This is a genomic window from Capnocytophaga leadbetteri (genome assembly GCF_003054025.1).
GTDB lineage: Bacteria > Bacteroidota > Bacteroidia > Flavobacteriales > Flavobacteriaceae > Capnocytophaga > Capnocytophaga leadbetteri.
In genome coordinates this window covers 1-57,671 of the sequence record NZ_QBKG01000012.1, presented here as the reverse complement: position 1 = coordinate 57,671, position 57,671 = coordinate 1, and the positions used below count along the sequence as shown (strand labels likewise).

57 protein-coding genes and 2 tRNA genes (1 of these 59 running past the window's edge) are annotated in these 57,671 nt (G+C 41.9%); 44 read left to right on the top strand and 15 right to left on the bottom strand.

Features of this window, described 5'->3' with window-relative positions; all coding sequences use genetic code 11:
• From rseP to C8P65_RS09155, 32 genes are all read left to right on the top strand, one after another.
• Window positions 1-961 carry the 3' portion of an RIP metalloprotease RseP gene (gene rseP, locus C8P65_RS09310; protein ID WP_107782564.1) on the top strand. 368 nt of this gene lie to the left of the window's left edge, so the window shows 961 of its 1,329 coding nt (coding positions 369-1,329); its start codon lies off the left edge, out of view; it ends in the stop codon at window positions 959-961.
• Between the two features lie 37 nt (window positions 962-998).
• Window positions 999-2,687, top strand: coding sequence for a glutamine--tRNA ligase/YqeY domain fusion protein (locus C8P65_RS09305; protein ID WP_107782563.1), 1,689 nt, complete (start codon window positions 999-1,001; stop codon window positions 2,685-2,687).
• A 19-nt stretch (window positions 2,688-2,706) separates the two neighbouring features.
• On the top strand, window positions 2,707-2,955 hold the full coding sequence (locus tag C8P65_RS09300) for an acyl carrier protein (protein ID WP_107782562.1): 249 nt from the start codon (window positions 2,707-2,709) through the stop codon (window positions 2,953-2,955).
• A complete protein-coding gene (locus tag C8P65_RS09295) occupies window positions 2,945-3,835 on the top strand; it encodes a lysophospholipid acyltransferase family protein (protein ID WP_107782561.1) in 891 nt (296 codons plus the stop codon). The genes C8P65_RS09300 and C8P65_RS09295 overlap by 11 nt, the downstream gene beginning before the upstream one ends.
• Window positions 3,836-3,849: 14 nt before the next feature.
• On the top strand, window positions 3,850-4,290 hold the full coding sequence (locus C8P65_RS09290; RefSeq protein WP_107782560.1) for a hotdog family protein: 441 nt from the start codon (window positions 3,850-3,852) through the stop codon (window positions 4,288-4,290).
• Between the two features lie 91 nt (window positions 4,291-4,381).
• Window positions 4,382-4,615, top strand: a complete 234-nt coding sequence (locus C8P65_RS09285; RefSeq protein WP_107782559.1) for a hypothetical protein — start codon at window positions 4,382-4,384, stop codon at window positions 4,613-4,615.
• On the top strand, window positions 4,605-4,958 hold the full coding sequence (locus tag C8P65_RS09280; protein ID WP_009390979.1) for a hypothetical protein: 354 nt from the start codon (window positions 4,605-4,607) through the stop codon (window positions 4,956-4,958). The genes C8P65_RS09285 and C8P65_RS09280 overlap by 11 nt, the downstream gene beginning before the upstream one ends.
• Entirely contained in the window at window positions 4,945-6,078 is a 1,134-nt protein-coding gene (locus tag C8P65_RS09275) for a DUF2062 domain-containing protein (protein ID WP_107782558.1), read from the top strand. Before C8P65_RS09280 ends, C8P65_RS09275 begins: the two co-directional genes overlap by 14 nt.
• A gap of 78 nt (window positions 6,079-6,156) precedes the next feature.
• A complete protein-coding gene (locus tag C8P65_RS09270; protein WP_009390982.1) occupies window positions 6,157-6,393 on the top strand; it encodes a FeoA family protein in 237 nt (78 codons plus the stop codon).
• Window positions 6,394-6,395: 2 nt separating this feature from the next.
• On the top strand, window positions 6,396-8,516 hold the full coding sequence (gene feoB, locus C8P65_RS09265; protein ID WP_107782557.1) for a ferrous iron transport protein B: 2,121 nt from the start codon (window positions 6,396-6,398) through the stop codon (window positions 8,514-8,516).
• Window positions 8,517-8,526: 10 nt separating this feature from the next.
• Complete coding sequence (locus C8P65_RS09260) at window positions 8,527-9,297, top strand: patatin-like phospholipase family protein (RefSeq protein ID WP_107782556.1); 771 nt, start codon at window positions 8,527-8,529, stop codon at window positions 9,295-9,297.
• Window positions 9,298-9,333: 36 nt separating this feature from the next.
• Window positions 9,334-9,933, top strand: a complete 600-nt coding sequence (locus C8P65_RS09255) for a MotA/TolQ/ExbB proton channel family protein (protein WP_009390988.1) — start codon at window positions 9,334-9,336, stop codon at window positions 9,931-9,933.
• Entirely contained in the window at window positions 9,930-10,274 is a 345-nt protein-coding gene (locus tag C8P65_RS09250; protein ID WP_009390989.1) for a DUF2149 domain-containing protein, read from the top strand. The genes C8P65_RS09255 and C8P65_RS09250 overlap by 4 nt, the downstream gene beginning before the upstream one ends.
• A gap of 314 nt (window positions 10,275-10,588) precedes the next feature.
• Window positions 10,589-11,677 (top strand): hypothetical protein, encoded by a 1,089-nt coding sequence (locus C8P65_RS09245; RefSeq protein WP_107782555.1) that lies wholly within the window; start codon window positions 10,589-10,591, stop codon window positions 11,675-11,677.
• A 3-nt stretch (window positions 11,678-11,680) separates the two neighbouring features.
• Window positions 11,681-12,262, top strand: coding sequence for a hypothetical protein (locus C8P65_RS09240; RefSeq protein WP_107782554.1), 582 nt, complete (start codon window positions 11,681-11,683; stop codon window positions 12,260-12,262).
• A gap of 52 nt (window positions 12,263-12,314) precedes the next feature.
• Entirely contained in the window at window positions 12,315-13,139 is an 825-nt protein-coding gene (locus C8P65_RS09235; RefSeq protein WP_107782553.1) for a thymidylate synthase, read from the top strand.
• 91 nt (window positions 13,140-13,230) lie between these two features.
• Window positions 13,231-14,376: an alpha/beta hydrolase gene (locus tag C8P65_RS09230; protein WP_107782552.1), complete on the top strand. Its 1,146-nt coding sequence runs from the start codon at window positions 13,231-13,233 to the stop codon at window positions 14,374-14,376.
• 19 nt (window positions 14,377-14,395) lie between these two features.
• On the top strand, window positions 14,396-14,944 hold the full coding sequence (rfbC, locus tag C8P65_RS09225; protein ID WP_107782551.1) for a dTDP-4-dehydrorhamnose 3,5-epimerase: 549 nt from the start codon (window positions 14,396-14,398) through the stop codon (window positions 14,942-14,944).
• On the top strand, window positions 14,944-16,203 hold the full coding sequence (locus C8P65_RS09220; protein WP_107782550.1) for a putative DNA modification/repair radical SAM protein: 1,260 nt from the start codon (window positions 14,944-14,946) through the stop codon (window positions 16,201-16,203). The genes rfbC and C8P65_RS09220 overlap by 1 nt, the downstream gene beginning before the upstream one ends.
• A gap of 12 nt (window positions 16,204-16,215) precedes the next feature.
• The gene (locus tag C8P65_RS09215) at window positions 16,216-16,953 is read left to right on the top strand and encodes a TIGR03915 family putative DNA repair protein (protein WP_107782549.1); all 738 of its coding nucleotides are present in this window, start codon (window positions 16,216-16,218) and stop codon (window positions 16,951-16,953) included.
• 97 nt (window positions 16,954-17,050) lie between these two features.
• Window positions 17,051-18,475, top strand: a complete 1,425-nt coding sequence (locus C8P65_RS09210) for a TolC family protein (protein WP_107782548.1) — start codon at window positions 17,051-17,053, stop codon at window positions 18,473-18,475.
• A gap of 42 nt (window positions 18,476-18,517) precedes the next feature.
• Complete coding sequence (locus C8P65_RS09205) at window positions 18,518-19,501, top strand: HlyD family secretion protein (protein WP_107782547.1); 984 nt, start codon at window positions 18,518-18,520, stop codon at window positions 19,499-19,501.
• 2 nt (window positions 19,502-19,503) lie between these two features.
• Window positions 19,504-19,968 carry a GNAT family N-acetyltransferase gene (locus C8P65_RS09200; protein WP_107782546.1) on the top strand — a complete coding sequence of 155 codons (465 nt, stop codon included), beginning with the start codon at window positions 19,504-19,506 and terminating at the stop codon, window positions 19,966-19,968.
• A gap of 131 nt (window positions 19,969-20,099) precedes the next feature.
• A complete protein-coding gene (locus C8P65_RS09195; protein ID WP_107782545.1) occupies window positions 20,100-20,816 on the top strand; it encodes an SMI1/KNR4 family protein in 717 nt (238 codons plus the stop codon).
• 71 nt (window positions 20,817-20,887) lie between these two features.
• Window positions 20,888-21,238 carry an MmcQ/YjbR family DNA-binding protein gene (locus tag C8P65_RS09190; RefSeq protein WP_107782544.1) on the top strand — a complete coding sequence of 117 codons (351 nt, stop codon included), beginning with the start codon at window positions 20,888-20,890 and terminating at the stop codon, window positions 21,236-21,238.
• Entirely contained in the window at window positions 21,239-21,688 is a 450-nt protein-coding gene (locus tag C8P65_RS09185; RefSeq protein ID WP_107782543.1) for an NTF2 fold immunity protein, read from the top strand.
• Between the two features lie 119 nt (window positions 21,689-21,807).
• Window positions 21,808-22,236, top strand: coding sequence for a DUF4279 domain-containing protein (locus tag C8P65_RS09180; RefSeq protein ID WP_245887380.1), 429 nt, complete (start codon window positions 21,808-21,810; stop codon window positions 22,234-22,236).
• A 117-nt stretch (window positions 22,237-22,353) separates the two neighbouring features.
• The gene (locus tag C8P65_RS09175) at window positions 22,354-22,764 is read left to right on the top strand and encodes a hypothetical protein (protein WP_107782541.1); all 411 of its coding nucleotides are present in this window, start codon (window positions 22,354-22,356) and stop codon (window positions 22,762-22,764) included.
• Between the two features lie 159 nt (window positions 22,765-22,923).
• Window positions 22,924-24,075 (top strand): ABC transporter permease, encoded by a 1,152-nt coding sequence (locus C8P65_RS09170; protein ID WP_107782540.1) that lies wholly within the window; start codon window positions 22,924-22,926, stop codon window positions 24,073-24,075.
• Window positions 24,062-25,246 carry an ABC transporter permease gene (locus tag C8P65_RS09165; protein ID WP_107782539.1) on the top strand — a complete coding sequence of 395 codons (1,185 nt, stop codon included), beginning with the start codon at window positions 24,062-24,064 and terminating at the stop codon, window positions 25,244-25,246. Before C8P65_RS09170 ends, C8P65_RS09165 begins: the two co-directional genes overlap by 14 nt.
• A 67-nt stretch (window positions 25,247-25,313) precedes the next feature.
• Window positions 25,314-25,706, top strand: coding sequence for a 30S ribosome-binding factor RbfA (gene rbfA / locus C8P65_RS09160; protein WP_107782538.1), 393 nt, complete (start codon window positions 25,314-25,316; stop codon window positions 25,704-25,706).
• 38 nt (window positions 25,707-25,744) lie between these two features.
• The gene (locus C8P65_RS09155; protein ID WP_107782570.1) at window positions 25,745-26,905 is read left to right on the top strand and encodes an ABC transporter permease; all 1,161 of its coding nucleotides are present in this window, start codon (window positions 25,745-25,747) and stop codon (window positions 26,903-26,905) included.
• A 60-nt stretch (window positions 26,906-26,965) separates the two neighbouring features.
• Here C8P65_RS09155 and C8P65_RS09150 read toward each other — a convergent pair.
• From C8P65_RS09150 to C8P65_RS09100, 12 genes are all read right to left on the bottom strand, one after another.
• A tRNA-Asn gene (locus tag C8P65_RS09150) sits at window positions 26,966-27,039 on the bottom strand.
• A 194-nt stretch (window positions 27,040-27,233) separates the two neighbouring features.
• The gene (locus tag C8P65_RS09145) at window positions 27,234-28,619 is read right to left on the bottom strand and encodes a dipeptidase (protein WP_107782537.1); all 1,386 of its coding nucleotides are present in this window, start codon (window positions 28,617-28,619) and stop codon (window positions 27,234-27,236) included.
• A gap of 112 nt (window positions 28,620-28,731) precedes the next feature.
• The gene (gene mnmG / locus C8P65_RS09140) at window positions 28,732-30,603 is read right to left on the bottom strand and encodes a tRNA uridine-5-carboxymethylaminomethyl(34) synthesis enzyme MnmG (RefSeq protein ID WP_107782536.1); all 1,872 of its coding nucleotides are present in this window, start codon (window positions 30,601-30,603) and stop codon (window positions 28,732-28,734) included.
• Window positions 30,604-30,701: 98 nt separating this feature from the next.
• Window positions 30,702-31,409 (bottom strand): signal peptide protein, YSIRK family, encoded by a 708-nt coding sequence (locus tag C8P65_RS09135; protein WP_107782535.1) that lies wholly within the window; start codon window positions 31,407-31,409, stop codon window positions 30,702-30,704.
• Complete coding sequence (locus C8P65_RS09130) at window positions 31,409-31,891, bottom strand: hypothetical protein (protein WP_009391022.1); 483 nt, start codon at window positions 31,889-31,891, stop codon at window positions 31,409-31,411. Before C8P65_RS09130 ends, C8P65_RS09135 begins: the two co-directional genes overlap by 1 nt.
• 68 nt (window positions 31,892-31,959) lie before the next feature.
• The gene (locus C8P65_RS09125; protein ID WP_107782534.1) at window positions 31,960-34,293 is read right to left on the bottom strand and encodes a glycoside hydrolase family 20 protein; all 2,334 of its coding nucleotides are present in this window, start codon (window positions 34,291-34,293) and stop codon (window positions 31,960-31,962) included.
• 20 nt (window positions 34,294-34,313) lie between these two features.
• Entirely contained in the window at window positions 34,314-35,006 is a 693-nt protein-coding gene (locus tag C8P65_RS09120) for a ZIP family metal transporter (protein WP_107782533.1), read from the bottom strand.
• Between the two features lie 11 nt (window positions 35,007-35,017).
• The gene (locus C8P65_RS09115; protein ID WP_107782532.1) at window positions 35,018-36,142 is read right to left on the bottom strand and encodes a GNAT family N-acetyltransferase; all 1,125 of its coding nucleotides are present in this window, start codon (window positions 36,140-36,142) and stop codon (window positions 35,018-35,020) included.
• Window positions 36,129-37,067, bottom strand: a complete 939-nt coding sequence (locus C8P65_RS09110; protein ID WP_107782531.1) for a transporter — start codon at window positions 37,065-37,067, stop codon at window positions 36,129-36,131. The genes C8P65_RS09115 and C8P65_RS09110 overlap by 14 nt, the downstream gene beginning before the upstream one ends.
• A gap of 45 nt (window positions 37,068-37,112) precedes the next feature.
• The gene (locus C8P65_RS12095) at window positions 37,113-37,286 is read right to left on the bottom strand and encodes a hypothetical protein (RefSeq protein WP_170069095.1); all 174 of its coding nucleotides are present in this window, start codon (window positions 37,284-37,286) and stop codon (window positions 37,113-37,115) included.
• A 40-nt stretch (window positions 37,287-37,326) separates the two neighbouring features.
• A complete protein-coding gene (locus tag C8P65_RS09105; RefSeq protein WP_107782530.1) occupies window positions 37,327-37,917 on the bottom strand; it encodes a Uma2 family endonuclease in 591 nt (196 codons plus the stop codon).
• Window positions 37,918-38,088: 171 nt separating this feature from the next.
• Window positions 38,089-42,351 (bottom strand): cobaltochelatase subunit CobN, encoded by a 4,263-nt coding sequence (locus tag C8P65_RS09100; RefSeq protein WP_107782569.1) that lies wholly within the window; start codon window positions 42,349-42,351, stop codon window positions 38,089-38,091.
• A gap of 462 nt (window positions 42,352-42,813) precedes the next feature.
• On the opposite strand from C8P65_RS09100, the gene C8P65_RS09095 reads away from it, so the two are divergent.
• From C8P65_RS09095 to pyk, 10 genes are all read left to right on the top strand, one after another.
• Window positions 42,814-46,071 (top strand): SusC/RagA family TonB-linked outer membrane protein, encoded by a 3,258-nt coding sequence (locus C8P65_RS09095; protein ID WP_107782529.1) that lies wholly within the window; start codon window positions 42,814-42,816, stop codon window positions 46,069-46,071.
• Window positions 46,072-46,083: 12 nt separating this feature from the next.
• The gene (locus C8P65_RS09090) at window positions 46,084-47,544 is read left to right on the top strand and encodes a RagB/SusD family nutrient uptake outer membrane protein (RefSeq protein WP_107782528.1); all 1,461 of its coding nucleotides are present in this window, start codon (window positions 46,084-46,086) and stop codon (window positions 47,542-47,544) included.
• A gap of 131 nt (window positions 47,545-47,675) precedes the next feature.
• A complete protein-coding gene (locus C8P65_RS09085; RefSeq protein WP_107782568.1) occupies window positions 47,676-47,939 on the top strand; it encodes a DUF6364 family protein in 264 nt (87 codons plus the stop codon).
• A complete protein-coding gene (locus tag C8P65_RS09080; protein ID WP_107782527.1) occupies window positions 47,936-48,343 on the top strand; it encodes a type II toxin-antitoxin system VapC family toxin in 408 nt (135 codons plus the stop codon). The genes C8P65_RS09085 and C8P65_RS09080 overlap by 4 nt, the downstream gene beginning before the upstream one ends.
• A 21-nt stretch (window positions 48,344-48,364) precedes the next feature.
• On the top strand, window positions 48,365-49,621 hold the full coding sequence (locus C8P65_RS09075) for a sigma-54 interaction domain-containing protein (RefSeq protein WP_107782526.1): 1,257 nt from the start codon (window positions 48,365-48,367) through the stop codon (window positions 49,619-49,621).
• A 9-nt stretch (window positions 49,622-49,630) separates the two neighbouring features.
• A complete protein-coding gene (locus C8P65_RS09070) occupies window positions 49,631-50,074 on the top strand; it encodes a hypothetical protein (RefSeq protein WP_107782525.1) in 444 nt (147 codons plus the stop codon).
• 33 nt (window positions 50,075-50,107) lie between these two features.
• Complete coding sequence (locus C8P65_RS09065; protein ID WP_107782524.1) at window positions 50,108-51,379, top strand: nucleotide sugar dehydrogenase; 1,272 nt, start codon at window positions 50,108-50,110, stop codon at window positions 51,377-51,379.
• 60 nt (window positions 51,380-51,439) lie between these two features.
• On the top strand, window positions 51,440-51,871 hold the full coding sequence (locus C8P65_RS09060) for a hypothetical protein (RefSeq protein ID WP_107782523.1): 432 nt from the start codon (window positions 51,440-51,442) through the stop codon (window positions 51,869-51,871).
• A 145-nt stretch (window positions 51,872-52,016) separates the two neighbouring features.
• Entirely contained in the window at window positions 52,017-52,481 is a 465-nt protein-coding gene (locus C8P65_RS09055; RefSeq protein WP_107782522.1) for an IPExxxVDY family protein, read from the top strand.
• Window positions 52,475-53,941, top strand: coding sequence for a pyruvate kinase (gene pyk / locus C8P65_RS09050; RefSeq protein WP_107782521.1), 1,467 nt, complete (start codon window positions 52,475-52,477; stop codon window positions 53,939-53,941). Before C8P65_RS09055 ends, pyk begins: the two co-directional genes overlap by 7 nt.
• 109 nt (window positions 53,942-54,050) lie before the next feature.
• Here the strand turns inward: pyk and C8P65_RS09045 are convergent.
• Both C8P65_RS09045 and brnQ read right to left on the bottom strand, forming a co-directional pair.
• A tRNA-His gene (locus C8P65_RS09045) sits at window positions 54,051-54,126 on the bottom strand.
• 129 nt (window positions 54,127-54,255) lie between these two features.
• Entirely contained in the window at window positions 54,256-55,551 is a 1,296-nt protein-coding gene (brnQ, locus tag C8P65_RS09040; protein WP_107782520.1) for a branched-chain amino acid transport system II carrier protein, read from the bottom strand.
• Between the two features lie 163 nt (window positions 55,552-55,714).
• On the opposite strand from brnQ, the gene C8P65_RS09035 reads away from it, so the two are divergent.
• Window positions 55,715-56,437: a metallophosphoesterase gene (locus C8P65_RS09035; protein ID WP_107782519.1), complete on the top strand. Its 723-nt coding sequence runs from the start codon at window positions 55,715-55,717 to the stop codon at window positions 56,435-56,437.
• A gap of 20 nt (window positions 56,438-56,457) precedes the next feature.
• Complete coding sequence (locus tag C8P65_RS09030; RefSeq protein ID WP_146162929.1) at window positions 56,458-57,195, top strand: PA3715 family protein; 738 nt, start codon at window positions 56,458-56,460, stop codon at window positions 57,193-57,195.
• A 260-nt stretch (window positions 57,196-57,455) separates the two neighbouring features.
• On the opposite strand, the gene C8P65_RS12170 is transcribed toward C8P65_RS09030, so the two are convergent.
• Window positions 57,456-57,671: hypothetical protein (locus tag C8P65_RS12170; protein WP_211305897.1), on the bottom strand; the 216-nt coding region annotated here is incomplete at its 5' end.

The window sequence follows — 57,671 nt, the reverse complement described above, 5'->3', positions numbered from 1 at the left end:
GATGATACTCTTCGTGTGGGGGCAAGACCAGCTAAAGCCAGAAGGCATCAAAGAAGGGTTTGCGGTATCGCGCACTATGCGCCAGTACGGTTTTCAGAACGGCGATGTAGTGACCGAAATAAACGGCAAGCCTTTGGAGAATGTCAGCGACATTAGCAAGTATATCTTGCTTCGCGATGTTAGTCAGCTGACTGTAAAAGGCAGCGATGGGGCTATACGTCACCTCTCGCTACCTGACTCGATAGGCAAAATGCTTTTCTTGCGCGGTGAGACTTCGCCTTTCACCCTGAAAATAGCGCCTGTTATCGACTCGGTGCTACCTAATATGCCAGCAGCTCAAGCAGGAATGCAGAAAGGCGATAAGATAAAGAGCGTAAACGGCGAGCCTATTTATTACTACTCTGACCTTATCCCTGCGATGAACTTAGTGCCGCAGGGGAGTCCGCTGCTCATAGATGTAGAGCGCAATGGCACTGACCTACAGCTGAAGGTGATGCCTACCGAAGGGCGCAAAATAGGAGTAATGGCTGCCCAAGTAGATAGTAAAATACAAATCACTCATAAAGATTACGGCTTAGGAGAGGCGTTTGCCCACGGTATAGGCTATGGCTACAATGTACTTCGCGACTATGTAGCGCAATTTAAGTTCGTATTCACCAAAAAAGGAGCGAGCGAGGTAGGAGGTTTTGGCAGTATAGGCAAGCTCTTCCCTGAAAAGTGGAATTGGTTAGCTTTCTGGCATATCACCGCTTTCTTATCGATAGCTTTAGCTTTTATGAATATATTGCCTATCCCAGCCCTCGATGGGGGACACGTAGTATTTCTACTATACGAAATGGTGACCGGCAAAGCCCCCAGTCAGAAAGTACTAGAATACGCCCAAATGGTAGGTTTTGTACTCTTAGTATCGCTATTGCTTTACGCTAACGGTAGCGACCTGTATAGGGCAATATTTAAATAATTCAGAATTAATAACTCAAAACTCATAATTAAATACAATGGCTGAAGAAATAAAAGAACCACGCGCTAATAATTTTATCGAAAATATCATAGAAGAAGACCTTGCGGCAGGTTTTCCGGCGAATGCTTTGCGCTTTCGATTTCCACCAGAACCCAATGGCTACCTACATTTGGGGCACGCGAGCTCTATATGCCTTAACTTTGGGTTAGGCTTGCGCTATAATGCCCCTGTAAACCTACGCTTTGATGATACGAACCCCAGCAAAGAGGAACAGGAGTATGTAGATGCTATCCGTCGCGATGTACAGTGGCTTGGCTTTCAGTGGGATAAGGAATGCTATGCTTCTGACTACTTTCAAGAGCTATATGATTGGGCTGTAATGCTCATCAAACAAGGTAAGGCATACGTAGATAAGCAAACCTCTGAAGAGATAGCTGCCCAAAAAGGTACCCCTACGGTAGCAGGCACCGATAGTCCGTATAGAAATACTTCGCCTGAAGAAAACCTTGCTCTTTTTGAGCGTATGAAGAATGGCGAGTTCGCTAACGGTACTTATGTGCTTCGCGCTAAGATAGATATGGCATCGGCTAATATGTTGATGCGCGACCCTATCATCTATCGTATAATGAATGCTTCGCACCACCGCACGGGCGATAAGTGGCACATTTACCCTATGTATGACTGGGCACACGGCGAAAGCGACTACTTAGAACAAATATCGCATTCGCTCTGTACGCTTGAGTTTTTGCCTCACAGAGAGCTGTACGATTGGTTCTTAGACCAAGTGTACGATAGTACTCGTACTCGCCCTAAACAACGCGAGTTTGCACGTAGGAATTTGAGTCACACCATTGTTAGCAAACGCAAGCTGTTGCAATTGGTGACCGAAAACTATGTAGCAGGCTGGGACGACCCGCGTATGCCTACTATTTCGGGTTTGCGCCGACGTGGCTATACCCCTGAGTCTATACGCAAATTTGCCGATACTATCGGTATTGCTAAGCGCGAAAACCTGATAGATGTATCGCTATTAGAGTTTTGCGTACGCGAAGACCTCAACAAGAAAGCTAATCGCGTAATGGCAGTACTCGACCCCGTAAAGGTAGTGATTACTAACTACCCCGAAGGGCAAGAAGAGTGGTTAGAGGCTGAAAACAACCCTGAAGTAACCCCTATGACCTATCGCAAAGTACCTTTTGGCAGAGAGTTATACATAGAGCGCGATGACTTCCGCGAAGAAGCTGATAAAAAGTACTTTAGGCTGAAGTTAGGAGGTGAAGTGCGCCTAAAGAACGCCTACATCATCAAAGCTGAAAGCGTAGTGAAAGATGCAGAGGGTAATATTACTGAAATACACTGTACTTACGACCCAGACAGCCGCAGTGGTAGTGGTACCGAAGCAAGTATGCGCAAAGTGAAAGGCACCCTGCACTGGGTATCGATAGCCCACGCAGTAGCTGCTGAAGCACGCCTATACGACCGCCTTTTCACGGTACCAGAGCCTGACCGTCAAGAAGATAGTTTTCTGAATTATATAAACCCTGAGTCGCTAAAAGTAGTAACTGCCTATGTAGAGCCCAGCTTAACTACCGCTAAGGCAGGTGAGACGCTTCAGTTTCAGCGTCTTGGCTACTTCTGCGTAGACCCTGACAGTACCGCTGAAAAACTAGTGTTTAACAAAACAGTAGGGCTAAAAGACACTTGGGAGAAGATAAAGAGCGAATAATAAAACAAAATACTTAAGAATGAGCAGACAAGAAATTATTGAAATTACTACCCGTATATTTGTAGAAGAATTTGAAGTAGAAAGCACTGCGATTAGTCCTGAGGCTAATTTTCGCGAGGGTTTAGGCTTAGACAGCCTTGACTACGTAGATTTGGTGGTGATTATCGAACAAGAATTTGGGGTCAAGCTTGTAGAAGCAGACTTTAAAGAAATTGTTACTTTTGAAGATTTCTACACTACTTTAGCCAATAAAGTTAATGCACAATAACCCTACTAAATGGCAAGGAAAATCAAAAGGTACGGTACTAGGCTACCGTATCTTTGTTTTCTTGATGAAACACTTGGGCATTTACGCTGCTTATTCGTTACTTGTTTTCGTCGCCTTGTATTACTTCCTTACTGAATGGCAGTCTAACCGCTTTATGTACTATTATTTTAGGCATCGGTTGGGGTATAGTGCCCCTAAAGCCTTTTGCTCTCTTTACCTCAGTTACTTTACTTTTGGACAAACTATCATCGATAAAATAGCTATTTTAGCAGGCCTTGAAGAGAAGTATACTTATACTTTTGACGGTGTTGAGCACCTAAAAGAACTCTTAGCTAATCGGCAGAGCGCGATACTCATTTCGGCACATATTGGCAATTTTGAAATAGCAGAGCCTTTCTTTAGGAAGATAGACCTCGAATTGCAAATTAGTACTGTTATTGCCGATATGGAGCGCTCGGTGATTAAGGATTACATACAAAGTATTTCGCAGAAGAAACCTTCGCATCAGTATATAGTGATAGCAGAAGATATGTCGCATATTTTTAAAATTAACGAGGCATTGGGCACTAATAAAATAGTATGCTTCACTGGAGACCGCTATTTGCAAGGCACGCGTGCGCTTAAAGCCCCTTTTTTAGGAGCCGAAGCCTCTTTTCCGGCAGGTCCTTTTCTGATTGCCGCTAAGAAGAAAGTGCCAGTGGTTTTTGTATATGTGATGAAAGAGAAACATCTGCACTACCACCTTTACGCCCGTATAGCCCACCCTGTAACCCCTGATGCCGCAGGATTGCTTTCGACATACACTGACAATATGGAGCAAATGCTACAGCAATACCCTTTGCAATGGTTTAATTATTTTGATTTCTGGGATTTTTTTTAAAAAAAGTAAAGATGATGACACCCCCTATTACCGATTTACCGTCTGTTATAAGCCTTATTCCGCAGCGTCCGCCAATGGTAATGGTAGATGCCTTGCTAAGCTATACGGCTACTACTGGAGCCGCAGGGCTTACAATTGCTGCTGATAATCTTTTTGTGCAAAACGGACAGCTACAAGAGGCAGGGGTGGTAGAACATATAGCACAAAGCATTGCCCTGCACAAAGGGTATTATTACTATCTGCAACATCAGCCCGCGCCTATGGGTTATATAGGGTCTATTAAGCGGATGAATATATACGTCCTGCCCGAAGTAGGGGCTACCCTCATTACCGAGCTGAGTATTATTCAGGAATTTATGGGGGTTACCCTCGTAAAAGTACGGACTACCTCTGGCGGAGAGCTCGTCGCTGAAGGAGAAATGAAGACTGTAATCACGGAGAGTATTGATAACTAGCAATTACTTCAACCTATAAGCAAGAAAGTTTTGTGCTTTTAGCTTTTTTCTGTACTTTTGTCCCAAATAAAACAATAAAGAGATATAAAAAATGGAACTCACTATAAATATCAACACACAGCAACCTAAAGTAGATGCCTTTTTAAACTTTATAAAATCACTTGATTTTATAGAGATTACAAATATTAAGAGCAATGAAGATAGGAAGCATTTACAGCAGAAAAAGTTTAAGAAAAAACTTTTTACAGCTTTAGATGAACTTAAAGATGCGAGAGAGGCGAAAATAAAGTTAGGTAATTTAGAAGATTTGCTCAATGAAATATAAATTTGGTTACCTTCCTTCGTTTGGTAAAGAATTAAAAGCTTTATCTAAGAAATATAAGAGCTTAAAAAAAGATTTTGAAGCACTAAAAGAAGAGATAGAGAATAATCCAGAAATAGGCGTTTCATTGGGGGAAGGCATTAGGAAAATCAGACTTAACATCACCTCTAAAAATAAAGGAAAAAGAGGTGGGGCGAGAGTTATTACGCACGAAGTATTAGTTGAAATAGATAGTGAAGAGGCTACTTCTGTAGCCTTTGTTTCTATTTATGACAAGTCAGAATACGATACTATAGATTTGGATATTGTGAAAAAAATGATAAAAGAATATCGTGGAGAAGCATAATGTCTGTATTATAATCCCTAGCTATAACAATGCTAAAACCCTTAGGCGAGTGCTTGAGGGTGTATTGCGTTATCCCTACGGGGTGTTGGTGGTAAATGACGGTTCTACCGATGATACAGCCGCTATTCTAAGTCACTACCCCTCCGTAACCACTATTACGCTGCCTAAAAATCAGGGTAAAGGCAAAGCCCTGCAAACAGGTTTTGAGCAAGCACGCGCTATGGGCTATGACTACGCCCTGACATTAGACTCTGATGGGCAACACTATCCTGACGATATTCCTGTATTTATAGAGGCTCTGGCTGCTGAAGAGTCGCCTGTACTATTAGTAGGCAACAGAGATATGCAGCAAGAGGGAGTGCCTAAAAAAAGCAGTTTTGGGCATCGCTTTTCTAACTTCTGGTTCCGATTAGAGACAGGGGTAGCCTTACCCGATACGCAGTCGGGGTACCGCCTATATCCACTGCATTTTATTCCGAAGAAATATTATACCCGAAAATTTGAATTTGAGATAGAAATATTAGTGCGCAGTAGCTGGCGTGGTATAGCCGTTAAGCCAGTGCCTATCAGGGTGCTTTACGACCCTGCAGAGAGAGTCTCGCACTTCCGACCTTTCCGTGATTTTACTCGCATCAGTATCCTCAATAGCGTGTTGGTAGTACTCACCTTTTTGTACATCAAGCCTCGCAACTTCTTCCGCGAGGCGCGCCAAAAAAGTTTTAAACAGTTTGTAAAAGAAAATATATTAGAAAGCGATAGTAGCAAAGAAGTGAAAGCCTGTTCGGTAGCCTTAGGGGTTTTCTTTGGCATAGCTCCTTTTTGGGGCTTGCAAACCGTGCTTACCATCGCTTTAGCAGTCTTCTTCCGATTGAATAAAACACTCGCTTTTATCTGTTCTAACATTAGCATCCCCCCTATGATACCTGTATTGATACTCGCCTCGCTAAAAATTGGAGCCTTTATAACAGGCGGACAAGTATTGCCTGAAGGAGAGATAAATATGGACTACGTAAAGAGCAATCTGCTACAGTATTTGGTAGGGAGTATGGTATTAGCTATTACCGCTGCGGTAGTATTAGGAGGGGCAACTTATCTGCTACTGAAAAAACGGCAAAAATAATTCTGAATAGAGGATTGTGAATTGTTAATTATTTTTTATCTTTGCGCGCAAAATCATTCTAAATAAAAAGATATATTTATGGAAGCGTGTACTATTGCGCAACTCAAAAAAGGAGAGAGGGGCATTATCAGCAGTTTTGATGTAGATAAAATCCCGCTCAAACTTATCGAATTAGGTTGTTTTGTAGGCAGTGAAGTAGAGGTGCTGCAGAAAGCGACCCTCGGCGACCCTATCTATATACGTATGAATGAGGCATATCTTTCTATTAGAAAAGATATGGCGGCACTGATACAACTAACTACTAATAATAAGTAACATTGGCAAAATCTTCAATAAAAGTAGCTCTTATAGGTAACCCCAATACGGGGAAGACCTCGCTGTTCAACGCACTGACAGGGCTCAATCAGAAAGTAGGCAACTACCCAGGGATAACGGTAGAAAAGAAAATCGGACAATCGCGATTGTGTGATGATTGCAAAGCGCATATTATCGACCTACCAGGCACCTATAGCCTAAATGCCAGCTCTGAAGACGAACGCGTAGCAGTGAATATATTGCTCGACCGCAAAGGGGAGTACTTCCCTGATGTGGTGGTGGTAGTCTGCGATGTGAATAACCTAAAGCAGAATTTGCTTATTTTTACCCAAATAAAAGACTTGCAGCTGCCTACTCTGTTGGTTATCAATATGGCTGACCAGATGCAGCACAAGGGTATTAGCATAGATATTGAGGCCTTAGAGCAATCGCTCAATACTAAAGTAGTACTTACGAGCACCCGTACAGGCGAGGGTATAGAGGCGCTTAAGAAAGCCATTAAAGCCTATGAACAGCTGCCTGTAGCACCCTGTGTAGCAGTAGAACGACTTGATAAGGCGTATTTTGACCATTTATTTTCTCTTTTTCCTAATGAAAATACCTACAAGCTATGGCTTATCATTTCGCATAATACTTACATCATCGAGAATTATAAAGAAAATGACCTTACAGAGGTAAAAAATACCAAAACAGAGAGCGAAATACGCCGAATGAAGCAAAAAGAGACGATTATTCGTTATCAATGCATCAATGAGACGCTTAAGAAATGTTATGTGGTAGACCAGCACAAAGCACAAACGCTGCGGGCTCGCCTCGACCGACTGCTCATTCACCCTGTGTTGGGCTACGTTATCTTTACCCTTATCCTATTAGTTATTTTTCAAGCTGTATTCACTTGGTCGAGTTACCCTATGGATGCCATAGAAGCAGGTTTTGACCATCTTATCAGTTTCTGCGAGCGTGTATTGCCTGAAGGGGCACTGACTGACCTGCTCACCAAAGGGATACTGAGCGGTATTTCGGGTATCGTAGTGTTTGTGCCGCAAATTGCTATTCTTTTCACTTTCATTTCGCTCTTAGAAGAGAGTGGTTATATGAGTAGGGTGGTATTTCTGATGGATAATATTATGCGCCGTTTTGGGCTGAATGGCAAGAGCGTAGTGCCACTGATTTCGGGGGCTGCCTGTGCGATACCAGCGGTGATGATAGCCCGCAATATAGAGAACTGGAAAGAGCGACTCATCACTATACTCGTTACCCCTTTTATCACCTGTTCGGCGCGATTGCCGGTGTATCTTATCATCATCAATTTGGTAATTCCAGAAGGTGATTTTATGTGGATAAGCTATAAGGCGTGGACGTTTTTTGCTATGTATTTCTTAGGCTTTGCAATGGCACTGCTGTCAGCTTTTATTTTCGATAAAGTCCTAAAAGTATCAAAGTACAAGAGTTTCTTTATAGCCGAAATGCCTGATTATAAAGTGCCTATGTGGCGCAATGTCGGTATTACGGTGTATGAGAAAACCAAAGGCTTTGTAATGGGGGCGGGTAAGTATATCTTAGCAATCTCTATTCTCTTGTGGTTCTTAGGTTCGCACGGAGTGGGCGAGCACTACCGCAACATCGAAGCTACTGCCGATACATTAGCACAAGAACAACAATGGGATGACGACCAAAAGACACACTATATAGAGTCAGAAAAGTTAGAATATTCCTTTTTGGGGTATATCGGCAAGGGTATAGAGCCTGTATTTCGTCCGTTAGGGTATGATTGGAAGATAAGCATAGGGGTAGTAGCCTCATTTGCAGCGCGCGAGGTGTTCATCAGCACGCTATCGTCAGTCTATAGTTTAGGGGGCGATTTAGATATTGAAGAAGCAGAGGGCGAACGCACTATTTTAGCCAAGATGCGCAGCGAATTGCGCCCCGATGGCACACCAGTCTACACCCTCGGTACAGGTATATCGCTTTTGTTGTACTATGCCTTTGCGATGCAGTGCCTTAGCACCGTAGCTATCGTTCGCAAAGAGACTAACAGCTGGAAGTGGACAAGCATACAATGGCTTTTTATGACCGGAATAGCCTACATCAGTGCGATGTTAGCCTATTTGTTAATCAGATAATTTGTCTCTTATGAAAAAACTTGGTTTGGTATTTTCAGGAGGGGGCGTGCGGGCTTTAGCACACGCGGGACTTCTGAAAGCGTTAGACGAAAATGGTATACAACCGTCTATTATTTCGGGTACAAGCGGCGGGGCTCTCGTTGGGGGGCTGTACGCTTGCGGGGTAGCTCCAGAACAGATGCTCGATTTCTTCAAGAAGACGCCCGTCTTTAAGTGGTCGATGCTCACCTTTAAGAAAATAGGCTTAGTAGATAGCGGCAAATACACGAAGTTCTTTCAGAAGTATTTCAAATACCCGACTTTTGAAGACCTACGCATTCCCTTGTCAGTAGCGGCGACCAACCTGCTGACCGGTAAAGTGGAGTACTTTACCAAGGGCGAACTAATACAGCCACTGATAGCTTCTTCGGCATTACCTCCCTATTTTTCGCCTGTAAAGATAGGTGATGGGCTTTATTCTGATGGAGGTCTGTTAGACAATTTGCCTATAGAACCCGTCAGAAAACACTGCGAGGTCATTATAGGTAGTTTTATAAACCCGCTCGAGGTGATAACCGAAAACGAATTGACCAGCTCCCTTCACTTTATGCAGCGCATTTACAGCATAGCGATGGACGGCAATTACAGTCGTAAGTTTAAGAAATGCGACCACGTATTCTTTCACAACCTGAGCAATATAGGGGTGCTCGATACCAAAATGCTTGAGCGCGCCTACCAGTACGGATACGAACAAACAAATAAACAAATAGAGCTAATTAAGTCCTTAGTTGTCACTGATTAGCCAATTGATAAATTAGCAAATTAACACGTTAAAATTATGAGTGAAATTTCACAAATCTTATTTTTGGTATCCGATAGCTTGCTGATACCCGACATTATTGTACTATTGGTGCTCTTCGTACGAGCGCTGCTATTAGTAGGCAGTTTTTACAACCGCTTCATCACTAAGTACAAAAACGATAGACTCCTCAACGAGGCTATCAGAAACCTCACCCCCGATACGGTAGCGCAGTTCAAAGACTTGTTGCCCGAGCGCGACAATGCCTTATACATACAATACCTGCGCGACTTCGTTCACCACACCCCTGATGAGGCGTATTATAATTATATGATTTCTAACTTCGAAAACGAAGCCGAGAAAGATATAGCTACCTCTAAGCTATTGGCTAAGGTAGGCCCTGTATTAGGGCTTATTGGTACCCTTATTGCTATGAGTCCGGCGCTTACAGGCTTATCTACTGGCGATATATCAAAGATGGCTAGCAATATGCAAGTAGTGTTTGCTACCACAGTAGTAGGGTTGGTAATCAGCTTAGTAGGTCTTGTAACCCTGCAGTTTAAACAACGTTGGTACAGCAAAGAAATCAACCAATTAGACTATGTAAGTAGTGTATTAACCAAAAATCTAAAACAATGAAAACAAACCGCCGCCAATCACACCTAAAAGAGGATGATGCCGACCCACTAAGCGTAGTGGTAAACCTATTCGATGTAGCGATGGTATTTGCTGTAGCGCTAATGGTTTCGATGGTGATGAACCTCAATATGCAAGATTTCTTTTCGGGCGAAGACTTCACGATAGTAAAGAAAAAAGGAGATGATATGGAGATACTTAGGCGCGAAGGACAGAAAATCACCAAATACAAAACGGTACAAGGGGCTACCCCCGATGCCTCATCGCCTCAGAAAAAAGGAAAACGCTTGGGTGTAATGTACGAGACCGAAAGTGGTGAAACAATATTAGTACCCAGCGAATAACGAATAAAAACAACAAATTACTGAATTAGCAAATTAGTAAATTGGAGAATTTTCAATTTACTAATTTGCTAATTTTTTTTAGAAAAAATATCTCCTATAGCTTCCCTTTACAAAGAATATACCTACCCTTTAGGATGAGCGAAGGATAGGCGAAAGCTCACCGAAAAATAAACATCTAATTATCCTCCCAAAACCAGAAAAATATACTATCTCCATCGCACACCTCTCAGCCTTCCCAATCCTCCCATCAACCAAATTAGCAAATTAGCAAATTATTTTGTACCTTTGCCCCGAAAATATAAAATATCAATCGTATGAAAAAAATTTTATTCAGTATTTTAGCTATCGCAGCTCTTATAGGTTGTGGTAAAGACGACAACAATAGCGATGCGCCTGCGTATTCAGCTGAGGAAGCCAAGACAGAAGTAAAAGCTACAATGGATAACTTTTACGACTGCCTCAAGAAAGCTAACGATGGTGGTTTTGCCAACTTTCTTTATAATACTATAACCAAAGCACCGGGGCAAAACCAAGCTTGGTTTGGTAAATTAGCAGACCAGTTTGAACACCAACATCAGGGGCTATTTACAGCATTAGAAGATAGTCAAAGATTTGATTTCAACAGCTTTAAAGGTACTTATACTTGGAGCAATGTAACTAATAGTTGGACAAAAGAAGCTAATACCGCAAAAATAGTTCTTATATTTCCTGCTACGGCTACCAGCACTACTAACAATGCACGTGCTGAGATTGATAATTATCAAGATGAATTGGTAATGGATAAAGCGAATGAAAAGGTTTATCTGCCCAAAAAAGCGCACCTTTTCATTTCAGTAGATAATACTAAACAGCTTGAGGTAACGCTTCGCAACGTAGAGTACAAAAAGTTAGGTGAAGGTTTTATGCCTACTGCTATTGATTTGGCTATCTTTACCAATCCGTTTACTACTACTATCAAATTAGCTAAGAAAGAGCCAACTATCTATACGCTTAACTTCAATTTTAGTTCGCCACAAGGTTGCGCTACCGGATTAGTGGGTAGTATAAAACTAACTTCAGATAATTTAGATAGCTTTACATCATTTGAAGAAGCAGTAGAATCTATCAATGTAGTAGCTTTCCAAGATAAATTCCAAGTAATAGCAAATGTTGATGTTAAATCAGCACATAAAGCAGGAAAGAAAATAGCCGACTTAGAAGGAGTAGATTTTAATACTTACTTTAAAGCAGAGCTTTACAAAAACAACAGAAAAGTAGCCGATGTGAAAGTAGAAGAAGACAACAGAGGCGATTCAGACCTTTTCTTTATCTTCTCTGATGGTTCTAAACAAAGAGCCGAAAGCTATATAGAAAATTTTGAAGAGAAAGTAGAAAATATATTCAAACGCTTTTTCAACAACTAAAATATGAAAAAGATAGTATTTATCTTACTTATTATAACTAATGGCATTGCTCTCGCTCAAGAGGGCAATGCTATTTTTACACCAGCCGATAGCCTAACCACTGCCCCAAAACACCAAATAGGCATAGGGCTCTCACGCTTTGTTAATGCTGCTTTCCCCAGCGACAGCAATACTTTTTTATTAGAATACCGATACCTAAAAAGTCCTATTTGGGCGTATAGAGTAGGGGGGGACTATAGTGCTCATAACCAAACAGACAGCCTTTATGAGGTTGCCCTAAAAGTAGGAGTAGACCACCTGTACAAAAACTATCAACGTTGGCATTTCTACTATGGTGTCGATCTATGGGCACGCCATTTGTACTACAAAGACCGTCAGCAATACTTCACTAGTATAGCGGTGAATCCTTTTTTTGGAATACAATACAAATTGAGCAAGAACTTTTCTATAGCTACTGAACCGGGTTTCTTTCTGAAATATAACATACGCCGCGACCGCAGGAGTTTCGACCCTAATGCACAAAGCGATACTTGGGAAAGCCGATTCGCTAAAATAGGAGTGGTGCAAGTCAATTTTCATTTTTGATTTGCTGATTTGGTAATTAGTGAGTACTTTTGCCGCCATATTTATTGTACTAATGAAAATATATCAAGACCTTTTACGACATATCTTAGCCAATGGTTATTCTAAAGACGACCGTACCGGTACCGGTACTACCAGTGTATTTGGTTACCAAATGCGCTTCGACCTCAATGAGGGGTTCCCTTTAGTTACTACCAAAAAAATACACCTCAAATCAGTAATTTATGAGTTGCTTTGGTTTTTAAAGGGCGATACTAATATCGGCTATCTCAATGAGCACGGGGTGCGTATCTGGAACGAGTGGGCTGACCCTAATGGCGACTTAGGTCCCGTCTACGGAGCGCAATGGCGCAACTGGAATGGCGAGGCAATCGACCAGCTTAAGACGGTAGTCGATACCCTAAAGCACAACCCCGAAAGCAGGCGTATTATTGTATCGGCTTGGAATCCTTCCGTGCTGCCCGATACTCGCAAAAGTTTTGCAGAGAATGTAGCCAATGGCAAGGCAGCCTTGCCTCCTTGTCACGCCTTGTTTCAGTTTTACGTAGCCGATGGCAAACTCTCTTGTCAGCTATACCAGCGCAGTGCCGATGTATTTTTGGGGGTACCTTTCAACATTGCTTCGTATGCATTGCTAACGATGATGCTGGCACAGGTATGCGACCTGCAATTAGGCGATTTTGTGCATACTTTTGGCGATGTACATATCTACAACAACCACCGCGAACAAGTAGCCCTGCAGCTTAGTCGTACACCGCGTCCCTTGCCTACTATGCACCTCAATCCTGCTGTAAAAGACCTTTTTGCTTTTGATTATACTGATTTCAGACTCGAGGGCTACGACCCTTACCCTACTATCAAGGCAGCAGTAGCTGTCTGAAGCGTTAAAGTTTAGTTAAATAGAGAATAAAACTTTGCTATATGCTGTTTTTTAGCGTTATTTGTGCTGTCTTAACAAATAAATTATAGCAATGAAAAAAATCAGTACCCTATTGTTAGTGCTATTGGCACTACCTAATGTTTTTGCCCAATTTACGACAGAAAACTTCTCGTCAGGCAAGCTAAACCGCTCGCAGAAAATAGGTATCTACAAACCTGCTAACTACTCTGATAAGCAAAGCTATCCGCTATTGGTAGTACTCGATGCCGAAACGCTCTTAGAGCCTGTCATCACAATGGCTAAATACTATGAGCAGTACCAAGAGATGCCTAAATGTATCATCGTAGGGGTGTTTGGCACAAAATTAGAAGATGTAGCTATCATCGATGAGGTAGCCCGCCCGATGAATGAGTCCGCCCGTTTCTTCGAGTTTGTCTCTACCGAATTAGTGCCTTATATGCAAGGAAAATTCCCTATAGCCGAAATGAAAGGTATTATAGGTTCTGAAGCAGCAGGCTTTCTCATCAACTACTATATGTTGTCAGAAAAGCCCGTGTTTAATATGTACGTCAGCCTCAATCCTGTAACCATACCGCGTATGGGCGAGCAATTTGCGGAAGCTTTAGCATTAGGGTTTAAAAAACGTATGTTTTACTATATGGCAGTTGCTGATGTAGAAAATAAGTTGAATTACGACACAGCTATTCGTTTTCAGCAAGCTATGCGTTCTACTCCTGCTCACGAATCAGTGCAATACTACTTTTCTGATATGAAAGGCTCCGCTGTCAATCGCGCTAAGTTAGAAGGATTAGCAGAAGCTTTCGATAAGTGCTTCGATGTGTATAAACCTATAGGCGGCAAAGAGTTTAAAACCAAAATGGAGACGCTCAACAGTGGTATTTTTGAGTATTTAGAAAATAAGTATAATACAATTGAGGAGTATTTTGGGGTAAAGAAAAAGCCAACGCTCAACGATATAATGGCAGATTATACCGCCATAAAAGGCGCGGCTGATTGGCCTTCGCTCAAGAAACTATCAAAATACGTAGAGGATAATGGCTATGCCAAAACAGCTATGCCAAGCTATTTTATGGCAGAATATTATGAGAAAACCTCCGACTATAAAAAGGCGCTGAAAACGTACCAAAAGGCATATACTGAGCAAGATATCGATTTTATCACCGGCGATTTGATAACAGATAAAATAAATCAGCTAAAATCAGGAGGTAAGAAATAAGAAATTGAATTTTTGAATTGTGAAGGTTATTAAAACAAAGATTGAAGGGGTAGTGATTATTGAGCCCCAAGTGTTTTTTGACGGGAGAGGCTACTTTTTCGAGTCTTTTTCGCAACAGCGATTTAATGAGCAAGTAGCCCCTATTACCTTTGTGCAAGACAACGAATCGAAATCATCGTATGGTGTCTTGCGCGGACTTCACTTTCAGAAACCACCATTCACACAATCTAAATTAGTGCGGGTAGTCAAAGGCAAAGTACTCGATGTAGCAGTAGACTTGCGCCGCAACTCACCTACCTTTGGGCAGTACGAATCAGTACTACTTACTGAGGAAAACAAAAGACAGTTTTTTGTGCCTCAAGGTTTTGCGCACGGATTTGCAGTGTTGAGCGATGAGGCTATCTTTCAGTACAAATGCGATAATTACTATGCCCCTCAGAGTGAAGGGAGTGTGCGCTGGGACGACCCTACTATCAACATCGATTGGCAACTGCCTTTAGCCGATGTGTTGCTCTCAGAGAAAGACAAAAACGCACCTCTGTTAGAAGCACTCGAAGCAATATTCTAATGAATTTTGAGCGTATAAAAGAGAAATTAGCCATTCTGGCTGATGCAGCTAAGTATGACGTTTCTTGCTCTAGTAGTGGTAGCAACCGCAAAGGAGTAAAAGGCGATTTAGGCAACACCTCCGCTTTTGGTATTTGTCATTCATTTACCGAAGACGGCAGGTGTATCTCTTTGCTCAAAATCTTGCTTACCAATCACTGCATTTACGATTGTGTGTACTGTGTATCGCGTCGCTCTAACGACATCAAGCGCGCGGCTTTTAGTGTAGAAGAGGTCGTCGATCTCACGATTAACTTCTACCGAAGAAATTACATAGAGGGACTTTTCCTCAGTTCAGGAGTATTTAAAGACCCTAATACTACTATGGAACGCTTGGTGCGTGTGGCTAAGAAGCTGCGGTTGGAAGAGCGTTTTAATGGGTATATACACCTGAAGACAATTCCAGGTGCCAGCGATGAACTCATCCGCGAAGCGGGCTTGTATGCTGATAGGTTGTCTATCAATTTAGAAATTCCTACTAAAGAGGGCTTAAAACTTCTCGCTCCCGAGAAAGACCATAAGCAGATGCTCTCTAATGTCGAATTTGTGAAAAACGAATTGGCTATCAACACTATTGAAAAACAGAAGTACAAACACACTCCTAAGTTTGCTCCTGCCGGACAGACTACCCAGATGATTATAGGGGCTACGAATGAAACAGACCAAAAAATCATACACGTAGCCGACTATATGTATCAGAAGTTATCTCTAAAGCGGGTGTATTACTCGGGCTATGTGCCAGTGTTGCAAGACAGTAGGTTGCCATCGCTACAATCACAAGTGCCGGTAGTGCGCGAAAACCGCCTCTACCAAGCCGATTGGCTGATGCGCTATTACGGTTTTGCTCCTAATGAAATAGTAGATGACCGTCAGCCTTTCTTAGACCTCGAAATAGACCCTAAACTGGCGTGGGCGTTGCGTAACTCGCACCTATTCCCTATAGATATTAACCAAGCCCCTTGCGAAATGCTACTGCGTATACCGGGCGTAGGGGTGCGCTCGGTACAGAAGATACTGATGGCGCGCAAGTTTCAGACGCTCAATTATTACGACCTAAAGAAAATGGGGGTTACCCTAAGCCGAGCAAAGTATTTCATTACCTGCAGTGGGGCTACTCCTTTGGCTGGTACCATAGACCCTCTCCGATTGCGTGGCTTGCTACTCGGTCAAAGTCATAGCAAACACAAACAGCTATTTACAGGCCAGTTATCACTTTTCTAATCACTTTCTCTTTTGAAATACCTAATCTACGACCATACTTTCGAAGGACTGCTCACGGCTATCTTCACCGTATTCGAGTACCGCTATGAGCAGGTAAAGATTATCAGCGAGCAGCGCTTTACGCCTATTCTTTTTGGAGACGAAGTTCCTATATATACCGATGCCACTAAGGCAAAGCGCGTACTCACTAAGGTAGAAAGTCTCGTTGGCAAAGAGGGGGTGCACACCCTGCTGTACGCCTTTGTCTCAGAAGAAGAGGGGATGGAAAATAATCTTTTAGAGGCGGTGCAGCTTATACTCAAGCACCCTACAGACAATGTGCTGACTAACTTTGCACATCCTGCTATCCTCAGCATTCGCAAGGCTGCTAAAAGCGTAGGACGCGAAGTACACCGTATGAAAGAATTTGTGCGCTTTGAGCAGGTAGGCGACCTATATTTTGCTAAAATCACTCCTTTTTTTGATGTATTACCCTTGGTAGTGCCTCATTTTCGCAATCGGTTTTCAGACCAGAAATGGGTGCTTTATGACCCCCAACGGCTCTATGGCTTTGCTTACGACCTGCAATCGGTTACGCACTTTACCCCAGCCGATAAGCATTTTGGTATTACCCAAGCAGTAGCTTATGAAAGCTACGAAACACTATGGCGCACCTACTTCCAGCATATCAATATCAAAGAACGCAAAAACCAGCGATACCAAATGCGTAATCTTCCCAAACGCTATTGGAAATACTTGCCTGAAATGTAATTTTTTATTCTATCTTAAAAACATTCCCCTTTTTTTATAGCCTCTCTTTCAGAAAAATACCGTAATTTTGCCCCGTCAAACAAAAGTAAAAGTTTTTATGAAGAGACTTATCTTATACGTATCATTTTCTTGCTTATTTTCTGCCCCTATCTGGGCACAGTCGCTTTCGTGGACTGAAGCGTTAGACCGAATGCAAAATCACAATCAAAAACTTAAAGGAATAGAGAAGCAAACCGAGGCAGCTACCGAGGGCAAAAAAGCCTATCAAGGGCTTTATTTGCCACAACTGAGCCTCAATGCAAGCTATATGCACCTCGCCGACCCCTTATCGCTAAATTTCAACGATTATAAAGCGCCTTTGCAAACTGAAGTAGGAGGTGTATTCCGTCAGTTAGCTCAAATGCCTTTGCCTCCATTACAGCGTTTAGCAGGAGCATTATCTAATCGTATGCACCCCCTCTTTGCCCAAGATTGGCGCTATGAGTTTCAAAAACAAGATATCTGGAAAGTAAGTGCCGATGCCAAATGGGTACTTTTTGCTGGAGGAAAGGTGCGAGTAGCTAATAAAATAGGAGTTCTCAACACTGAAATGGCAACTGTAGAGCGCCAAAAAACAGAAAATGTACTGATAAGCGAGTTAGCTGAGCGTTATTTTCAACGTCAGTTAGCTGAAAAGGCTTTAGAAGTTCGCCAGAAGTCGTTATCTACAGCAGAACATCACTACGAGAATGCTCAAAAGCTCGAAAAGAATGGTATGATAGCTTCGGTAGAGGTATTGCAAGCTAAAAAAGCGGTTACTGATGCTCAGCGTGAGGTGATGGCGGCTGAAAAAGATATGCAGTTAGCGCAGACAGCTCTCTATGGCGTAATGGGCATAGCCGAGCAACCACTTACAGCCCTTACCACCGAACTTTTTGAGGTAGCGCCGCTACAGCCGCTCGAATACTACCAACAGCAAGCCAAAGAGCACTATCCTGCTATAGTGCAAGCTAAGATAAAAGCCCAAATGGCTACCCAAAACGTCAAAGCACAGCAAGCGGCCTACCTACCCGATGTAGCTGTAGTAGGCAAGAAATACTTGTGGAGCGAAAATCTACCGCTTACTGAACCCGATAATTGGGTAGTAGGAGTAGGGCTGCAATGGAATCTCTTCAACGGATTGCAAGATAAGCACAAAATAGCCCAAGCCAAAGCCTTGCGCGAGAGTGTAGAGCTCATCACCGCTCAGGCTGAAAAAGACGTACAAACCTTGGTAAAGAAACAATATACCGAGATAGAGAAGCAACGCGAACAGTACCTCAGTTTAGAAGAGAGTTTGCGCTTTGCTGAAGAATTGGTGCGCGCCCGCGATAAGGCTTTTGCCGAAGGACTTTCTACCTCTACTGATGTAGCCGATGCTAACCTCTATTTGGCTTCTATCAAAATCAAACGCTACCAAGCCCTTTTTGAAATGGACAAAACCCTCGCTCAACTTCTCGAGACCTGTGGAATGAGCGATAAATTTACTTCAATGACCAAATAACTAATAATTCAAAATACACTATATACTTATAATTATAACAAGATGAAAAAGAAAAACATCACCGGACTTATTATCACTATTGCCGTTTTTGCGGTAGTACTCATTCTTTCTATTTACTTCTTTAGCGACCGCGAGCCCGTATACTTGCAAGGTCAGGTAGAAGCCAAACAAATCAACGTTGCCCCAAAAGTACCTGGTAGGGTAAAAGCTATTTACAAGCAAGAAGGCGACCAAGTGCGCAAAGGCGATTTGCTTTTAGAACTCGAAAGCACCGAACTCGATGCTAAGCTATCACAAGCCCAAGCAGCGCGTATGGCAGCGCAAGCCCAGTCTGACAAAGCCCAAAGCGGAGCGCGTACTGAGCAGATACGAGGGGCGTACAACGTATGGCAACAAGCAAAAGCAGCTGCCGAGTTGGCTGAGAAAACCTATCAACGCGTAAGCAACCTCTATAACGAAAAAGTATTACCTGCCCAAAAGAAAGATGAGGCTTATACCCAGATGATTGCCCTACAAAAGCAAGCCGAGGCAGCTGAATCTCAGTACGAAATGGCTAAAAACGGAGCTCGTGTAGAGGATAAAACGGCAGCACAAGCACTTGTTGCCCAAGCGCAAGGCGTGATTACAGAGGTAAATGCCTATAAAGAGGGAGCTAAAGTATTTGCTCCTGCCGATGCCGAGATACAGACTATCATTCCTAATGAAGGCGAAATCGTAAATGCAGGTTATCCTGTGATGAACCTTATCGACAGCAGCGACGAGTGGGTAGTATTCAACATCCGCGAAGATAAAATGGCTAATTTCAAGATAGGCACCAAGTTCAAAGGGATAGTTCCTGCCCTTGCCAATCAAGAGATAGAGTTAGAAGTAAAACACATAGCCGTACAAGCCGATTTTGCTACTTGGACAGCCACCAAAAGCAAAGGTGATTTCGACAAGAAAACTTTCGCTATCAAAGCCTACCCTACCCAAAAAGTAAAAGACCTAAGACCAGGAATGTCGGTGTTAGTAGAAGATAAAAAGTAAAGGTGAAAATAACTGAAGGACTATCAACTAAAAATAAGCAAGCCATTATATGTTGGACAAATAGCAAAGGGGCAGATTTCTTGCAACAATGGGCAGGTGATGCTTTGCCCTATCCTATTACAATAGAAGCGCTCAATGCTTTGCCTCATTGTTTTCGTATTGAGGCAGGAGGTAACTTTATAGGAATGATTCAGAAAATAAGAGTAGAGGAGAACAATGTACATATAGGTAGGTTTATTATCAATCCTTCGCTTACAGGAAAAGGATTAGGCACAGAGGCAATGCGCTTATTTATCTCTATGCTTTTTGAAGAGGAATGTGTTCACTCCATTAGTTTAAATGTATTTGATGACAACCCCATAGCTAAAGGACTTTATACAAAACTTGGTTTTGAAGTAGTAGCCACTATTGAGGGAGAAAGAAAAAAATACAAAATGGTTAAAAATGCACCTACTTATGAAAAGTAATTGTTTACCTTGCCTATAGGATGAGCGAAGGATAAGCGAAGGATGACCGAACTCGCATCACAATCGCACCAGCAATTACAGAAAATAGTAACAGAACATAAAGTTTATTTGTAGCATAAAAAATTATTAATATGAACCCATTACAAAAAATAGAACAAACTTATGGTTTTCAGTACCCCAAGCTATATCACCAGCTTTATGAGGATGGTATGCTCAATTGGGGACAATTTGGGCCTCGTTGGTATGAACTTGAGTATCCTAAACTCAAAGATAATCCTCCATTACTTTTAGAAGGTCGTATGGATTTTGAAATTTTAGAACTCTCTAAAATATCAGAAGAAATAGAATTCTTACACGGTGCCGAAAGTTTTTATAAAATTAAGCCTGAGTACCTCTTCATCCCTTTTGGGCAGAATGGAGCAGGCGACTATTATTGTTTATTTTACAATAAAGAAAACCCTCTCCCTGAACCTTGGGTGGTACTATTTGCTCACGATTTTAACGAAGCAGAAATCTTAGCCGATAACTTTCAAAACTTTATCTTCTATGGTTTATTAGAATGCGTATTGTATATACGAAAATTACTTTCCGATGACAATTCTTTTTATACCGAAATAGCCAATATGTTCCGTACGCACCGTCCTTATTTAAGTGAGGAGCAAGCAAAAATAGTAGAAGATATTTATAAAAGAAAAACTTTTGCCTCTACCTACACCTATACATTTAATGATAGGGAATACACCGAAAAATATATAGGGTTGCTTTCGCGAGAAGAGTTTGATACTTTGTGTAGCAAGTTTATTTCCATTCCAAAAGAAGAAAAACAATTTGAATATAGCGATGTCTAAAAAGAAACATCTTTACCCCTGACGAGTTTATAGTAATCTCTCGGCACAAATTAATAAGATTTTTGAATAATATGAACTTAGAAGAACTCAGAGAATATTGTTTGTCTTTACCTCACGCTACTGAGGATATGCCTTTTGACGAGGATATTTTAGTATTTCGCATTTGTAATCGCATATTTGCGCTTACAAGTTTAGAATCAGTACCTTTGCGGGTGAGTCTCAAATGCGACCCCGAGCGCGCAGTCGAACTCCGCGAGCAATACCCCGACAAGATTGTCGCGGGCTACCACCTCAACAAAAAGCATTGGAATACGGTCTCTTTAGAAGATTTACCTCACCCCCTTATTAAGGAGATGATACAACACTCTTACGACCAAGTACTCGCTAAAGTACCCAAAAAAGAAACCCTAAAATTCATCTAAATGACAGAAACAGAACAAACCCTACGCCAGCGTTTCACGGCTTTCTTACAAGCGATGTACAACTGGGAAACAGAAGCCAACAGAGTTGACGAAGAAGAAGTGGAGAAAAAGAAAACCCTCTCTTGGGAAGACTTTTGCGACAAGCAAACCGAGCTCCGTATCCCTATTTATAAGGAATATGTAACTAATCGCGAACGCAAATATGGTGGCCCCGAATACACCAATCACGGATTCCCTCCTAACTACGACCCCTCTAAAGAAAGCATTACTGAGGTGCAAATCTCGAGTAAAAAAGCCTCTATCTTTACCGATAGGGTCTATGCCGGAATGAATTACAAGCGCGAGTACAAATACAAACTTGTAGAAGGTCGCTGGCTATTAGATACTATCAAAGAACAGTATTTGCCAGAAAACAGAGACCCTGAAAAATGGAAGAGTGTGATTATATAAGTATTTATTTTATTATCAAGAGCTTACAAAAAGTCACCAAGTTGGTGACTTTTTAGAGATGTCACTGAGCATCGCCTCTTATCAACTCAAAGAAATCATCGATAACACTATCGCTGAATTTGAAAAAAACAAACTTAAAACCTCTTACAAATAGAATGACACGAAGTAAATTAACTTTTATTGTTTATGGCGATATGTTTGATATAGATGAGTTTTCCAAAATCATAAATATATCCCCTACCGAATTTGCTTACAAAGGTGATAAACTAAAATTTAGGATAAGTACAGATACTTTTTGGAAATATTCATTTAAAGATATTATATCTCTTTTTGTAGAAGATAGTTTAAAGCCTCTTGAAAAAATTATAACCCCAAGAATTGAGGAGATATCTTCATTTATGCACAAAAACAACTTAAAATCTATAATGCGTTTTAAAGTTGAAACAAATAAAGAACCTGCTCCAGCAATAGTTTTTGAAAACAATACTATCAATTTGCTGAGCAAACTAAATAGCTCTATTGATTTAGATTTGTACATCTATGATTGATATAAGTCACCAATTACAGAAAATGAAAGAATGTATAAAACTGCTACAAACTTAAAACCTTATAAACATAGAACAATTAACAAAATGTTTAAAATTTAAAAATATAATTTTGCTCTTGTGAATTACAATATACTTGCCCCTCTATTAATAGCTGTTTTGGCTTGGGCGTTTATACTCATTTGGTTTTTCAAGAAAAACAAACAAGAAAGAATGAAAAGGCAACAACTTTTAGCCCAGATAAAAGAACAATTCCCTATTCCCACATTCAAAGAGTTGTTACAAGCTTTAGAAGCCTTGAACTATAACCCTGCTCAGTGCTATTTTAAAACAAATACTTTTGAGCAAGGAAATGTAGCTGTGGATAACATTTGTCTTCTGCAACGAGAAAACCAATGGGCGGTATGCCTTGCCGATACTCGTTGCTTCTGTGATGAACAGTCTTTTGATAGCGAACAAGAAGCCTGCGAAAACTTTGTATATAAATATTTTCTCCTTAGTAAAGAAGAAATTAATTGGTTAAAGCAATGAACACATCTAATTATACCACCAAGTTTGGCACTCTTGCTTTCTCACAAAAAGTGGGAGACGAGTATTTTTGGGAGGCTTCATACCAGCTCAAGAAATCTAACTAATTGACTAATCGACAAATTGACAAATCGACAAATCGACAAATTTTCAAATTATACTATGAAATATTTTAAAACCGAATGCAAGAACCTATTCTTATCACCAAAACGGCTGTTTTACGTTTTGGTGCTTCCCTTTATTATCTTTGGGTTCTTCGCAGCTATTTTCTACAAAGGTGTTCCTCGCGACCTGCCTATGGCGTATATCAATTACGACCAAAGTCAGCTGTCCGAAAACCTTTTGCGTATGCTCGATGCTACGCCCAATATCGACCTGAAAATCAAACTCACTGATGAACAAGAAGCCCAACGACTTATCCAGCAACAGCAGATTATGGGCTTTATTGTCATTCCAGCCGATTTTCAGCAGAGACTTTTCAAGGGTGAAAACCAATCGGTGATTTGCTATACCAACAATCAATTTATGTTGGGGGCAAGTCTTATTCAAAAGGATTTTCAGACCACAGTAGGTACTTTCTCAGCTGGATTGGTGATGAAAAAGAAAATGCAAAAAGGACAACAAACCGAGAAAGTACGCGCGGAAGCCCAGCCTATAAAGGTAGACGATCACGTTTTGTACAATCCTTATGCTAACTATGCCTATTACCTGCTTACAGCCTTTTTGCCGATGATGTTTCAGATGATAGTGATGATGGTAACGGTGTATGTATTGGGTATAGAGTTCCGCTATCGCAGGGGCAAACAATGGCTCAAAAAGGCAGGCGGCAGTCCGCTAAAAGCTCTTGTAGGGAAACTTCTGCCTTACACCTTAGCCCTCTTCTTTGTAGCGTGGTGGATGAACTATCTCCTCTTCGGACTTATTGGCGCACCTCTGCATATCCCTATGCTCAATGTAGTACTTATTACCTTTGCCTTAGTGATTGTATATCAGATTATCGGTATTACACTTGTCTCTTTTATGCCTAATTTTAGGTCTGCGCTTACAATAGGTAGTGGCTTTACCGCCATAGCCTTCTCTTTTGCGGCTTATACTTTCCCTATGGAAGGGTTGCCTCGTAGCATACAGTATTTAGCGCAAATCTTCCCTTATGCCCATTTTATGAAATATTATGTGAATCGTGCTATCAAGGGTATTCCTATAGAGATGACTTGGCAACCGCTTTTAGCATTGTTGCTTTTTGGGTTGCTACTGATAGTAGCCTACCCTATGTTTGTAAAGAAAATAAAATCAGGAGGATATGAAACAATTTAGAAGTTATGTGTGTCAAAGCTCAGCCGATTTTACCCGTGCTATGCTTTGGGAAGCCAAATATATATTCCGCGACAAGGCGGTGTTCTTTTCATTTGTAATTGTAGCAATTGCTGTCTCTTTCTTGTACACTTATCTCTATTCCGAAGAGACCTTACAAAAACTCCCTATTGGAGTAGTAGATGAAGACAATACAGCGCAAAGCCGCCAGTTGTTGCGTATGATTGATGCCAATAGCGGTGTGGCTATCTATAGTAGTTACCTAAATCTTTCCGAAGCCCAAAAAGCTTTTCAGCAAGAGAAAATACGCGGTATAGTTACAGTTCCTAAAGGCTTTTCACGCGACTTGCAACGCGGCGAGCAACCCTCTATATCCGTCTATGCCGATGCCTCTTATATGCTCTATTACAAACAGGTGCTTACAGCAGCCAAAATATCGGCTACTTACCTCAATGCAGGGGTAGAAATGAAGCGCTTTTCAGCACAAGGCAAACTCCCTACCCAAGCGCGCGAAGAGGCTATGCCCATCAGTGCCAAAGTAGTGAGCCTATACAATCCCTCTTCCGGTTATGCTACCTTTCTTATTCCTATGGTATTTGTGATTATCTTTCAGACTACCATTCTTACTGCGGTGGGCATTCTCGGAGGCACGATGCGCGAGGGCAATAAGCTACGCCGCATATACCCCAATTCTAATAGCTTCTGGGGGGCACTGCCTATAGTGATGGGCAAGGCGACTACCTATTTAGGTCTTTCTATGGTCATTTTGCTCATTATTCTCGGTATTGTGATGCCTCTTTTTGGTATCCCAATGCGCAGTACAATGCTTACTACTATGGTGTTTATGACACCTTTTATCCTCTCAATTGTCTTTATGGGGCTTTGTTTGCTAAATTTCCTTCGCCGTAGAGAAGATGCTATTATGCTCATTATGTACACTTCATTACCAGCGATGATGCTTACCGGTTTTTCGTGGCCTTCAGTAGCGATGCCTGAGTGGTTGAATGTTATCTCATATGTTGTGCCTACTACTTTAGGGGCGAAAGGCTTTACCTCTATTACCCAGATGGGTGCCTCCTTGCCTACCATTATGCCCTATTGGTTTGGTATGTGGGGCTTATGCCTGCTTTACCTATTTTTGGCAACGCTTACCCTTCGTAGGGTGCTGCGGTAATTAAGCAAATTTGCTCATTTGCTAATTAAGTTTTATCTTTGCCGAAAATATTAAAAATCAACAAGTTTTGGAAAATAACAGACAGAAGAAAATAGCAGGTATCATACAAGAGGAATTAGCCAAAGTCCTTCAGCAATCTATTCGCGATGCAGGACAGCAAAACCTCTTAGTTTCAGTCACTAAAGTTACCGTTACCATTGATTTATCGGTAGCTAAGGTCTATTTAAGTGTATTTCCTGAAGTCAAAGCAGCTGAGGTACTCAAAGGGGTAACCTCTAACAGTCCGCTTATCAAGCACGAACTATCGCAGATTACCAAGCACCAATTCAGACGTATGCCCGAATTGCTTTTCTATATCGATGATTCTTTACAATACATTGAAGGTATAGAGCAATCGCTAAAAGAAGAAGAGAACCCGATAGAAAATCGCGAGTTGCTTTACAAGAGAAAAATGACATAGAAACGATGAACCCCATTTTTTATATAGCAAGGCGATATATGTTCGCCAAAAGTTCTCAGAATGTTATCAACATTATCAATAGGGTAACAGCCTTTGTAGTAGTACTTGGGGCTGCTGCCCTTTTTATTGTCCTTGCAGGTTTTGCGGGTCTCAAGCATTTTACACTCTCTTTCTCTTCAACTTTCGACCCCGACCTAAAAATCTTACCAGCCAAAGGCAAATACCTCTCACTTACCTCACAAGATACGCTTAAACTACAACAAATCAGTCAGGTAGCACACTTTACTAAGGTGCTCGAAGAGCAAGTATTTCTCACCCATAATCAGAAAAATCATATAGCTTACATCAAAGGGGTAGATGAGCAATATCCTAAAGTCAACGAAATTGATAGTATCATTGTGCTTGGCAATTGGGAACTTACCCCACCTAGCGTAGTGGTAGGAGGTACTATTTTCAACAAATTAGGCTTAAACCTTACCGATGCCTCTTCTCCTTTGCAGATAGTGGTGCCTAAGGCAGGCAAAGGCAGTATACTAAGCGACCCAATGCCTTACCGACAAGCTTTTTCGGTAGTACAAGGCATTTATCAGCTTACGGAGGATTTAGATAAGAAATATGTATTTTCGTCTTTAGATGAGGCTCGTTTTTTATTGGGAGTAACGCCAGACAAAGTCTCAGCTATCGAAGTGAAATTAGCGCCACAAGCCGATGAAAAGACAGCAACTGAAGCTATTGTGCGCGCTTTTGAGCAACCCGTGATAGTGAAGAATCGTGTGCAACTAAATGATGCGCTCTATCGTATGTTAAATACCGAGAATATAGCGGTTTATCTTATTTTTATCTTAGTACTAATAATCGCCTTATTCAACCTTGTAGGGGCTATTATTATGATGATTCTCGATAAAAAAGACGACCTACAGACGCTTTATGCTTTGGGTATGAATCAGCGGCAAATGCGCCAAATCTTCTTTTGGCAAGGCACTATGGCTTCAGTGGTAGGAGCCACCATCGGGATTGCTTTAGGAGCCATTATTGTATGGCTACAACAGCAATTCTCTTTAGTAATGATAAGCCCTACCTTGGCTTATCCGGTAGCTATTACCCCTACGAATACGCTTATAGTGTTTGCTACTATTGTAGTGTTAGGCTTGTTAGCCTCGTTAGTAGCCTCTTCAAGAGTGAAGAATAGAATCAAATAACCTTTAAAATATGGCAAAATAAAAAAGGCTTTACGGAAATGTAAAGCCTTTTTTTATTTGCTCCCCCTACTGGACTTGAACCAGTGACCCTCTGATTAACAGTCAGATGCTCTAACCAACTGAGCTAAGGAGGAGTGTTATATTCTTCTCTAATGCGGTGCAAAGGTACGACTATTTTTGAAACCTGCAAATTTTTCAGCAAAAAAATATCAATTATTTTTTATTTAAATTTATATACTCTTAAAAATCAGTTAGATAAAAAAACAATAAACTTTATCAAAGTCTTAAAAACCTGATAAAGTTTATTGTTTTTTATCTATTAACCGACCTATTTGTTGTTTACAAAGTAATGGTAGAACCACGGAATAGTTTCAATTCCTTTAAGGAAGTTAAAGATACCATAGTGTTCGTTAGGCGAGTGTATCGCATCACTGTCTAAACCAAAGCCTAAAAGGATAGACTTGCTGCCCAATTCTTCTTCAAAAAGAGCTACAATAGGAATACTACCCCCTGAGCGCACTGGTATAGGCTCTTTGCCAAAAGACTCTTTGCAAGCCTTTACCGCAGCTTGGTAAGCAGGAGTGTCGGTAGGGGTTACGTAACCTTGTCCGCCGTGGTGAGGAGTTACTTTTACGCGTACCCCTGCAGGAGCTATACTCTCAAAATGCTTAGTAAAGAGTTCGGTAATCTCAAGGTTATCTTGGTTAGGCACTAAGCGCATTGATATTTTAGCATAAGCCTTACTTGGGATAACGGTTTTAGCACCTTGCCCAGTATAGCCTCCCCAAATACCATTTACATCAAGGGTAGGACGTATAGAGGCGCGCTCAGTAGTGGTATAACCTTTTTCGCCATATACAGCATCAATATCTAAGGCTTTCTTGTAAGCTTCAAGCGAGAAAGGAGCTTTAGCCATCTCATCGCGTTCTGCCTGCGAAAGCTCTTCTACTTTATCGTAGAAATGCGGAATAGTGATGTGGTTATTCTCATCGTGTAGCGAGGCTATCATCTTAGTAAGCACATTGATAGGGTTCGCTACCGCCCCTCCGTATAGACCAGAGTGCAGGTCGCGGTTAGCACTAGTTACTTCTACCTCCACATAACTAAGTCCGCGCAAGCCAGTGGTGATAGAAGGAGTATCATTAGCCAACATACCTGTATCAGAGATGAGGATAATATCGTTTTTGAGTTTTTCGTGGTTGTTTTTCACAAACCAACTAAGGCTGCCAGAACCCACTTCTTCCTCGCCCTCAATCATAAACTTCACATTGCAAGGCAACACGTTGTTTCTGACCATATATTCCAGAGCTTTCACGTGCATAAACATCTGACCTTTGTCATCGCAAGCCCCACGAGCAAAGATAGCACCATCAGGGTGAATATCAGTTTTTTTAATTACGGGTTCAAAAGGGTCAGAATCCCATAGTTCAATAGGGTCAGCGGGCTGCACATCATAGTGCCCATACACCAGTACAGTAGGCAGTGCAGGGTCTATAGTTTTTTCGCCGTAGACGATAGGATAACCAGGGGTTTCACATATTTCCACCTTGTCGCATCCTGCTTTTTCCAAAGCATCTTTTACGGCTTCTGAAGTGTTCAGCACATCTTGCGAATAAGCAGCATCGGCGCTAATAGAAGGCATTTTTAGCAGTTCTATCAGTTCCGCAATAAAACGGTCTTTGTTTTCTTGAATATAATTCTTTACTGAATCCATATATTTTACGATTAACGATTTTTATAAATTTATTTACTAAACAACTCTGATTTTTCTCCTTTTACGCCCCAAAGGTACATTATTTTTCTCGAATACCAAAATAAAAAGGAAACTATCGCCCCATATATATCACCAATACGCTGATGTCAGCTGGCGATACCCCACTGATGCGCGAGGCTTGCGAAAGGGTTATAGGGCGTATCTTCTTTAGCTTTTCACGCCCTTCAAACGAGAGCGATACTATCTTGTCATAATCGAAGTTTTCGGGTATGCGTACGCTCTCTAAGCGGTTGAGTTTGTCGGCGTTGTTCTTCTCTTTTTCTATATAGCCAGCGTATTTTATAGCTACTTCAGCGCACGTCTTTTCCTCTTGGCTGAGGTCGTGTTCGGCTATATAGTGGCTTACTTTAGGCAACTGCTCAAAGTCTGATAGGGTTACGCTGGGGCGGGTGAGTACTTTCTGCAGTTTATCACCCTGTTTCATAGGCGATGAATCGTATTTTTCGAGTATAGGATTCACCTCTTCAGGGGTAACGCTCAGTTCTTTTATATAAGTGATAAAATCATCTACTCTTTGCTCTTTAGCCTCCCAAGCGCGATAACGCTCCTCACTAACAGTACCTATCTCATAACCAATAGGGGTGAGCCTGCTATCGGCGTTGTCTTGGCGCAATAAGGTGCGATACTCAGCACGCGAAGTAAACATACGGTAAGGCTCTTCGGTTCCTTTAGTGATAAGATCGTCTATAAGTACCCCTATGTAAGCTTGGTCGCGTTTGAGGATTAGCGGTTCGCACTCACGTATTTTTAGCACAGCGTTAATGCCTGCCATAAGTCCTTGGGCAGCAGCCTCTTCATAACCAGTAGTACCGTTTATTTGTCCGGCGAAATACAGATGTTCTATCAGTTTGGTTTCGAGGGTATGTTTTAGCTGGGTAGGCGGAAAATAATCGTATTCTATAGCATAACCAGGGCGCAAAAACTTCACTTTTTCAAAGCCTGCTACCTGACTAAGGGCAGCGTACTGCACCTCTTCGGGTAGAGAGGTAGAAAAGCCATTTACGTACATTTCTACAGTATGCCAGCCTTCAGGTTCAACGAATATTTGGTGACGGTCTTTGTCGGCAAAACGATTGATTTTGTCTTCAATAGAAGGGCAATAACGAGGCCCTACACCGTGAATAATACCTTGGAACATAGGCGAGCGGTCAAAGCCAGTGCGCAGTATGTTGTGCACGCGCTCGCTAGTGTAGGTCATATAGCAGTCCTTTTGTACTTGCAGAGGTTGAGTTGCTGCTGAAAAAGAGAATTTTTGAGGGTGCTCGTCACCGGGTTGGGGTATCATCTTGCTGAAGTCCAGCGAACGGGCATCTACACGGGGGGGAGTACCGGTCTTCATACGTCCGGCTTCAAAACCTTGCTGTACAAGGCACTCGGTCAGACCGTGTGCAGCAGGTTCGCCAGCACGCCCTCCGCCGAATTGCTTTAGCCCTATGTGCATCACCCCATTGAGGAAAGTACCATTGGTTAGCACTACGCTTTTGGCTTTGATACTGATGCCTAACGAAGTGCGTACCCCTACTACTTTGAGTTTTTCTATAAGTAGGTCGTTTACCATACCTTGAAAGAAATCAAGGGTAGGGAGGCTTTCTAATTGTAGTCGCCACGCTTCAGAAAAGCGCATACGGTCTGATTGCGCCCGCGGGCTCCACATAGCAGGCCCTTTAGACTGGTTGAGCATTTTGAACTGTATAGCCGTCTTATCAGTGATGATACCCATATAACCGCCCAGTGCGTCTATTTCGCGCACTATCTGCCCTTTGGCAATCCCCCCCACAGCGGGGTTGCAACTCATCTGGGCTATATGTTGTAGGTTCATCGTGATAAGCAGGGTTTTAGCCCCCATATTGGCAGCAGCGGCAGCAGCTTCAGCTCCTGCGTGGCCTGCCCCTACTACTATTACATCGTATTCAGTTGTAAACATTTTTGTGTGTTTTTAAAATGATAAGGGGTATTGGCTAATGAAGAAAGTGGCGGCAAAGTTACAAAACAATTCACAATTCACAATCTATAATTTATTAATTAATCTTTGTGGAAGGCCTCTCGATAAGCGCGTTCTAAGAAGCGGTATTGGTCTCTGGGCATCGTTATGGTAATGGGGGTATTGGGTTGCTCGCGGGTGTAGATATGGGCTTCTTCTACTAACTCATATTTGTTCTTTGAACGGTCGTAGTACTTTTCCCGGCAGTCCCATTCTAAATGCACTATATCCTTTAGCGACAAACCCTCGCCCAAACTCCACATAAAGTAGGCTTTCCCTTGGCAAATCACCACAAAAGGCGAATAGCGTTGGGTGAAGTTCATCAGCTGCATCATTTCAGTAAAACGCTCGTAATCAGCATCGCTCATTGCTTCTAATAGCTTTTGCAAGTGTTGTATATTCCTGTTGTGATAAAAATATAAGCCTATGCACCAGCCTAAAAAACCAGCAGCGGTAAAGCAGATTATATAAGGGTGCTGTTGGGGGTAAAGAAGTAAATTTTCGTAGAAAGAATAAGGCATATGAAAGATTTCGAAAAGCAAAAAAGAGCAGAAAGGCACACAAATCAATAATCCTGTAGAGATGGATACCACAACTACATATTTTTTTAGTTTGCTAAGGTACTGCTTTCGTTTCTCGGGCATATAATGCGCACTGCTGTAGCGCAGGGTATTAGGTTTTCTGTTGAAAAGATAGTAGACCGTTATAATAAAAAGTGCCCAAAAAGGAATAGTAGCTACAAAATCCATTATTGATTTTCTGATAAGAGGTTATGAAGCGCCTTGATAGAGTGCTCAAATCGCTTGATGAGCTTGGGGTTACTCACTTGGTGCCATAGCTGTGGTTGCTCATACCAAGCGGTGTCTGCCCCTGCCTTGGCGTGGCCGAGCTCTAATTGGTCGTCTATACTAACAATAAAGTAATAATCAGAAGGAAAATAGGCATCTTTTACATCGAAGAATACGATAGCCTTAGGTAGGAAAAAGTCGCCATACTCATAGGTAGTGTGGCTTTTTTCAGAGTTCCACACTACGGCATATTTAAAATTCTTGTCTTTTTTCCAAAAAAAGATAGAAGAAGAGGCTACGGGTGGTAGTTCAAATATTTGCAAAGCATCTTCAGCTATAAAGTCACTTTTTTTCATTATTTCGTTGAATAATGAAGGGGTAATCACCTCGTTTTTCAGGGGAGGTGTATGTAGTTTTCTTTCTCTATAATAGATTCTAGGCATAATTTTTAAAGTCTTATTTTAGTCGGCAAAGATACAAAGTAATTAGCAAATTAGCAAATTAACAAAATTTATAATACCAAAATTTCATCTATAAATAACCACGCATCACCGCCTTTCGGAGGTGTTTTTACGTTTTTGAGTCGTATTTGTAGGTAGCGAGTGCTTTGGGGGTCAAACTTTAGTACAAAATCTTTCAGCGAGGGTTTCCCTTTGATAGTGCAAGGCTCTTCTTGCGCTGCTACTTCTCGGTAGTTTTTGCCATCGGCTGAAAGGGCAACCGTTAGTTGTTCAGGGAAGTAAATGCCAGACGATTGGGCATCCATTGCGCCTATACGCACCTCGCTTACCTCTGTTGTTTCGCCTAAATCAAGGGTGAGGGTTACATCATCGCCCAACCAACCGAGCCATTGCCCGTCGTGGAAGTTCTTCGTACCGCGAATTACATTGGTAAGGGTACCTTCGCCTTGCCCCTGATAGCTCTTGTGGTATAGCGGACTATAGCTTACTAGTTTGCCTATCGCCTTGTGGAAGGTAATCTGCCCAGAGGTAATAGTGTTGGTAGTATTTGCTGAAAAGACCGCTGCTTTGTAGGTAGTAGTCGCTTTGATAGCAATAGGGGCGGTGTATTTTTCTCCTTTTTCTATAGGGGTATAGCCTAAAGCGTAACGAATATCGGCATTAGGCACTTCGCATTCTAATTTTAGGTAGATATTGCCCTCTTTGTTCTCTACGGTAGGCACTACTTGGTATACTGAGCGGGCGTAATGTATGCCCATCACGTCCATTCGCTGCATAAAGTGCTGCGTGCGCCTCATAAAACTGTCCCAATCTTTTAGTTTATCGTTTGTCCAACTGATTTCAGCAAGCGCTAATAGTCTGGGGAAGAGCATATATTCAGAGTGCTCGGTACTGCCTACGTGTTCAGCCCATAGGTTAGCTTGGGTGCCGAGTACTTTGTTTTTTTCAAGAGAAGCATCAGATAAGGCTTCTTTTTCTAAGTTGTAGTTGTATAGCTTTTTCAACGGCAGATAGCCTCCGTTGGCTTGTGGCTCGTAGTCGGGTAGCCCTTGGTAATTGTCTATATAGCAATCGCTGGTTAGTACTATAGGGTTGCCCTGTGCAAGGGCTTTCTTGCCTACTTCTATGCCGCGCCAGTTCATCACTACTGCATTTTTAGCCAGTCCGCCGTCCATTATCTCGTCCCAACCGACTAAAGTGCGTCCTTTTGAGGTTAGAAAATCATCAATTCGCCTGATAAAATAGCTTTGTAGCTGATGTACATTCTTTAGCTGGTGTTCTTTCATTCGTAGCTGACACTTAGGGCAGCGCTCCCATTCGGTATGGGTAGCCTCATCGCCGCCTACGTGTATGTATTGGCTGGGGAATAGGGCTAATACCTCGGTAAGTACCTCTTCTATAAAGTCAAAAGTTTCTTCTTGTCCGGCACAGTAGATGTCGGTAATAGGCCACACCGCTCCTGAAGGCACTCCTATAGGGCGTTTATGGCAAGACAGTTCCGGATAAGCCGCTATGGCACTCATTGCGTGGGCGGGCATCTCTATTTCGGGTATTACCGTGATGCCCCGCGCAGAGGCATAGGCTACTATTTCTTTGATGTCTTCTTGGGTGTAAAAGCCGCCGTATTTTTTAGGAGCGGTCGCAGGATTAGCAAAAGCATTGGCAGGATTAGGGGTTCGTTCGTTCCATAGCTTGTCCTCTTGGTCTACGCGCCAAGCACCTACTTCAGTCAGTTTAGGGTATTTTTTAATTTCTATACGCCAGCCCTCATTGTCCACCAAATGAAAGTGAAAGGTGTTGAGCTTGAGCATCGCCATACGGTTGAGGGTTTTGAGTATATATTCTTTAGGAAAGAAGTGACGCGATACATCTAACATCAGCCCACGCCATTGATACTGCGGGGCGTCAGTGATAGTAACCGCAGGTACGAGCCAGTCGCGTTTTACTAATTCTGAACTTTCTACCTCGTTGGGGAGTAGTTGGCGTAGCGTCTGCACGGCGTACAGAGCCCCATTGTAATCTGCCGCCTTTATGCTGATTTGCTGAGGGGTTACTGCAAGGGTATAACCTTCTTTGGGCAGCGACTTATCCGTATCAATTACTACCGAATTAGTTAGTATAGCTGCTTTTTGTATTGCAAACTTAAACCCAGAAGCGCGCTCAAATTGTTCGAGGAAAGGCAGTCTAGCAGGCATTAGTGCTGGGTCAATTACAAAAACAGTCTCTTGGGTAAACTGAAAATACCCTTTGCCTAATACCATCGATTGGGGTTGCGGAATGATACTGAGGTCATCAGAGGTAAAAACTACCTCTTTTTTGGGGGTGTGGCAGGCAGTTAAGCATAGAAGTATGCTAAGGTATAATAGTTTTTTCATCGTCTTCATTGTTTAATTTGTTTATTGTTTTAAGTGAGATATGCTACCGCAAACCCTATGCATACGCTTAAAAACTTCAGTAGGTTAAAACGATGTCCTTCAGCGTTTTCAAACAGAATAACGGTAGAGATATGCAAGAAAATACCGATAACTATTGCCGAAAGTTCGGTGTGATAAGCAATAAGTTGGGGTACATTGGTGCTTAAATAGGTGCCTAAAGGGGTCATCAGCGAAAAAAACAACAAAAAGAGGGCTGTTTTCCATTTATTGATACCCGAATTAATAAAAAAAGTGGTCAATACAATAGCCACTGGTAGTTTGTGTACAAAAATACCATATACTAAATCGTGATTGTGCCCATGCGATAGCGGGAAACCCTCTAATATAGAGTGAATGCTAAGACTGATAAATAGCGATAGCGGGAAAGCTGTATGGGCAGTATGTAAGTGCCCCGGATGTCCGTGTTCGGCTCCGTGAGAGAAAAATTCTAAAACAATTTGCAACAATACCCCTACTATAACAAATAGCCCTATATATTTGAAATCAAGGCTGTGGTCATGCTGGTGATATACTTCAGGAATGAGCACAAATACTGTCAGTGCCAATAAATACGCTCCACTGAATGACAGTAGCAACTTAGTATATCGCTGCGAGGCAGGTTTTAAGAAAGTTACCACACTCCAGCCTAATACTACCGCTAAAAAAGGAAGAAAATAGTTCATTTTCTCGTTTGTTATTTGTCAATTGTTAATCTGAAAGTAGCTCTTCTGGCAAAGATGACAGGGTCGAAATTCTTCCATAGTTGCTGAATAGCCAAGTTCTCTTCTAACTCTGGTGTAATAACACATTTAGTCACGCCATTGCGCTTAAATACATTGTAATAATAGTCGAATAGCAATGCCGGAATACCCTTGCTTTGGTACTCTGGGGCTACCCCTATAAGGTAAAACTCTACCGTATCGTGGTGCTTTTTAGCTTTTAGCAAGTGCCAAAAACCGAAAGGGAACAACTTGCCTTTTGCCTTTTGCAGGGCTTCAGAGAATGATGGCATCACTATGGCAAAAGATATGAGTTTGCCCTCTTTGTCCTCTATAAAGCGTATGTACTCAGGGTTGATAAACGGAATGTATTTCTTCTTGAAATAATCGCGTTGGGCATTGCTTATCGGCACGTATGAGGCTAAGCGCGAATAGGTTTCGTTATATAGGTCAAACATAGCATCTACGTGCTTGAGTACCTCTTTAGTAGTAGGTGTATCAATGAGTCGCACGCCATAACGTTTTTTTATTGCTTCAGCCGTCTTTTTAAAAAGTTCTGGCTTAGAGTTTTCTAACAAAAACGACATATCAATAAAACCCTTTTCCTTCTCAAAGCCTAATTTGGCCAAATGCTCTTTGTAATAAGGGTAGTGATACCACGTCATCATATTGGCGATGTGGTCATAACCATCGGTCAGCAGTCCTACCTTGTCCATACTCGAAAAGCCCATAGGCCCCTCCATATAGTCTAATTGGTGCTCGCGACCTTTTTCAGCTACTTTTTGTATGAGGGCTTTAGTTACGTTTAGGTCGTCTATCATATCCAGCCACCCGAAGCGTATTTTCTTAATGCCCTGTTGTAGGTCGTTTTGGTTAATGATAGCCGCTACACGTCCTACTATCTTTTTTTGCTCATTATAGGCGAGGAAGAAGAAAGCCTGTGCCTGCTGAAATACAGGGTTCTTGTCTTTACTAAAAGAGGCTACTTCGTCGCTAATGAGGGGCGGCACCCAATAAGGGTTATTTTTGTATAATGAGAGAGGAAACTTCACAAAGTCAGTGAGTTCTTTTTGGGTAGCTATTTCTTTAATCGAAATCATTCTTTTTTCTTTTCTTAGGTTTTTTCTTGTGTTTTATTTTAGTAGTTTTAACCTTATCGTTCAGTACTTTTTTGATGTAACTATTGTGGTTATCAATGCGATACGAAGCACCTATCAGCCCCATATAGCGTTGTGGGGTGTCATTCCACCCGATGCCCAAATCAGCGTTTAGCTGTAGGTTGGCAGAGGCGATAAAAGCAACTCCTAATCGTGTTATTTGGTCGCGATAACGGTCACTATACACCCCTTGTTGTTCGGCAAAAATGCTAAACCAACCGTTGTCCAAATTGTGGGTAACGGTTAGTATATAGCTGTATTCGGTACTTTCTTTGGTTAGGAATCTATCGCCTATCAGGTTGAGTACCGTCACTACGCGCGGTATGGGTTCTGCCTGAAAGATAGCCACCACTTTTGGCGATAAGGTTGGTACCGACTCGTAATAATAGCGCTCGTTAGGCAAAAAGTTCATACCCGCATAGAGGGCTATCGAGGGGGTGAGGTTGCGCCAACAGAAAGAGTTATTAGCTTTCCAGCTGTATATATTGGGCTCTTCGTCTAAAAATTTAGGCTTGAAGAGCAAGTATTTAGCCCCTATAGTGTTGTTTACAAAACCAAAGTGGGTAGTGGTAGTGTTATGGGCTAAAGTCTTGTCGTATGCCAAAGTTCCATTTAGCATTGCCTCTAAGCGTTCGCGAAAGAACCCATAACGCACAGCGTAGTTTATCCCTGCGTAGTGCATTTCGGTTTGGGTAACTTTATGTCGGTTATGCTCGTACCACAGTCCACCCTCCATCTGTAGCACTCGGGGGCCTACAGCATAAGCACTTTGCGAGTTGCCCGGCAGATTAGAGTTGATAATATCGGTATACTGCCCTACCATAGTATAGGGTAGCAGGCTTAATAGGAGTAGGTATATTTTATTCATTGTTATTAAGTATTTCTTTCAGGCGACAAAGATAAGAAAAAAGAATTAATAATAGAAACTTGATTTTGTTCTGATGATGCTATAAGGGTTGTAACGCCAGTACAAATTCTTCTTTAGCGCATAAAACTTCTCAGCCATTTTCTCCTTAGGCTCTCTTAGTCCGTAAACTGCCTTTCTAATGCCCCTTGCTCTATTTCTCTCTTGGCTTTCGTATCCCACTTAGGGGGTGCTATAGTATCATTAGCTTGCTTTTTGCGGATTATAGTCTAAAAATATCCTCAGTAGCTACGCTTAGTTCGGGGAATATAGCCGAATAGATGAGGTCGCCCTCTACTACTGGGCGGAGGGCTCGGTATTTGCCATTTTCAAGTACAAACTGTGTAATCTCTTTGTCGGTCGGGCGTACTACCCAATATTCAGCCACACCTGATTCTTCATACAAATCATACTTGTTGCGCATTTCTTTTTTAGAGTTCCCTGGTGATAGTATTTCAATGATAAGGTCTGGAGCTCCTAAGCAGCGTTTGTCATTTTCTAACTTCTTAGGGTCGCATACCACACACAGGTCGGGTTGTATCACACTATCCTCTATCCCCTTTTTGCTTTTTAGCACTACATCAAACGGAGCAGAGAAAAGTTTACAAGGTTTTCCTTTGAAATAATGGTACATTTCACCGTATAGATTTCCTGATACCTTTTGGTGCGAAATAGCAGGCGCAGGACTCATCTTAAAAATTTTCCCTTTAAGAATTTCTAATCGGTCTTTTATTTCCCAACGCAGATAATCGGCATAGGTATAGAGCCCATTTACAAGGTCTAACTGGTCAATACTGGTAATAACTGTACTCATAGCAAATTGTCTTTAAAGGTTTCAGGGGCAAAGATACAAAAAAATTAGCAAATAGTCGTTAGTCTTTAGTCATTAGCAAAAACTAGTTAGTCGTTAGCCGCCAACATTCTAACGACTAACGACTAACTACTAGCGTCTAAAAACTAACGACTAACTACTATCGACTAAAAGCTAACGACTAACTCTTCTCCTTCTCCTAATGAAAATGATAAGCCCTACAAAGGCTAACAGTACCGCCGCACCTATCCACACGGCATTAAACGATACCTTCTTGCTTTCTTGAGCAGGGTTTTGCTCTTCTTTCTGCAATACCTTAGCGTTTTTAGTATCTACAGTCTCACCACTGGCTTTTTGGCTGTTGGCAAGCTGCTGTTCGTAGGCTTTAGCATTTTCAGCAGAGGCTTTCTGACTGATGTAGGCTTGTAGCTTCTTGTTTTCTGATGAAAAGTTTGACGAGCTTACCCCAAATTGTTCTGTCAGTTGGGTGTGTAGGTTCGCTAGGTTACTTATCTGTTCGGCAGAGGCTTTCCACATACCTTTGCGGGTAGCCTCAAGCATTACAGCACTTACCTCTTGTAGGGCAGCCACGTTTTCTTTCTTTATAAAGTCGGTGATGCCTAAGTGCTGTTTGTCTTCTATATAGGTGTCGTACACCTCATTCCACATGGCATCATCTATCAGTTCAGGGCGAGTAGCTTCCCAACCGTGCATATTAGTTACTATCTCGGCTATCTGCCCAGCGCTCGAGGCTTTCCCCTTCATCATTTCTTTGATGTATTTAGGGTTTAGTATCGTACTGCGCGCTTCTACCCCTACAGCTTCTTTCAGGTCTTGTAGGTGCATATTCTTATGGTTGCGATAGTCGGCGAGGTAAGCATCGGGGTCTTTGCCGGTTACTTCTTTAATAGCAGCATTCATACCGCCCATAAACTCATATACGTGGTCGAGGCTTAGAGCGCCCCAAGTGTTGTTTTGTCGAGGCTGAATCAGTACATCAGCATTCTTAATAGCAGCGCGGAACATCCCCTCTTGAAATTTGCTCCACTGCTCTTTGCTTCCGTAGAAAGCCCCCATATTGTGCATATACACATCGGCTATTTCTTTCTGAGTATCCCATTTGTCGCCGGCGTTTATCATCTCTTTTATACCGGTGTCGTATCGGCCTTGCAACCCACCAAAAATACGCTGAGTAGAGAGTTCGCGGGCTTCTTTAGGGGGGACGCCTGCTTTTACAAGTTCCTTTTCAATGTCTACTGTGCCGGCACTTACCTCATTGGTGTAACGCTCTTCGGGTAGGGCACTGACCATTTCAATGGCTTTGGTAAGCAAGAAAAGACGAGAGGCTGCCAAGTCACGAAACTGACCAGAGGTTTGTATCACCACATCTATACGAGGTCTTCCGAGTTCTTCCGAAGGGATAATCCTAACATCGCCTACGCGTCCAAAGGTATCCCATACAGGCTCAACTCCTAGCATATAAAGGGCTTGCGCTATCGATACCCCTTCCGTTTCTATAAACTCTGAACTCCAGAAAGTGTAGGCTATTTTTTTAGGGTACTCTCCGTGTTTCTTTTGGTATTCGCTTAGGGTGTTTTGCGCCATATTCACCCCTCTGTCCCACGCCAGTTTAGAAGGGGTACTTTCAGCATTCACCCCATACAAGTTGTGCCCTGTAGGCACGCCTTTAGGGTTAGCAACGGCATCACCACCTGATGAAGGGGGCGTATAACCGCCGTTTAAGGCGTTAAAAAAGGCTTCTTCTTCCCTGCGCGGACTCTCCTCTAAGCCTTTTTTGTACAAAAGTACATTCTGTATGGTTCTTTCCACCTCTACAATGGCTCTTGCTTGGTCTATTTTGGCTTTTTTAGCGGCTATTTCAGCTAATTCTTGCTGAGTGAGTGGTTTGCGGTCAGGTTTTTTGGCAGGAGCTTTTATCTTAGTAGGTCTGCCCACAGCATCGGGTTTCTTGGCGGTATTGGTAGCAGTACTTGCCATAGTAGTACTCGCTGTGTTAGTAGTAGTGCCAGCTTGTTTGGCAGCTTCTTTCTGCATACGTTGTTGCAAAAAGTAAGGCATACCCTTGCCCTCTTCGGTAGCCATTACCTCTTTGGCTTTGGCTAAGGCTTCAGGGGTTACGTGGGCATAGCTGCAAACCAATTCGGTAGTTACCGGTTTGCCGGCTAATAGTTGTTTCACCAAATTTTTAGCTGGATTAAGGTACTTTTCAGTGAAGAACGTTTTGCGTTTCAGGTCTTTTTCTGTCACCTTGCCCTCATACTTATCTATAGTAGCGATGCTATAAGCTATAGGGTCGGCACTCATAGCCAGTACAGTAGAGTTGATTTTGTCGGCAGTATAAGGCACGCCGGTTACGTAAAATTCACCGTTTATCTTTTCGGTAGCTATTTCTTCAGCAAAGTTAGCAAGGCGCTCTATCTCTTCCTCAGTATAAGGTTTGCTTACGATGCTATCTAAGCGCAGGTCGCGGTGCAAGCCCATTTGTACAGCTAATTTTTTGATGTGTAGCCCTATGGTTTGTTTGTCCGAAGGGTTTTTAGCTTTTTCGTAAGATAGAATGGTGTTTTCTAACTGATTGAAAGTGTTGCGCATATCACTCTCAGTAAAAGCAGGCGTTAGATACGAGATGATGCTTCCGTACGAGCGACGTTTTGCCATCATCGCTTCCCCTATATTACCGATGGTGTAGTAGTAAAAGTGGGGAATGGTGCCTACTAATATATCGCCCCAATCGTAATCAGAGAGGGCTACTTGTTTGTTAGGGGTGAACTCTAAAGAGCCGTGGGTACCAAAGTGAATAAGCGCATCGGCTTTCAGTTTGTTTTGTACCCATAGGTAAGCCCCCATATAGGCGTAAGGGGGCACTTCTTTCACCCCGTGTAGTACCTTAAAGTCGTCTTCGGTGCTGATAGCAGCAGGGGGCTGAGGCAGAATAGTTACGTTGCCAAAAGTCAGTTGCGCAACCGCCAAATAGACTTTGCCGTCTTTGGTAGTGCTGAGGTACTCACCAGGCAGTGCGCCATTTTTGGCTAACACCTCTTGGTATAAACGCTGTGGTAGGGCAGCTTTTAGCCATTGGTTCAGCTGGTTAGCTTCTACCAGTGCAGGAGCCCCAGAGGCTATAAACTTCTCTATATCGCCTTTGGCACTCGCGCGGTAAGTATTGGCGTGACTGATAAGCTGTTGGTTGAAAGCCTCTAAGGTAGGAGGGAGGGTACCCACATTGTAACCTTGCTCTTTTAGTTGGTGCAAGAAGCGGAATAACGACGCTTCCACCTCTAAGCCTTGGGCAGCCGCAGGGGTAAGACCAACGCCTTTAAAATAGACGATAGCCACCTTTTTATCGGCATTAGCTTTGTGTTTCAGGGTCGTGAAGTTATGCACTATCTTGGCAAACTTCTCTGCGCGGTTTTTGATAGTGTTCAAAAAGTAATAACCGTCTTTGTTTTGCTCTTGGGCAATGACTACGTACGGGTAAAGCGCTCCATCGAGTTCGGGCATTACAATAGTTTGCCCCATAAAGCCACCCGACATACCCATAGGGTCTTTTTCCCAATCTTCTTTCAGTGCTAATACCGATAGACCCGTAAACAGAGGCACATTGTGCGCCTTAGCCCAGTTGGTAAAGGTTTCGGGTTGCCCCATCATCATCTGTCCGTGCGGGAAATACACCACCGCATCGGGGTTGATAGCTTCAAGGAATTCTATGCGTTTGCTCTGTGCCGTAAAGGGGTATACATTAAGCCCCTCGTTTTGTAGGGCGTTAATCATACCGTTTAGGTGCTCTTTGTTGCCCGCAAAAGGTTCGTGCAATCCAGCTACTATAGCTATGCGGGGCGCTCCTTCTTTGTAATAATGGTGCTCGCGTATATAGGCTTCGTAGCTTTTAAGGTCACCAAAAGAGCGTTCGTCATCTAAGTGAAAAAAGATGTTTTCTTTCAGCTCGATAGGGGCACCAGGTTCGGGGGCAAACCATTTTTTATCGATGTATTTGCGTATGTAGCGGGCTAAGTTCTGATAATTATTCTTATTGCCACTCTCTAAGTAGGCGGCTACTTTTTTCAGTTCAGTTTCCGATAGACTACTGATGTCGTTATCCGGATTGGTAACAGCAAAGCTGTGAAAAGGCACACGGTTGGCGGCGGCTACCAGCTGGTTGCGCTGCTCATCGCTTATTTTCAAGCCCATACCCCATACTAATACAAAGTCGTATTTTTTAAGGGTTTCGAGCTTGTCTAACGGCACTTCTTCAAACTTGATAAACTTGTCCTTGTTAGAAAGGGCGATGTTAGAAGCCTGATAACTGATGAAGTTCACCAGTGCGATGCGGGTAGGGCTTATGTATCTACGCCATCCCCAATAACCCCCTAATACTATGATAACGAGGGCTAAAATACTTAAAATCTTTTTTTTCATTATGGTTAGCATTAGACCTTTCAATAGAAGAAAGGCATTTTTGTTTTGAGCCGCAAAGATACGAAATTATTTTGAATTAAAACAAATAAAATATCCTCTTTATAGCTACACTATACAATGGATATAGGAATAAGCCACCTACAGCGAACGATAAGCGAACGATAAGCGAACGATAAGCGAACGATAAGCGAACGATAAGCGAAGGATTAACGTCTGCCAACCTCTCAATGAGTTAATTATTAAAATTTGTTTTAACAGAATATTGTCAGAATATAAGGTGATTTTTTTAGATATTCTCAAAGAAAATGTATTTTAATGAAAATACAGCAAGAAAATAAAGTTTTTATTGCAAAATTTATGCACTCTTCTTTTTTTAGTTGCGAAAAAAATAACAGAAAATATTTTGAAGTAAGCTGAAAATATTTATACCTTTGCGCTGTTGTTAATTAAAATATTTAGAAGATGAAATTGAACAGACTTGTGTACGCACTGTTATTAGCATTAATAGTGCACGGCTTCTCCCTCGCACAAGAGCGAGAAGTAAAGGGAACTGTACGCGACTCTAATGGTTTAGAGATGCTTGGCGTGGCAGTAGTAGTAAAAGGCGAAGGTCACGGTACCGAAACGAACCTTGATGGTAAGTATACCATTAGGGTAGCCGATGGCAAGACCCTCGAGTTTTCGTTCTTAGGTATGAAAACCAAACGCTTCAAAGTAAATGGGCAAAGTAGAATAGATGTGGTGTTAGAGGAAGAAGCTCAAGAAATTGGTGAAGTGGAAGTAGTGGGCTACGTAACGGTGAAGAAAGACCAATACGTGGGTACAGCTGCTACTATTGATAAAGAGTCCCTTAAAAGGAAAAGCGTTTCTAACGTATCTAAGGCTATTGCAGGAGAAGTAGCAGGGGTACGTGTTATTAACTCTTCTGGGCAACCAGGTACTGCAGCTACTATACGTGTGCGTGGGTTTGGTTCAGTAAATGGTAACCGCGACCCTTTGTATGTGGTAGATGGGGTACCTTATGAAGGGGCTGTATCTTCAATCAACCCTGATGATATTGAGAGTATGGTGGTGCTCAAAGACGCTACTTCTACTTCAGTATACGGCTCACGCGGGGCTAATGGGGTGGTACTCATCACTACTAAAAAAGGACGTGTTGATACATCACGCATACAAGTAGAATCAAAAATAGGGTTTAATATGCGTTTATTGCCTCGTTATGAAACGATTACAAGTCCTGAGCGCTATGTAGAGCTCGGATGGGAAGCTTTGCGTCAAAGTGGGGCACTAACACAAGCTAAAAACCCAGCAGCTTTTACAAGAGCGGGTTATGCTAGTCCAGCTGATTATGCTAGCAAAAATTTATTTGGCAAATTAGGTATTGCTCCTAAATATAATATGTGGAATGTAGCAGGGGCTAACCTTATAAACCCTGCTACTGGTAAGGTAAACGATGGGGTAACCCGCAAATACGACCCAGAAGATTGGGGTGACTACGCTTTCCAAACAGCCGTGCGCAGCGAGTACAATGTAAGTATGAGCGGGGGTAGTGGCAAAACTACTTACTATACAGGTTTTGGTTACCTTAAAGATGATGGATATGCTATCAATTCTGGTTTTGAGCGTTATACAGGTCGCCTTAACTTGGGTTATCAGCCTAAAAACTGGCTTAAAGGTGAGTTTAACTTAAGCTATGTGCATACTAAAACGAAAGCTAACGGACAGTCGGAAAACTCTGATAGCTTGTTCTGGTTTACTGATAACATTCCTTCTATCTATCCGTTATTCTTGCGCGATAGCAATGGTGATAAAGTAGATGAGCCTTATTACGGAGGGTATCAATACGATTTTGGTCAGGGGCGTGGTTTTGGGGCACTTACCAATGCCGTAGCACAAGCTACCTATGACCAGAAAAACAGAACCCGCAATAACGTGCTTGGTAATGTTTTCCTTCGTGCTGATATAGTAAAAGGGCTTACTTTCGAAACTCGTTTGGGGGGTGAGTATTATAATAATGCTTTTAACAACTATACTAACCCTTACTATGGTAGTTCTGCTTCAGAAAAAGGTTCTCTTACCAAAAACCGATATGAATTGCTTAACTACACTTTCTTGCAAATGTTGCGCTATACCCAACAATTTGGCAAACACAATCTACAAGCCTTTGTAGCACACGAAAGTACTACTTACGATTATTATACATTCAGTGGTAGTAAGAGTGGTTTGGTTGACCCTAAAGGTACAGAGCTCGAAAACGCTATCAAATTAAATAGTTTGACTTCTTATATCTATAACTATCGTTTGGAAAGTTATTTCAGCCAGCTACTATACGATTACGAGGGCAAATACTTGTTCTCAGGTTCGTTGCGCCGCGATGGTACTTCACGTTTCTTAAACAACAAATGGGGTACTTTTGCTTCAGCAGGTTTAGGCTGGGTAGTGAGCAAGGAAAACTTTTTGAAAGAGAAAGAATGGTTGCCTTACTTCAAACTCAAAACCAGTTATGGTACTGTAGGCGACCAAGAGGTAGGTAGTGGCAATGCCTCTTACTACTCAGGTTATGATGTGTACGATTTGGGCAACTTTATGGGCTTGCCTTCGGCAGTGTTCAACCGTATAGGCTACCCCGACCTTACTTGGGAAAACGCTAAAATATTCCAAGTAGGGGCTGAGTTTACTTTCCTAAAATCACGTGCTATCGAGTTGCAATTAGATTATTACCACAAAACTACCGATAATTTGGTATTCGACAGCCGTTTAGCACCTTCTAGTGGTAATGGTCTTTGGAAAGTAAACGATGGTAAATTGGTGAACAGTGGTTTTGAGTTTAACTTACAAACACACATAGTAAACACCCAAAATTGGCGTGTAGATGTAGGGGTAAATGGTGAATTGCTCAGCAACAAGCTAACCCAAATGCCTTATGACAAATCGATAAAAGGTGAAAAGATCATTGATATATCAGGTATCTTTGGTAGAAGCAAAGGGCACTCGCTCTATGATATTTACACACGTGAATACCGTGGGGTAAACAGCCAAACAGGGGCTGCCCAATGGACAATGCACTATGCCGATAATAACAACAATGGTACCTATGACAATGGTGACGAGGCTATAGCTTCATTGCACGAATACCAAGCCAAAAATCCTAACGCTAATATAAAAGAAAAGCTAACAGAAAACTATAACCAAGCTACCCAAAAATATATAGGCAAAAGTGCTATACCCGATGTACGTGGTGCCTTTAATTTCAATGTAGGATACAAAGGGCTTTCACTTAGTGCGCAGTTATTGTACAGCTTAGGAGGTTATGCTTACGATGGGGTATACGCAAACTTGATGGGTAATGAGAAAATAGGAAGTAATAACTGGCATAAAGACATAGAAAATCACTGGAAACAAGCAGGTGACGCTACTGATGTGCCAAGATTGACATCAAACTACGGCAATGATGGTCAGGCTAACAGTTCTTCATCACGTTTCTTAACTAAAACAGATTACTTAGCACTTAATAATGTTACCTTGGCTTATAGCTTAGATAAAAAGGTATGTCATACTATAGGGTTTGAAGGTTTAACCTTTACCTTAGCTGGTGATAACTTATGGTTGGCTACAGCTCGTAAAGGCTTTAATCCTACCACTTCAGAATCAGGTAATTCTGATCGTTATACTTATTCACCTTTATCTACTTTTACTTTAGGGGTAAAAGCAACTTTTTAAACAGAATGCACTATGAAAAAGATATTAACATTTAGTATATTATCGGCAGTAGCTTTCAATCTTACTGCTTGTAAAGACGATTTTCTCAACACCTCACCTACAGCGGTAGTATCTACAGCCCCTGCTGATGTACGCCTCAATGGTTTGTACCTTATGACCTACCAATCGGGTACAGGAGGAACTACAGGGCAGACTGACTTTGGCCAAAAAAACGTAGATATTTGTACCGATATGCTCTGCGGTGATATGGCGCTGTTAGCAACAAATTATGGTCAGTATAAAGATGTTGCCAATTTAAAAGCAACTCAACAGTCAAGTAATAATTATAACTATATTCCTTGGCGTTATTACTATCGTTTGATATACGAGGCTAACAAGTCAATAGCCGAGTTGGCAAGCCCTAAGAACAATAGCGAGAAGTATACTTTGGCACAGTTTCGTGCACTACGTGGTTATGCTTATTTTTATCTAATGCAGATATTCACCACTAAGTACGAACCAGATTCAAGAACTAACTCTATACCTCTCTACACTACCGCTGATATAACTAGCAAACCGAGAGTAAAACAATCAGAAGTGTATGCCCAAATAATAAGCGATTTAGAATTTGCAGTTACTAACCTTGCTGGGTTTACACGTAGCAAAAAAGGTATGATTGATAAATATGTAGCCGAAGGCTTGCTTACTTATGTATACGCTGCTATGGGCAACAACCAAAAAGTAGCCGAGTTAGCACAAGATATCGTCAATAATAGTGGCTATCCACTTACTACTCGCGAACAAACAGTATACGATGAAACTACTAAGAAAGGTGGCGGTTTTAATGATGTTGAAACTAAAAGCTGGATGTGGGGGGTTGACCTTATCTCTGAAAACGATTTTTCCTTAGATTCTTGGTGGGGTATGATGGATGTCTACACTTATAGTTATGCTTGGGCTGGAGATGGTAAGGCTATGGACGACAAACTATATGCCCAAATACGTACTAATGACCTTCGCAAAAAGCAATTTACCACAGTTGATGATGCAGAATTGCTGCCTGCAAATAAGTTTTTTGCTCCGGACAGAACTATTGGAGGACAAAGAAAAGTAGTGACTGATTATGTATATATGCGAGTAGATGAGTTTTACTTATTAGCAGCGGAAGCCTTGGCTAAGTTAGGGCAAGATGCACAGGCTAAAACTATCTATAAAAGGCTTCTAACACAGCGTTACCCTGAGGCAACTGCTACTACTGATATAGCCTATGTAGATGCACTTACTAATGCACAGTTGCAAGACGATATCTACCTCAATACTCGTATAGAGTTATGGGGTGAAGGCAAAAGTTACTTTGCTATGAAGCGCAACCACAAAACAATAGAAAGAGGTAGTAACCACGTAGAGGAAAAGAATACAACTTTTAGCTACGACAATCCACGCCTTACCTTTGCTATTCCTCAGAATGAAAGTATTAATAACCTAAATTTGTAAAAGATTCTATATACACAACCAAGAACTGCCCCCCATAAAGGGGCAGTTTTTTATTTAGGGTAATTTGCCAATTGCTAATTGTTTTGTACCTTTGCCAAAAATACAGAACAATCACTGTTAAAACCTATAAGATGAATACAATAAATATAGACCCTATCGTTTTGGAGAAAGCACAGCGCTATGCTCAAGAAAATGACTTAGACCTTTCAAACTATATAGAAAAACAACTTAAAAGCCTCTATATTCAAGAAGAACTCTTTGGTAAAAAAAGAAGAACTCAAGACCTTGATGCACTATTAGATAGTATCACAGGAGTATTACCAGAAATGACTGATGAAGAGGTTAGAGAAGAGTGTGCTAACTATATTGAGGAAAAATATCTCGCATTAGGATGAAAAAAGTATTTATAGACACCAATGTTTTATTGGATTTGATAATGAAGAGGCGTGGTTTTTATCAAGATGCCAAGAGATTATTTGATTATTGTGAGCAAAAAAATATAAAAATCTATACATCGGCCATTTCTATTGCTACGATAAATTATTTGCTGTTGAAATCATATAGAAAAGAAGAAGTGAAAAGATTACTAGAGGTTATTTATGATATTACAGAAATTCTTCCTTTTTATAAAGAAATAATCTTTAAAGCTCATTTTTCTAAATTTAAAGACTTAGAAGATGGGTTTCAGTATTTTACTGCAAAAGAAAATAATATTAAGGTGATTATAACACGAAATCAGAAAGATTTTGAAGTAGATGATTTGTCTGTTGTAACCCCTAAACAGTTTTTAGCGCTTTAACCCCTAACATCTAATACAAAAGTGGAAAACATACAAACTATAAAGCAGCGATTTGGTATTATTGGCAATGACCCTAAGCTAAATCGCGCCCTCGAAAAAGCGGCTCAAGTAGCCCCTACTGATATTTCGGTATTAGTAACCGGCGAAAGCGGTGTGGGTAAAGAGGCTATCCCTAAGATTATCCACTCGCTATCACTCAGAAAGCACGGCAAATATATAGCGGTAAACTGTGGTGCCATTCCCGAAGGTACTATCGACTCCGAGCTTTTTGGTCACGAAAAAGGGGCTTTTACAGGAGCGACTGCCACCCGTAATGGCTATTTTGAAGAGGCTGATGGTGGCACTATATTCCTCGATGAGGTAGGCGAGTTGCCCCTTACTACTCAAGTGCGACTGCTGCGCGTGCTTGAGAATGGTGAGTTTATAAAAGTAGGTTCTTCAGTAGTGCAGAAAACCAATGTGCGCATAGTAGCCGCTACGAATGTCAATATGCAAGAGGCTATTAAGAAAGGACGTTTTCGTGAGGATTTATATTATCGTCTTAGCACTGTAGAAATACACCTGCCGGCTCTGCGCGAGCGCAAGGATGATGTGCATTTGCTTTTCCGCAAGTTTGCTTCAGACTTTGCTAATAAGTATAAGATGCCGCCTATTAGGCTTACTGATGATGCGGTGCAGCTATTAGTAAACTATCGTTGGAGCGGCAACATACGTCAGCTGCGCAACGTGGCGGAACAAATATCGGTATTAGAGCAGAAGCGCGATATCAGTGCCGCGATACTGCGCACTTACCTGCCTGATGAGGGGGCGCAACTGCCTTCAGTAGTGCCGCAGCACAATAGGGCAGAAACAGACTTTAGTAACGAACGCGAACTGCTCTACAAGGTGCTTTTCGATATGAAAAGCGACTTAAACGACCTGAAGAAACTCACCCTTGAGTTGTTAGAAAACGGCAATTCGGCACAAGTGCAGCAAGACAATCAGGTACTTATACATCGTATCTATGGCGACCCTAATAAGATGAAAGACCCTACACCATCGCCTTATACGGTGATACCCGTACAGCCGATTGATAAAGAACCGCTCATCCACGAGGATAGTTATGATTATGAAGAGGCGGCTGAAGAGGAGCGTTTTTCGCTTCAAGATCAGGAGCGTGAGATGATTATCAAACTATTAGAGCGCAATGACGGCAAACGCAAAGAGACTGCTAAAGCCTTAGGCATTTCCGAACGCACTCTCTATCGCAAAATAAAGCAGTACAATCTTGATAATTAGTAAATTACTATGAAAAAAGTGTTATTCTTTTTACTTCTCTTGGCTTGTAATAGGGGCTATACGCAGCTTTCTGTAGTAACAGGCTACGACTACATTGGTAGGAATACCTTTCATACAGGGCTTGCTGCCGATATCGATATTTCTGACCACTGGGGGGCTCTCCTCACCACTGGAGTGCATCTTACTGGCTATGAAGGGAGTACGCGAGGTATCTTTGAAGCTACAGGGGCTATAAGCTATAATAGAATATTCGCAGGAGCTACTTGTACCCCTTATTCGGTTATCCCTAAAATAGGAGTGGGGCAAAAAGACCTTTATTTATATGTAGGGTATGCAATTCCTACCAAAGACCATTCGCCTTTAGATAAAGGTGTGGCGGTAGGGATAAATATAAACCCGCTCTATATACTGATGTTGCCCCTCGCGCTAATTATTGGTGATCCACTAAAATAAATTAGCCTATTAACTCATCAATAAATTATTAATATGAAATCATATAAAATAGGTATTATAGGGCTCGGTTATGTGGGTTTCCCCTTAGCGTGTTTGTTTGCCAAAAAATATCCTACGGTGGGCTATGACCCTTATCAGGAGCGAGTGGCACGTTTGTCTGAGGGGGTAGATGTTACTAACGAAATTAGTACGAAGGTGATACAAGCGCGCCTGAGTACCCATCTGCGCTGTACCGCTACCCCTGATGAGCTGCGCGACTGCAATGTGTATATAGTGGCGGTACCTACCCCTATAGACCTCTATCAGCAACCTGATCTTACGGCTTTGCGCGAAGCAAGTAGTACAGTGGGCAGCTTGCTAAAGCAGGGCGATATCGTTATTTACGAATCGACTGTTTACCCTGGGGTTACCGAAGAGGTATGCGTGCCTATACTCGAACAGACGGCTGGGCTCACCTTTAACAGAGATTTCTATGTAGGCTACTCGCCAGAGCGTATCAACCCTGGTGATAAGCAACACACGGTAGAGAATATCTGCAAAATAACCTCAGGCTCTACTCCTGAAATAGCCAGAGAAATAGATGCTCTCTATAACTCGGTGCTCACAGGAGGAACTTACCTCGCTTCGTCTATCAAAGTAGCCGAAGCAGCCAAAGTGATAGAGAATGCTCAACGCGATGTGAATATCGCTTTTATGAACGAGATAGCTAAGATTTTCAATATTTTAGACATCGATACGAATGCAGTAATAGATGCTGCCAGCAGTAAGTGGAACTTTTTGCCTTTCCGCCCAGGGTTGGTAGGGGGGCATTGTATAGGGGTAGACCCTTACTACCTTATTCAGAAAGCAAAGTTACACGGAGTGTCGCCTCGCCTGATGATGGAAGCCCGCAAAACTAACGACTCGATGGGGGGCTATATAGCTTACCAGATTATCAATCAGTTGTGTTTGCGTGGCTTACCAGTGAAGGATAGCAGAGTGTTGTTGCTGGGTTTTACCTTCAAAGAAAACTGTCCTGATACACGCAATACTAAGGTGGTAGACATCTACCGCACGCTGCAACATTTTACTGATAACATCACCGTATACGACCCCTTTGCTAATGCCGAGCGTGTAGCTGAAGAATATGGTTTGACACTTACCACCGAGTCGGCACAACTCCCTACAGATAATGATGTGGTAGTACTCTGCGTACCTCACCAATGTATTCTGCAAATGGATATCTATCAATACCTCAAACCCGAAGGTATTATCTATGATGTGAAAGGCAAGTTGCCTCTTTCTGAGCGCATCTATAGGCTTTAATAATTGAAAATTGGCATACTTTTTGATTGTTTCTAAAAAGGATAGAAAAACTATTTGATAATGAAAAGAATAGTGTGGTGTATGACCCTTATAGCTGCGATAGTAGCAGGTTGTGGTAATAGTAAGAATGCGGTCGCTTATAGTGTGGCTCAGAATTATTTTGTGAATAATACTTTTGAAAATAAAGAAGTAGAAACTCTCAAGATAGACAGCCAAGAGGAATTTGATCGCATTTTTGGAATGGCAACAACGATGGCGAGCAAGCCTACCGCTATCAATTTTAAAACTCAAAGTGTGTTGGCTATCATAGCGCCAGCCAGCGAAAAAGAAACCACCATCCGTATTCGTGCTCTCGAAACCACCCTTACGAATGGTATTTTGGTAAAATATACAGTAGAAAAAGGTAAAGATTTGGGGTATACCGCCCAAGCAGCACAGATATTATTGGTGAATAAAACCGATAAAGAAGTGCAATTTGCCGACTACTATTAGTGCTAAAAAAGAGAAATCGCTATTATATTACATATTTTAAAAGGTGTACAATAAAAGGTTGTACACCTTTTTTTAATTTATAATTCTAAAATCATCATTCAATATTCAAAATTCTTTTGTATCTTTGCACCCGAAATGAAGTGTTATGAAAGTACTTAGGCTATCGGTAGACGATTATTGCGATTATCACCTCATCGCAGTTTATACTCATTTACAGGACTATAAGCTAGCGTATTACCTCAATAAAGTACTTAAGCTGCACTTGTGTAGAGAGCATGAAAAACCTTGTTTATACTGTCCTCATACACAAAACACGTATCCTTATTACCGATGGGAAGACACTCTTTTGCGCGTCACTTGGCATTGTATTGCTAACAAACTAAGTGGTAGTCAGCAGTTAGATGAGGGATTCTTTAGCACAACTAACACTGTGCACTACCTTATAGATAAGCTAAAAAAAGTAGATTTCTTTTTGAAAATAGATACAGAAGGCTTGTTTAATGCCCAGCAAATTATTGCTAAGATACAGCAAATACCAGCGACTAACGCTCATATCGTTGCACTCAATACGTTGAATATAAAACATAAATTGCTTTTTCAAGAATGCTAAACACTAAAAAAACAAAAATAGTAGCAACCTTAGGCCCTGCTACCGAAGACCCCCAAGTAATCAAAGATATGATGGCTGCAGGGGTGAATGTATTCCGCATCAATTTCTCTCACGCCGATTATGACGATGTACGTACTCGCGTAGAGATGATTCGCAAGATAAACCAAGAACACGGTTTTCATACGGCTATCCTTGCTGACCTACAAGGCCCTAAACTCCGTGTAGGCGTAATGGAAGACGATATAATAGTAGCTCCAGGCGACCATATTACTTTTGTAACCGGAGAACCCTTTGTAGGCACAAAAGAACGCGTGTATATGAACTACAAAGAGTTCCCTACCGATGTAAACCCAGGTGAGCGTATCCTTTTAGATGACGGTAAACTTATCTTTGAGGTTGTATCGACTAACCGCGAAGACGAAGTAATGGCTATAGTAGTACAAGGGGGACCTCTCAAATCGAAAAAAGGGGTGAACTTGCCTAATACTAAAGTATCATTGCCAGCTCTTACTGAGAAAGACATACGCGATGCTCTCTTTGCAATTACCCAAGATGTAGATTGGTTTGCGCTTTCGTTTGTTAGAAATCCTGAAGATATACAAGACCTTAAAGACCTGATAGAAGAGAATGCAGGTCATAAAATACCTATCATCGCTAAGATAGAAAAACCAGAAGCATTAGTAAATATCGATAAGATTATGGCTAATTGCGATGGTATAATGGTAGCTCGTGGTGACCTTGGGGTAGAAATACCAGCTGAAGAAGTGCCGCTTATACAAAAAGAGTTAGTACGCAAGGCTAAGTCGCATCATATACCAGTAATCATTGCTACTCAGATGATGGAAAGTATGATTTCTAGCCTTACACCTACACGTGCTGAGGTGAATGACGTAGGAAACTCTGTACTCGATGGTGCCGATGCAGTGATGCTCTCAGGCGAGACCTCTGTAGGTAAATACCCAGTACAAGTAATTCAGCAGATGAGCAGAATTATTAAGAGTGTAGAGGATTCAGATCTTATACAAGTACCTCTTGAAACACCTTTTATCCGTTCGTTGCGCTACGTTACTAACACTATCTGTTTCCATGCAGCTAAGATGGCAAATGATACCAATGCCAAAGTAATAACTTCGCTAACTAATAGTGGTTATGCGGCATTCCGTATTTCGTCATACCGTCCTAATTCACACATACTTATCTTTACTTCAAATAAGCGCTTGCTCACTCAGTTAAACCTTTTGTGGGGAGTTACTACTTTCTATTATGATCGTTTTGTCTCTACTGACGAGCTTATAGAAGATATTAACCATATAGCCAACGAAAAAGGCTATGTAGATATGGGTGATATAATGATAAGTCTCGTATCCATGCCAATGCAAGGCAAAGGAATGGTAAATACTCTACGTGTATCAGAAATCGACTCTTGTGCAGTTAATTTTGAGAAAAAAGGAAGAAGATAATTCACAAAAATAAACAATAAAGGCTGTCTATTAATTAGGCAGCCTTTTTATTTTGCTAATAGTATAAACAAAAAAATAACGCCCCAAAAAGGCGTTATTTTTTTATTCAGGGTGGAATATGGGGCTCGAACCCACGACCTTCGGAACCACAATCCGACGCTCTAACCAACTGAGCTAAGACCACCATCTATGTTTTTCGAGTGCAAAAGTACAGCTTTTCAGTATATCTACCAAATTTTTTACTAATTATTTTTTATAATAGCATTTAAAACGCTGATTGTCAGTTGTTAGTTATTAGAACTAAACCTTAACACCTACCTCCTCTTAAGCACCGCTACTGCTAAAAATACTACCAATGATGGCAACACCCATTCCAAATCATACGCCGCTAAGGGTAGCTGTTTTTTAAGTTCATACAACCCTCCCAAAGGCAACTTCAGATTGTTACACGTATCGATGAGCGATAGCAGTGCAGTCATCAGCACACTCGCTATATAAGGCGCAGGCGTTTGTACCCAATTGCTAAAAACCAATACACATAAGATAATCGTAAACACTATCGGATAGATAAACACCAATATATGTCCCGCATAGGCTATGATACTATCCACACTATTCACCGACAGAACTACCGCTATAAGCGTACACAGCACCGCCCCCATTTTATAAGACAAACGCCCTTTGGTAAATTCCTCAAAAAACGAACTTACAGCCGAGATAAGCGCAATCGCAGTCGTCAAACACGCAAAGCCAATAGCAGCAGCTACCGCCATTGTGCCCCAATACCCTAATACAGAGTGCGATATGTGCAATAACAGCTTCGTGCGCGTACTTCCCTCATTCAGAGGATACCCCGAGGTCGCCCCTAAGTAAATCAACCCTCCATAAATGAAAAGCAAACACAAGGTCGATACAACCCCTGACAGTAGCGTCATTTTAGTGCGCTCTGCAGGCGAACTAAACCCTTTATTCACCACCGCCGCTATGATGATACTTGCAAAAATCACCGAGGCAAGCACATCCATTGTTTGGTAACCCTCCGTGAAGCCCAACACAAAACTTTCCGTAGCCGTCATTTGGGTAGGCTCAATGGCAGCAGTAGGGTATAGCACCCCAAATATGATGAGCAAAAACAAGACAAACAACAAGAATGGCGTCAGAAACCTACCTATAATATCTACTATTTTAGTTTTTGAAATCGATAGAATAAGAGCAGTGCCGAAGAAAAGAATAGAAAACCAAATCGGCGAAAAGTCGGGTAACAGAGGGTGTATCCCTATCTCAAAAGTAGTTGCTCCCGTGCGTGGTAAGGCTACCAGCGGACCTATACATAATATAATGAGCAGCGTCAGCAGTTTCACAAGGGTAGGGTGCAACAGCAGCCCTAAATCGGTAAACTGCTTCCCCACTTTAGCCACCATCAACACCCCTAAAAAAGGCGCGAGTATAGCAGTGATAAAAAGCCCGATGAGCGCCCAATGCCATTCATACCCCACTCTTATCCCTATAAAAGGCGGAAAAATAAGATTACCAGCCCCAAAGAACATAGCAAAAAGAGCAAAACCCACAGTAGTAACCGTAGTCCATTTATGTTTAGATAGATGCTTCATAACCTCAAACTGATAAAATAAGCGCAAAAAAAATAAAAAAAATAGAATAAAACAAACTTTATACAATAATTAACACTAAGTAAATCAACAAATCGACAAATTTGCTAATCAACAAATTATTTTTCGTATTTTTGCCTCCGAAACAAAATAAAAACTAATACCGATGCGAACCTTAGTAATAGGCGATATACACGGGGCAATCAAAGCCCTCATACAAGTCCTTGAGCGTGCCGACATTCAGTCCACCGACCATCTTATCTTTCTTGGCGACTATGCCGATGGCTGGAGTCAGACCCCCGAAGTCCTCGATTTTCTCATCTCCTACCAGCACCAGCAGCGCTGCCTCTTCTTGCGCGGCAACCACGATGCCCTTTGCTACGATTTCCTACAGGGAAAGAATATGGATACCCTCTGGCGATTACACGGCGGAAAGGCAACCGAAAAAGCCTACCAAAACGTTACCGAAACCCGCCGCCAAGCACATTTAGACTTCCTTGCCTCCCTGCAAAATTATCACTTAGACGCTCAAAACCGCCTCTTCTTGCACGCCGGATTTACCAACCTACGCGGCATTGCCTACGAGCACTTCCCCGAAATGTATTATTGGGACAGAACCCTATGGGAGCTCGCCCAGAGTATCAACCTGCCGCCTACCGACCCTCATTACCCCAATCGCCTCAAGCTCTACACACATATTTATATAGGGCATACCCCTACCACTCGCTTAGGAACGGATAAACCATTGTCTTTCAACGGATTAACCAACGTTGATACAGGGGCAGCCTTCAAAGGGCGCATTACCATTATGGACATCGATACCCTACAATACTGGCAAAGCGACCCCGTATACACCCTTTATCCCGATGAAGCCGGACGCAACCAATAACCCCTAAAAATCAATTAAAAATGAAATACCTAATATTTTTATTGCCGCTATTCAGCTTAGCCCAACCCAATATGGCTGATGTACAAGCCATTGAAAAACAGTTAAAAATCGACAAGCGCCACATCGATTGGCATCTTTATACCGAGCAACGCCTCAAGAGCGACACCCTCTACAAGCTCATTGCCTTTCCTCTTACTCGCACAGCCCCTCACGCCGAGCAAGTACAGCACGATGCCTATATAATCCTATATAATACTAATAATCAGAAAGTTGAAAGTACTTATATAGCCGAAAACGAATGGAAAGAAAGTCCAGAGGCACGCATACAAGGCATCGAACTCAATCCTAACGAACAGCTTTTAGGCAAGCGTACTACGGCCTACGAAGTCAAAATCTTCTATTCCAACAACCATCGCACCAGCCCTCGCGCCACCGAGGAATTGTTGTTTTTTGAAAGGAAAGGCAAAAAGCTAAAGAAAATATTCACAGCCCAAGCCTCTTCATATATAGGTGAAATCAATATAGGGCAAATAGGAGCTGCGCAAAGCAACTGCAGTGGCAACATCACCGAAGAACGTAGTACTTTTAGTATTACAGACGAAAAGGAAAGAGGCTATTATATAATAAAGGAGGAAAAAACGACTAAGACCCTTCGTATTGTCACCGACAACACCGGCTTTTGCACCGAGCAACCCACAGGTACGGAACAAACCACCCACTATTGGCATTACAAACGCAAAGCCTACCATCCCGATTAGGAAAAGAAATCCAATACAACTAATATAGGGATGATACAGGAACAATATAGGAACACCGAAGGATAAGCGAAGTACGACTATCTAACAATCGCTTATCCCACCTGTCCCACTTGTCCCAGTCCTCTCAGCCTTCCTAGCCTTCCCAAGCCTCCCATCTGTCCCATAATCGCCTGTGCGGCTCGCACTCCCAGCCCTCTCAAACCTCCCAGCCTTCCTAGCCTTCCTAGCCTTCCCATTTTCCCCCAAAAAACTCCCTCTCTCTAACCCTTGATTTCCAACCACTTAACAACTGCCCTCAAAAAAACTTCAAAAAAAGTTGCTAAAAAATTTGCAGAATTAAAAAAACGCCGTACCTTTGCACCCGCAAATGAGACGATAAGTGCTCTTGCAAGAAGAAACAACACGTACATTGACATAATGTTGTACAGCACAAAATAAGATTTAAAGAATCGAGTGAAACCTGAAGTCAATAACTT

Coding starts and splice junctions, on each gene's coding strand:
- C8P65_RS09305 (WP_107782563.1), top strand. CDS start 999: ATGGCTGAAGAAATAAAAGAACCACGCGCTAATAATTTTATCGAAAAT.
- C8P65_RS09300 (WP_107782562.1), top strand. CDS start 2,707: ATGAGCAGACAAGAAATTATTGAAATTACTACCCGTATATTTGTAGAA.
- C8P65_RS09295 (WP_107782561.1), top strand. CDS start 2,945: ATGCACAATAACCCTACTAAATGGCAAGGAAAATCAAAAGGTACGGTA.
- C8P65_RS09290 (WP_107782560.1), top strand. CDS start 3,850: ATGACACCCCCTATTACCGATTTACCGTCTGTTATAAGCCTTATTCCG.
- C8P65_RS09285 (WP_107782559.1), top strand. CDS start 4,382: ATGGAACTCACTATAAATATCAACACACAGCAACCTAAAGTAGATGCC.
- C8P65_RS09280 (WP_009390979.1), top strand. CDS start 4,605: ATGAAATATAAATTTGGTTACCTTCCTTCGTTTGGTAAAGAATTAAAA.
- C8P65_RS09270 (WP_009390982.1), top strand. CDS start 6,157: ATGGAAGCGTGTACTATTGCGCAACTCAAAAAAGGAGAGAGGGGCATT.
- C8P65_RS09260 (WP_107782556.1), top strand. CDS start 8,527: ATGAAAAAACTTGGTTTGGTATTTTCAGGAGGGGGCGTGCGGGCTTTA.
- C8P65_RS09255 (WP_009390988.1), top strand. CDS start 9,334: ATGAGTGAAATTTCACAAATCTTATTTTTGGTATCCGATAGCTTGCTG.
- C8P65_RS09250 (WP_009390989.1), top strand. CDS start 9,930: ATGAAAACAAACCGCCGCCAATCACACCTAAAAGAGGATGATGCCGAC.
- C8P65_RS09245 (WP_107782555.1), top strand. CDS start 10,589: ATGAAAAAAATTTTATTCAGTATTTTAGCTATCGCAGCTCTTATAGGT.
- C8P65_RS09240 (WP_107782554.1), top strand. CDS start 11,681: ATGAAAAAGATAGTATTTATCTTACTTATTATAACTAATGGCATTGCT.
- C8P65_RS09235 (WP_107782553.1), top strand. CDS start 12,315: ATGAAAATATATCAAGACCTTTTACGACATATCTTAGCCAATGGTTAT.
- C8P65_RS09230 (WP_107782552.1), top strand. CDS start 13,231: ATGAAAAAAATCAGTACCCTATTGTTAGTGCTATTGGCACTACCTAAT.
- C8P65_RS09220 (WP_107782550.1), top strand. CDS start 14,944: ATGAATTTTGAGCGTATAAAAGAGAAATTAGCCATTCTGGCTGATGCA.
- C8P65_RS09210 (WP_107782548.1), top strand. CDS start 17,051: ATGAAGAGACTTATCTTATACGTATCATTTTCTTGCTTATTTTCTGCC.
- C8P65_RS09205 (WP_107782547.1), top strand. CDS start 18,518: ATGAAAAAGAAAAACATCACCGGACTTATTATCACTATTGCCGTTTTT.
- C8P65_RS09195 (WP_107782545.1), top strand. CDS start 20,100: ATGAACCCATTACAAAAAATAGAACAAACTTATGGTTTTCAGTACCCC.
- C8P65_RS09190 (WP_107782544.1), top strand. CDS start 20,888: ATGAACTTAGAAGAACTCAGAGAATATTGTTTGTCTTTACCTCACGCT.
- C8P65_RS09185 (WP_107782543.1), top strand. CDS start 21,239: ATGACAGAAACAGAACAAACCCTACGCCAGCGTTTCACGGCTTTCTTA.
- C8P65_RS09170 (WP_107782540.1), top strand. CDS start 22,924: ATGAAATATTTTAAAACCGAATGCAAGAACCTATTCTTATCACCAAAA.
- C8P65_RS09165 (WP_107782539.1), top strand. CDS start 24,062: ATGAAACAATTTAGAAGTTATGTGTGTCAAAGCTCAGCCGATTTTACC.
- C8P65_RS09155 (WP_107782570.1), top strand. CDS start 25,745: ATGTTCGCCAAAAGTTCTCAGAATGTTATCAACATTATCAATAGGGTA.
- C8P65_RS09145 (WP_107782537.1), bottom strand. CDS start 28,619: ATGGATTCAGTAAAGAATTATATTCAAGAAAACAAAGACCGTTTTATT.
- mnmG (WP_107782536.1), bottom strand. CDS start 30,603: ATGTTTACAACTGAATACGATGTAATAGTAGTAGGGGCAGGCCACGCA.
- C8P65_RS09135 (WP_107782535.1), bottom strand. CDS start 31,409: ATGGATTTTGTAGCTACTATTCCTTTTTGGGCACTTTTTATTATAACG.
- C8P65_RS09130 (WP_009391022.1), bottom strand. CDS start 31,891: ATGCCTAGAATCTATTATAGAGAAAGAAAACTACATACACCTCCCCTG.
- C8P65_RS09125 (WP_107782534.1), bottom strand. CDS start 34,293: ATGAAGACGATGAAAAAACTATTATACCTTAGCATACTTCTATGCTTA.
- C8P65_RS09120 (WP_107782533.1), bottom strand. CDS start 35,006: ATGAACTATTTTCTTCCTTTTTTAGCGGTAGTATTAGGCTGGAGTGTG.
- C8P65_RS09115 (WP_107782532.1), bottom strand. CDS start 36,142: ATGATTTCGATTAAAGAAATAGCTACCCAAAAAGAACTCACTGACTTT.
- C8P65_RS09110 (WP_107782531.1), bottom strand. CDS start 37,067: ATGAATAAAATATACCTACTCCTATTAAGCCTGCTACCCTATACTATG.
- C8P65_RS09105 (WP_107782530.1), bottom strand. CDS start 37,917: ATGAGTACAGTTATTACCAGTATTGACCAGTTAGACCTTGTAAATGGG.
- C8P65_RS09100 (WP_107782569.1), bottom strand. CDS start 42,351: ATGAAAAAAAAGATTTTAAGTATTTTAGCCCTCGTTATCATAGTATTA.
- C8P65_RS09095 (WP_107782529.1), top strand. CDS start 42,814: ATGAAATTGAACAGACTTGTGTACGCACTGTTATTAGCATTAATAGTG.
- C8P65_RS09090 (WP_107782528.1), top strand. CDS start 46,084: ATGAAAAAGATATTAACATTTAGTATATTATCGGCAGTAGCTTTCAAT.
- C8P65_RS09085 (WP_107782568.1), top strand. CDS start 47,676: ATGAATACAATAAATATAGACCCTATCGTTTTGGAGAAAGCACAGCGC.
- C8P65_RS09080 (WP_107782527.1), top strand. CDS start 47,936: ATGAAAAAAGTATTTATAGACACCAATGTTTTATTGGATTTGATAATG.
- C8P65_RS09070 (WP_107782525.1), top strand. CDS start 49,631: ATGAAAAAAGTGTTATTCTTTTTACTTCTCTTGGCTTGTAATAGGGGC.
- C8P65_RS09065 (WP_107782524.1), top strand. CDS start 50,108: ATGAAATCATATAAAATAGGTATTATAGGGCTCGGTTATGTGGGTTTC.
- C8P65_RS09060 (WP_107782523.1), top strand. CDS start 51,440: ATGAAAAGAATAGTGTGGTGTATGACCCTTATAGCTGCGATAGTAGCA.
- C8P65_RS09055 (WP_107782522.1), top strand. CDS start 52,017: ATGAAAGTACTTAGGCTATCGGTAGACGATTATTGCGATTATCACCTC.
- pyk (WP_107782521.1), top strand. CDS start 52,475: ATGCTAAACACTAAAAAAACAAAAATAGTAGCAACCTTAGGCCCTGCT.
- brnQ (WP_107782520.1), bottom strand. CDS start 55,551: ATGAAGCATCTATCTAAACATAAATGGACTACGGTTACTACTGTGGGT.
- C8P65_RS09035 (WP_107782519.1), top strand. CDS start 55,715: ATGCGAACCTTAGTAATAGGCGATATACACGGGGCAATCAAAGCCCTC.
- C8P65_RS09030 (WP_146162929.1), top strand. CDS start 56,458: ATGAAATACCTAATATTTTTATTGCCGCTATTCAGCTTAGCCCAACCC.